At 35.8% G+C, this 57,671-nt stretch carries 47 protein-coding genes and 2 tRNA genes (1 of these 49 running past the window's edge); 32 read left to right on the forward strand and 17 right to left on the reverse strand.

Going from position 1 to position 57,671, the window contains the following annotated elements; all coding sequences use genetic code 11:
* From ABEB23_RS12030 to ABEB23_RS12045, 4 genes are all read left to right on the forward strand, one after another.
* The coding region (locus tag ABEB23_RS12030) for a T9SS type B sorting domain-containing protein (protein ID WP_348812850.1) at positions 1-2,086 on the forward strand (2,086 nt) is incomplete at its 5' end.
* A 59-nt stretch (positions 2,087-2,145) separates the two neighbouring features.
* Complete coding sequence (locus ABEB23_RS12035; protein ID WP_348812851.1) at positions 2,146-3,075, forward strand: PorP/SprF family type IX secretion system membrane protein; 930 nt, start codon at positions 2,146-2,148, stop codon at positions 3,073-3,075.
* Between the two features lie 15 nt (positions 3,076-3,090).
* Positions 3,091-5,028: an OmpA family protein gene (locus tag ABEB23_RS12040; RefSeq protein ID WP_348812852.1), complete on the forward strand. Its 1,938-nt coding sequence runs from the start codon at positions 3,091-3,093 to the stop codon at positions 5,026-5,028.
* 254 nt (positions 5,029-5,282) lie between these two features.
* Positions 5,283-5,984: a porin family protein gene (locus tag ABEB23_RS12045; protein WP_348812853.1), complete on the forward strand. Its 702-nt coding sequence runs from the start codon at positions 5,283-5,285 to the stop codon at positions 5,982-5,984.
* Here the strand turns inward: ABEB23_RS12045 and ABEB23_RS12050 are convergent.
* Entirely contained in the window at positions 5,979-6,584 is a 606-nt protein-coding gene (locus ABEB23_RS12050) for a hypothetical protein (RefSeq protein WP_348812854.1), read from the reverse strand. The two genes, ABEB23_RS12045 and ABEB23_RS12050, sit on opposite strands and share 6 nt — an antisense overlap.
* Positions 6,585-6,849: 265 nt before the next feature.
* Between ABEB23_RS12050 and ABEB23_RS12055 the strand changes: the two genes are divergently transcribed.
* From ABEB23_RS12055 to ABEB23_RS12095, 9 genes are all read left to right on the forward strand, one after another.
* A complete protein-coding gene (locus ABEB23_RS12055; protein ID WP_348812855.1) occupies positions 6,850-9,297 on the forward strand; it encodes a bifunctional UDP-N-acetylmuramoyl-tripeptide:D-alanyl-D-alanine ligase/alanine racemase in 2,448 nt (815 codons plus the stop codon).
* A gap of 93 nt (positions 9,298-9,390) precedes the next feature.
* The gene (mscL, locus tag ABEB23_RS12060; RefSeq protein WP_348812856.1) at positions 9,391-9,819 is read left to right on the forward strand and encodes a large-conductance mechanosensitive channel protein MscL; all 429 of its coding nucleotides are present in this window, start codon (positions 9,391-9,393) and stop codon (positions 9,817-9,819) included.
* Between the two features lie 388 nt (positions 9,820-10,207).
* The gene (locus tag ABEB23_RS12065) at positions 10,208-11,197 is read left to right on the forward strand and encodes an aspartate-semialdehyde dehydrogenase (RefSeq protein WP_348812857.1); all 990 of its coding nucleotides are present in this window, start codon (positions 10,208-10,210) and stop codon (positions 11,195-11,197) included.
* A gap of 211 nt (positions 11,198-11,408) precedes the next feature.
* Positions 11,409-11,783 (forward strand): hypothetical protein, encoded by a 375-nt coding sequence (locus ABEB23_RS12070; protein WP_348812858.1) that lies wholly within the window; start codon positions 11,409-11,411, stop codon positions 11,781-11,783.
* 289 nt (positions 11,784-12,072) lie between these two features.
* On the forward strand, positions 12,073-14,292 hold the full coding sequence (locus ABEB23_RS12075; RefSeq protein WP_348812859.1) for a TonB-dependent receptor: 2,220 nt from the start codon (positions 12,073-12,075) through the stop codon (positions 14,290-14,292).
* Positions 14,293-14,610: 318 nt separating this feature from the next.
* Entirely contained in the window at positions 14,611-15,381 is a 771-nt protein-coding gene (locus tag ABEB23_RS12080; RefSeq protein ID WP_348812860.1) for a threonine/serine exporter family protein, read from the forward strand.
* Between the two features lie 3 nt (positions 15,382-15,384).
* Positions 15,385-15,891: a threonine/serine exporter family protein gene (locus tag ABEB23_RS12085; protein WP_348812861.1), complete on the forward strand. Its 507-nt coding sequence runs from the start codon at positions 15,385-15,387 to the stop codon at positions 15,889-15,891.
* A gap of 259 nt (positions 15,892-16,150) precedes the next feature.
* A complete protein-coding gene (locus tag ABEB23_RS12090) occupies positions 16,151-16,546 on the forward strand; it encodes an NUDIX domain-containing protein (protein WP_348812862.1) in 396 nt (131 codons plus the stop codon).
* Positions 16,543-19,683 (forward strand): DEAD/DEAH box helicase, encoded by a 3,141-nt coding sequence (locus ABEB23_RS12095; RefSeq protein ID WP_348812863.1) that lies wholly within the window; start codon positions 16,543-16,545, stop codon positions 19,681-19,683. Before ABEB23_RS12090 ends, ABEB23_RS12095 begins: the two co-directional genes overlap by 4 nt.
* A gap of 206 nt (positions 19,684-19,889) precedes the next feature.
* Here ABEB23_RS12095 and ABEB23_RS12100 read toward each other — a convergent pair whose 3' ends face one another.
* Together ABEB23_RS12100 and ABEB23_RS12105 are read right to left on the reverse strand one after the other, a co-directional pair.
* Positions 19,890-21,479: a L,D-transpeptidase family protein gene (locus ABEB23_RS12100; protein ID WP_348812864.1), complete on the reverse strand. Its 1,590-nt coding sequence runs from the start codon at positions 21,477-21,479 to the stop codon at positions 19,890-19,892.
* Positions 21,480-21,689: 210 nt separating this feature from the next.
* Positions 21,690-22,229 (reverse strand): outer membrane beta-barrel protein, encoded by a 540-nt coding sequence (locus tag ABEB23_RS12105; protein ID WP_348812865.1) that lies wholly within the window; start codon positions 22,227-22,229, stop codon positions 21,690-21,692.
* 299 nt (positions 22,230-22,528) lie between these two features.
* Here ABEB23_RS12105 and ABEB23_RS12110 point away from each other — a divergent pair, with 299 nt between their 5' ends.
* The gene (locus tag ABEB23_RS12110) at positions 22,529-24,997 is read left to right on the forward strand and encodes an AsmA family protein (protein ID WP_348812866.1); all 2,469 of its coding nucleotides are present in this window, start codon (positions 22,529-22,531) and stop codon (positions 24,995-24,997) included.
* Entirely contained in the window at positions 24,975-25,508 is a 534-nt protein-coding gene (locus ABEB23_RS12115) for a nuclear transport factor 2 family protein (RefSeq protein WP_348812867.1), read from the forward strand. The genes ABEB23_RS12110 and ABEB23_RS12115 overlap by 23 nt, the downstream gene beginning before the upstream one ends.
* Position 25,509: 1 nt before the next feature.
* Here the strand turns inward: ABEB23_RS12115 and ABEB23_RS12120 are convergent, their stop codons facing one another.
* Complete coding sequence (locus ABEB23_RS12120) at positions 25,510-27,102, reverse strand: L,D-transpeptidase family protein (RefSeq protein WP_348812868.1); 1,593 nt, start codon at positions 27,100-27,102, stop codon at positions 25,510-25,512.
* Positions 27,103-27,273: 171 nt separating this feature from the next.
* On the opposite strand from ABEB23_RS12120, the gene trmB reads away from it, so the two are divergent.
* From trmB to ABEB23_RS12160, 8 genes are all read left to right on the forward strand, one after another.
* Positions 27,274-27,948, forward strand: coding sequence for a tRNA (guanosine(46)-N7)-methyltransferase TrmB (gene trmB, locus ABEB23_RS12125; protein WP_348813091.1), 675 nt, complete (start codon positions 27,274-27,276; stop codon positions 27,946-27,948).
* A 90-nt stretch (positions 27,949-28,038) separates the two neighbouring features.
* Positions 28,039-28,674, forward strand: coding sequence for a LysE family transporter (locus tag ABEB23_RS12130; RefSeq protein WP_348812869.1), 636 nt, complete (start codon positions 28,039-28,041; stop codon positions 28,672-28,674).
* A 74-nt stretch (positions 28,675-28,748) separates the two neighbouring features.
* Entirely contained in the window at positions 28,749-29,078 is a 330-nt protein-coding gene (locus tag ABEB23_RS12135) for an MGMT family protein (RefSeq protein WP_348812870.1), read from the forward strand.
* A 212-nt stretch (positions 29,079-29,290) separates the two neighbouring features.
* On the forward strand, positions 29,291-30,418 hold the full coding sequence (locus ABEB23_RS12140; protein WP_348812871.1) for an Mrp/NBP35 family ATP-binding protein: 1,128 nt from the start codon (positions 29,291-29,293) through the stop codon (positions 30,416-30,418).
* Between the two features lie 68 nt (positions 30,419-30,486).
* Complete coding sequence (locus tag ABEB23_RS12145) at positions 30,487-30,726, forward strand: NifU family protein (RefSeq protein WP_348812872.1); 240 nt, start codon at positions 30,487-30,489, stop codon at positions 30,724-30,726.
* A gap of 310 nt (positions 30,727-31,036) precedes the next feature.
* Positions 31,037-31,507, forward strand: a complete 471-nt coding sequence (locus ABEB23_RS12150) for a hypothetical protein (RefSeq protein ID WP_348812873.1) — start codon at positions 31,037-31,039, stop codon at positions 31,505-31,507.
* A 93-nt stretch (positions 31,508-31,600) separates the two neighbouring features.
* Complete coding sequence (locus ABEB23_RS12155) at positions 31,601-31,918, forward strand: 2Fe-2S iron-sulfur cluster-binding family protein (protein WP_348812874.1); 318 nt, start codon at positions 31,601-31,603, stop codon at positions 31,916-31,918.
* A gap of 191 nt (positions 31,919-32,109) precedes the next feature.
* Entirely contained in the window at positions 32,110-32,442 is a 333-nt protein-coding gene (locus tag ABEB23_RS12160) for a 2Fe-2S iron-sulfur cluster-binding family protein (protein WP_348812875.1), read from the forward strand.
* Positions 32,443-32,458: 16 nt separating this feature from the next.
* Here ABEB23_RS12160 and ABEB23_RS12165 read toward each other — a convergent pair whose 3' ends face one another.
* The 3 genes from ABEB23_RS12165 to ABEB23_RS12175 all read right to left on the reverse strand — a co-directional run bounded on the left by ABEB23_RS12165 (position 32,459) and on the right by ABEB23_RS12175 (position 35,368).
* Entirely contained in the window at positions 32,459-33,244 is a 786-nt protein-coding gene (locus tag ABEB23_RS12165) for an SGNH/GDSL hydrolase family protein (protein ID WP_348812876.1), read from the reverse strand.
* 71 nt (positions 33,245-33,315) lie between these two features.
* Complete coding sequence (locus tag ABEB23_RS12170) at positions 33,316-34,098, reverse strand: DUF3050 domain-containing protein (protein WP_348812877.1); 783 nt, start codon at positions 34,096-34,098, stop codon at positions 33,316-33,318.
* A gap of 91 nt (positions 34,099-34,189) precedes the next feature.
* Positions 34,190-35,368 (reverse strand): acyl-CoA dehydrogenase family protein, encoded by a 1,179-nt coding sequence (locus ABEB23_RS12175; RefSeq protein WP_348812878.1) that lies wholly within the window; start codon positions 35,366-35,368, stop codon positions 34,190-34,192.
* Positions 35,369-35,951: 583 nt separating this feature from the next.
* Here ABEB23_RS12175 and ABEB23_RS12180 point away from each other — a divergent pair.
* Entirely contained in the window at positions 35,952-38,423 is a 2,472-nt protein-coding gene (locus ABEB23_RS12180) for a carboxypeptidase-like regulatory domain-containing protein (RefSeq protein ID WP_348812879.1), read from the forward strand.
* 102 nt (positions 38,424-38,525) lie between these two features.
* On the opposite strand, the gene ABEB23_RS12185 is transcribed toward ABEB23_RS12180, so the two are convergent.
* From ABEB23_RS12185 to ABEB23_RS12200, 4 genes are all read right to left on the reverse strand, one after another.
* On the reverse strand, positions 38,526-39,929 hold the full coding sequence (locus ABEB23_RS12185) for a carbohydrate porin (RefSeq protein ID WP_348812880.1): 1,404 nt from the start codon (positions 39,927-39,929) through the stop codon (positions 38,526-38,528).
* Between the two features lie 263 nt (positions 39,930-40,192).
* Entirely contained in the window at positions 40,193-40,900 is a 708-nt protein-coding gene (locus ABEB23_RS12190; protein WP_348812881.1) for a tRNA1(Val) (adenine(37)-N6)-methyltransferase, read from the reverse strand.
* 111 nt (positions 40,901-41,011) lie between these two features.
* Positions 41,012-41,536, reverse strand: coding sequence for a ribosome maturation factor RimM (gene rimM, locus ABEB23_RS12195; RefSeq protein WP_348812882.1), 525 nt, complete (start codon positions 41,534-41,536; stop codon positions 41,012-41,014).
* A gap of 14 nt (positions 41,537-41,550) precedes the next feature.
* The gene (locus ABEB23_RS12200) at positions 41,551-42,099 is read right to left on the reverse strand and encodes a 30S ribosomal protein S16 (protein ID WP_348812883.1); all 549 of its coding nucleotides are present in this window, start codon (positions 42,097-42,099) and stop codon (positions 41,551-41,553) included.
* 198 nt (positions 42,100-42,297) lie between these two features.
* Here ABEB23_RS12200 and ABEB23_RS12205 point away from each other — a divergent pair, with 198 nt between their 5' ends.
* Complete coding sequence (locus ABEB23_RS12205) at positions 42,298-42,777, forward strand: DUF6252 domain-containing protein (protein ID WP_348812884.1); 480 nt, start codon at positions 42,298-42,300, stop codon at positions 42,775-42,777.
* 137 nt (positions 42,778-42,914) lie between these two features.
* Positions 42,915-43,268 (forward strand): RNA-binding regulator, encoded by a 354-nt coding sequence (gene rbp, locus ABEB23_RS12210; RefSeq protein ID WP_348812885.1) that lies wholly within the window; start codon positions 42,915-42,917, stop codon positions 43,266-43,268.
* Between the two features lie 174 nt (positions 43,269-43,442).
* Here the strand turns inward: rbp and leuB are convergent, their stop codons facing one another.
* The 5 genes from leuB to leuC all read right to left on the reverse strand — a co-directional run bounded on the left by leuB (position 43,443) and on the right by leuC (position 48,682).
* On the reverse strand, positions 43,443-44,504 hold the full coding sequence (gene leuB / locus ABEB23_RS12215; protein ID WP_348812886.1) for a 3-isopropylmalate dehydrogenase: 1,062 nt from the start codon (positions 44,502-44,504) through the stop codon (positions 43,443-43,445).
* 77 nt (positions 44,505-44,581) lie between these two features.
* Positions 44,582-46,105 carry a hydroxymethylglutaryl-CoA lyase-like TIM-barrel protein gene (locus tag ABEB23_RS12220; protein WP_348812887.1) on the reverse strand — a complete coding sequence of 508 codons (1,524 nt, stop codon included), beginning with the start codon at positions 46,103-46,105 and terminating at the stop codon, positions 44,582-44,584.
* Between the two features lie 118 nt (positions 46,106-46,223).
* Positions 46,224-46,526 carry an antibiotic biosynthesis monooxygenase family protein gene (locus ABEB23_RS12225; protein WP_348812888.1) on the reverse strand — a complete coding sequence of 101 codons (303 nt, stop codon included), beginning with the start codon at positions 46,524-46,526 and terminating at the stop codon, positions 46,224-46,226.
* A gap of 73 nt (positions 46,527-46,599) precedes the next feature.
* A complete protein-coding gene (gene leuD / locus ABEB23_RS12230; protein ID WP_348812889.1) occupies positions 46,600-47,196 on the reverse strand; it encodes a 3-isopropylmalate dehydratase small subunit in 597 nt (198 codons plus the stop codon).
* 91 nt (positions 47,197-47,287) lie between these two features.
* A complete protein-coding gene (leuC, locus tag ABEB23_RS12235; RefSeq protein ID WP_348812890.1) occupies positions 47,288-48,682 on the reverse strand; it encodes a 3-isopropylmalate dehydratase large subunit in 1,395 nt (464 codons plus the stop codon).
* A gap of 688 nt (positions 48,683-49,370) precedes the next feature.
* On the opposite strand from leuC, the gene dnaE reads away from it, so the two are divergent.
* From dnaE to ABEB23_RS12265, 6 genes are all read left to right on the forward strand, one after another.
* Positions 49,371-53,915, forward strand: coding sequence for a DNA polymerase III subunit alpha (gene dnaE, locus ABEB23_RS12240; RefSeq protein ID WP_348812891.1), 4,545 nt, complete (start codon positions 49,371-49,373; stop codon positions 53,913-53,915).
* Between the two features lie 179 nt (positions 53,916-54,094).
* Positions 54,095-55,015: an outer membrane beta-barrel protein gene (locus tag ABEB23_RS12245; protein WP_438861677.1), complete on the forward strand. Its 921-nt coding sequence runs from the start codon at positions 54,095-54,097 to the stop codon at positions 55,013-55,015.
* A 321-nt stretch (positions 55,016-55,336) separates the two neighbouring features.
* On the forward strand, positions 55,337-55,654 hold the full coding sequence (trxA, locus tag ABEB23_RS12250; RefSeq protein ID WP_071184740.1) for a thioredoxin: 318 nt from the start codon (positions 55,337-55,339) through the stop codon (positions 55,652-55,654).
* Between the two features lie 222 nt (positions 55,655-55,876).
* Positions 55,877-56,815 (forward strand): DUF58 domain-containing protein, encoded by a 939-nt coding sequence (locus ABEB23_RS12255; protein WP_348812892.1) that lies wholly within the window; start codon positions 55,877-55,879, stop codon positions 56,813-56,815.
* 86 nt (positions 56,816-56,901) lie between these two features.
* Positions 56,902-56,975 (forward strand) — tRNA-Asp (locus tag ABEB23_RS12260).
* A gap of 291 nt (positions 56,976-57,266) precedes the next feature.
* Positions 57,267-57,340, forward strand: a tRNA-Asp gene (locus ABEB23_RS12265).
* Between the two features lie 279 nt (positions 57,341-57,619).
* Here the strand turns inward: ABEB23_RS12265 and ABEB23_RS12270 are convergent.
* Positions 57,620-57,671: the end of a DUF456 domain-containing protein gene (locus ABEB23_RS12270; RefSeq protein WP_348812893.1), read on the reverse strand. It continues 449 nt past the right edge of the window; 52 of the gene's 501 nt are visible here — the last part of the coding sequence; its start codon lies beyond the right edge, outside the window; its stop codon occupies positions 57,620-57,622.

Raw genomic sequence — 57,671 nt, forward strand, 5'->3', positions numbered from 1 at the left:
TGGATTGGTATATACTTATACGCAAACAGCCACTTCACCTTGTACGGTTGACAACACGGCAACGGTAACGGTAACAGTGGATACAGTGCCACCAACAACGCCTATTTTGGCAGATGTGATAGGAACATGTTCAGCTACTGCTAACATTCCTACAACAACAGATTCTTGTGGATTAATGGTTGTGGGAACGACTTCGGATCCTTTAACATATACAACACAAGGAGCACATATTATTACTTGGACATTCACAGGCGGAAATGGGATCAGTACTACTGCAACACAAAATGTATTAGTGGGAGACACTGTATTACCAACAATTTCTTGTGCTGGAAATATTGCAGCAACTACTGATTTAGCTTCATGTACAGCAACAATTGTATTAACAGCACCAACAGTGGCAGATAATTGTGGTATAGCATCAATAACCAATGATCATGCTTCTTCAACTTATCCAATTGGAACTACAATTGTAACTTGGACCGTAACAGATAGTAATGGTAATAAAGCTACGTGTGAACAAGAGATTAAAGTAACAGGTTCTATTATTACTGGAAGTAATATTGAAGTTACAATCGATGGTTACCTTGGAGGAATCGCAGTTCCAAATGTTTTCAGTAATGCTCTTTTAAATTGTGTTTCTTTAATTCCAAGTAATGTGACTACTAGTGTAACAAGTGTGTTGTTGCCGAATATAAAATTTGATACAGCAATAGGGCAAGTAAGAGTAGATCCACAAACTAAATCAGGAACTTATACTTTTTATTATACCATATGTGAGCTATTGAATCCAGGTAATTGTGCAACGAATTCTGTTACTTTAAATGTAACTGCAGCGGCAATCAATGCTGTAGCAGACACCAATAGTACTCCAGTGAATGGAACCAATGGTGGTGATGCAGGAATTAACGTATTGGCTAACGACACCTTGAATGGTACAATTGTCAACCCAGCAGATGTAGTGTTATCTTCTACACCAAAAGGACCGTTAACAGTCAATGCAGACGGAACCGTGACAGTAGCACCAAACACAGTTGCCGGAACCTACACAGTGGATTACACTATCTGTGAAGTATTAAATCCAACAAATTGTAATGATGCCACGATAACAATCGTTGTCGGTGCAGCAACTATAGATGCAGTACCAGACACAGCAGGTCCTATAAATGGTATTAACGGAGTGATAGGAGTTTTAAATGTATTAAATAATGATACAGTAAATGGAGTGGTGGTAAATCCAGGGGACGTTACTTTAACTTTGGGAACACCGGACGCTACTGGATTTATGACCTTAAATCTTAGTGATGGCTCTATTGACATCAAAGCAGGAACTCCGGCAGGAACGTATAGCTTAACGTATAGTATTTGTGAAAATGCTAATAATGCTAATTGTGATTCGGCTACTGTGACTGTTTCGGTATTTGAGGAAAGTGTTACAATAGTTAAATCGTCTGTTTTCAATGACGAAAACGGGGATGGATATGCACAAACGGGTGAAACTATTACGTATCATTTTGCTGTTGCTAATACAGGTAGTGTTGCATTAACAAATGTTTCTGTAACTGATAATTTACCTGGTTTGGCAATGACAGGAAGTCCAATAGCTGTCTTGGCAGCTGGGGAGACCAATAGCACAGCATATACAGCCAGTTATGTGATTACCCAATCAGATCTAAGTTCAGGAAGTATATTTAATCAGGCTACGGTAAGTTATACAAATTCAAATGATCAGTTGGTGTTAAATGCATCGAATAGCAGTGTTACTACACCTTTAGTAGAGAAGCCTGTCGTAGAGATGTTTAATGCGATTTCACCGAACGGTGATGGAGACAATGATTTCTTATATATTGGAGGAGTAGAGTTTTTCCCTGAGAATTCATTAGAAATTTACAATCGTTGGGGCGTTTTAGTATTTGAGAGAAACGGTTATAATAATATCGATAGTCCATTTAAAGGAATATCGGAAGGACGTGTAACGGTTAATCAAAATGAGGAATTGCCTGCAGGAACCTATTATTATGTATTTAAATACAAAGATTTAAACAGAAATCAACAAGAGAAAGTAGGTTACTTGTATATAAACAGATAGTAAGAAATCAGAATAAATTCCTTAGTAAAAGCCGTTGAAGGTTAAATAAAATGAGACAGATGAAAAAAATAATAGTAGGGTTTGTTTTGATGTTGACAACGATAACTAGTTACGCACAACAAGATGCACAGTTCACTCAGTATATGTATAACACGATTAACATAAATCCTGCTTATGCCGGCTCCAGAGGAACGATGAGTATTTTTGCATTGCATAGAACACAATGGGTAGGACTGGATGGTGCCCCGGTAACCAATGCCGCGTCAATCAATACACCGATAAATGAAAGCAATGTAGGATTGGGGGTTTCTATCGTTAATGACCGTATAGGCCCTTCCGATGAGAACAATATTGCAGTGGATTTTTCGTACAGTATTCAAACGTCAGAGCGTTACAAACTGTCTTTCGGTTTAAAAGCTACGGCAAATTTACTTAATGTAGATTTTACCAAGCTAAAGATGCTTAACCCTGGTGATTATTCCTTTGAGAATAATATAGACAATAAGTTTTCGCCAAATGTAGGTGTTGGTTTTTACTTGCATTCCGATAATACTTACTTTGGACTTTCGGCACCACATCTGTTAGAGACGACACATTATGATCGTTATGCCGGAACTGGATCCAAAAGTCATATATCAAAAGAGAACATTAATTTGTATTTTATTGCAGGTCATGTGTTTGACTTGAGTTATAATGTGAAATTCAAGCCATCCTTGCTTACTAAATACGTTGCGGGTGCTCCTTTACAAGTGGATTTGTCTGCCAATGTTATGTTTAACGAAAAGTTTGTTGCAGGTTTGGCCTACAGATGGAGCGCTTCAATGAGTGCAATCGTCGGATTTCAAGCAACAGAATCGTGGTTCATAGGATATGCGTATGATATGGAAACGACCCGTCTAGAGAATTATAATTCAGGCTCACATGAAATTATATTGCGTTACGAGTTGTTTAAAAATTATAATAAAATGGTTTCGCCAAGATTCTTCTAAACCAGTAATAGTATCATGAAAATAAAAAACTTTTTTTACAGTACCGTTTTATTGGTGATTGCAGTACAGGCTTATGGACAAAAAGACGTTGTAGCCGGAGACAAAAAATATGATAACTATTCCTATATAGACGCAATTGCTACTTACGAACGTGTGGCAGAGAAAGGCTATAAAGATGAAAAAATGTTTCAAAAGTTAGGGAATGCCTTTTATTTTAATGCTGAATTAATTAAAGCTGAAAGATGGTATACCGAACTTTTTGCGATGAATCATGAGCAGGAACCAGAATATTTTTACAGGTATTCACAAAGTTTAAAGGCAGTTGGAAACTACACGAAAGCTAATGAAATGTTGGAAGAATTCAACAAAAGACTTGGCTATGATCAACGCGGACAACTTTATGTAGCACAAAGAAACTATCAGGAAGAAATTAAAGCAAACTCGGGGCGCTATGAAATTGCGGATGCAGGTGTCAACTCTGAGTACTCCGATTACGGTAGCGCACTTATAAACGGGAATTTAGTTTTTGCTTCGGCACGTGATACGGGAGGAGTTTCTAAGAAAGTATTTAAATGGACTAACAAGTCCTTTACCAATTTGTACAGTGCCACAATTTTGCCGGCGGGTGAAATGGGAAAACCAGAGCGTTTCAGTAAAAACATCAATTCTAAGTTTAACGAATCGACTCCTGTATTTACACAAGATGGACAAACGATGTACTTTACCAGAAACAATTTTTTGGATGGTAAAAGACGAAATGACGCGAAGAAAATTACCTTATTGAAACTATACAAAGCATCCTTAGAAGAAGGAAATTGGGTAAATGTTACAGAGCTGCCATTCAATAGTGATGAGTACAGTATCGCACATCCGGCACTTAGTACGGATGGTCAAACACTTTATTTTGCCTCAGATATGCCCGGTACTTTAGGGCAATCGGATTTGTTTTTTGTAAAGATTAATAGCGATGGGACTTATAGTTCGCCTCAGAATTTAGGAAAAGGAATTAATACCGAAGGCAGAGAAACATTCCCATTTATATCTGCAGACAACGAATTGTATTTTGCCAGCGATGGTCGTCCCGGATTGGGAGGATTAGATGTTTTTGTTTCTAAAATAAATGAGGATTCAAGTTATGGAGAAGTCCAGAATGTTGGAGCTCCTATCAATGGAGGACAAGATGACTTTGCGATGATGATTGACAGTAAAAATCATAATGGGTTTTTTACTTCCAATAGAGAGGGTGGAAATGGATATGATGATATTTATCGGTTTACTGAAATTCGCAAGCTAAACTGCGAACAAACTTTAACTGGGGATGTTAAGGATTCTGAAACTTTGGCCTTTTTAGAAGGAGCCAAAGTAGTTTTATTGGACAGTCAGTTTAAAATAGTTAAAGAAACGGTAGCCGATGCGAATGGTAAATATACTTTTCCGGTAGAATGCGGTAAAACGTATTATGTCAGAGCAGAAAAAGACAGCTATGAAACTAAAGAAGCTAAAGCCATTATTGAAAAGACAGCGGGTACAACGGAGGTGTCAGTACAGTTAGTGAAACGTATCAAACCAATTGATGTTGGAACAGATTTAGCCAAAACCTTGGATATACCAATTATCTATTTTGATTTAGATAAATCAGGTATCAGAAAAGATGCTGCTTTTGAACTGGAAAAAGTATTAGCGGTAATGCAACAATATCCAAAAATGAAAATTGATGTACGCTCTCACACCGATAGCCGCCAAACGCATGAATATAATGCACAATTATCAGATAAAAGAGCCAAGGCAACTATGGCCTGGTTAATCAAAAACGGTATAGATACCAAACGATTAACAGGTAAAGGTTATGGCGAAACACAATTGGTAAATCATTGTGCTGATGGTGTGAAATGTACCGGAGCGGAACATCAAGCTAACAGACGAAGCGAATTTATAATTGTTTCGATGAACTAATTTTTCAATAATAATAAACATACAACCCCGATTACTTATGGCAGTCGGGGTTTTTTGTTGGAAATCACAAGGACATTTGTTAAACTCAAATTCTTAAACAATAGATACCGTTTTTATTTTTTAAATTCAGATTAATGCATTTTACATTTAGATGTGCTTTATATGTCAAAAGAAAAACTGCATTGTTCTATATTTGTACTTTAATTGAGTAATTTTAAAGGAGTCGAGAGCAAAATTCTAAAACAAAAACCCGTATGCGATTATTTCTAAGTTGTTTTCTTTTTTTATCGGTTTTTAATGCGTTTTCGCAAGAAAGTGCAGCTTCTGAAAATGCCCCAAAAGTAAAAATCGATTCCTTGTACCGCGAGGATCAGTTTTATTTTGGATTTACTTATAATGGGTTGTCAAAAACACCAACCGGCTATTCTAAAGATAAGTTTTCGGCGGGTTTTTCAGGAGGTTTCCTCAGGGATATGCCGATAAATAAAAAAAGGACTTTTGCGATAGCACCGGGTTTAGGCCTTTCATACAATAATTACAATCAGAATATAGCGATTACAGGTTCTAATCAAGCACCAGTTTATACCATTATAGCTGATAGTGAACAGTACAGTAAGAATAAATTTTCACAATTGTTTGTCGATGTTCCTATTGAATTCAGATGGAGGACATCAACCTATGAAAGCCATAAATTTTGGAGAATTTACACGGGATTCAAACTGAGTTATTTGGTTTATGATAAATCGATTCTCAATAGTACACTCGGAAATTCTAAAATTTCAAACAATAAAGATTTTAATGATTTCACCTATGGTGCCTATATTTCTTCGGGTTATAATACGTTGAATGTATATGCCTATTATGGGTTGAATTCACTTTTTAAATCCGGAAAGACCAGTGAAGAAGATCTGAAGGCGAACTCCTTCAATATTGGAATTATGTTCTATATTTTATAGCCATAAATACAACAGAAGTAACTGGGGAATAAGTCCCAAAAGCAGTCCGACAACTAATTCTTTATACGTGTGTGCTTTCATTTCCAATCGGGAGGAAGCCACAAATCCATTCATCAGAATCAGAAAGGTAATAAGGTAAAGGTTTCGAATTTGAAAATGCAAACTCAATCCGATAACGAATACGGTCAAGGCGCTAATAGTCATCATGTGTAAACTGGCCTTTATGCGGGCATACAGCAGAATCAATGCGGCAAGGGTACTCAACAAACCGGCCAAAAAGAAAAAATGCAATTCGGGATACCGATCCACAGTGATGCTTTTTCGAATCAATAAAATAATCAAAAAACATTGAATAACCAGAGGGATTTTACGTTGTGATACCTCGGCAATCATAATGGACTCAATTTTTCCGGTGGAGCGCAACAGGAAAAAAAACAAGATGGGAATCACTACGGTGAGAATAATTACCTGTAAAAGAACAATCAGTATTTCGCGTGTTGAAAAATAGGTGTCGTTAAAAAAAAGATAGACCAAAGAGGCAAATACCGGAATGAAAATCGGATGAAAAATATAGGAAAATATGGGAAGTATTTTTTTCAAGAGTTCAGGAATTATTTGACTTCAACAAATATAAATAATTTAGCAAAGTAGTAGTCTTAATTTAACTTTCTTAGGGCTTAAACTAATTCGTTAAGGGCTATTTAGTTGTTTTTTATAAGGTAAGTTTTAAAATTAAATTGTGAACTTTCGCTCTCTGCATTCGAAAAAGAAGTATTATTTTTGATGAAGTTTTAGAAATAAAACGAATTGTTTTCTGCGTAATTTATGTAAATCTTTAAATGGGCGTTAATCGCTTTTTAAATTAATGATTCTGAAAATCCAAAATATTATTCCGCAAATTCAAGCAGTTTTTGTGGAGAGCAAGGGAGGCGAGTCCATAGAGTCAATTTCTATTGACAGCCGTTCATTGCAAAATGGTCCTCATACATTGTTCTTTGCATTGGTTGGACCCAATCACGATGCCCATTCTTATATCAAAGACTTAATAGGTAAGGGAGTGCAAAATTTTGTAGTCACCCATATTCCGGAGGATTGTGTAGCTCAGGCTAATTTTCTGATTGTCGAAAACACATTGGATGCTTTACAGGCTTTTGCGGTATATTATCGCAGTCTTTTTGATTTTCCAGTTATTGGATTAACAGGGAGTAACGGTAAAACAATAGTAAAGGAATGGCTCAATTTCCTGTTGAGTCCGGATTACAATATCATTCGAAGTCCAAAAAGTTACAACTCGCAAGTTGGCGTTCCGTTATCGGTTACTGCGATAAATGAACATCATAATCTGGGTATTTTTGAAGCGGGAATTTCCACGACTTCTGAGATGGATAAACTGCAAAAAATCATCAAACCTTCCATCGGAATTCTTACGAATATAGGTACAGCGCATGATGAGGGTTTTGCAGATTTAGAAGAAAAAATCAAAGAAAAAATGCTGCTGTTTCAGGAATCGGAAGTAGTGATTTTTCAAAAAAATAACTCGGTTGATGGGTTTGTTTCGGCCAAATCAAAAGCATTTTCTTGGAGTTTTTCGAATAAAGAGGCCGATGTTTTTATATCCAAAAAACAAAAATCAGATCAAAACACCTTGATCTATTACCATTATAAAGGTAATAGCTTCGAAATGACAATTCCTTTTCAGGATAATGCTTCTGTAGAGAATGCGATTTCCTGTCTGATGGTTTTGCTGTATTTAGAATACGATGAGAAAACCATTCAAAACCGAATGGAATTGTTGTATCCGGTGGAGATGCGCCTAAAAGTTAAAAACGGAATCAATAATTGCAGTATTATTGATGACAGTTATAATTCGGATTTTCAGTCCTTGAAGATTGCCTTGGATTTTCTGGAAAGCCAAAAGCAATACCACAAGAAAACGCTTATTTTGTCGGATATTTTTCAAAGCGGTTTATCCAATGAAGCATTGTATTCGAAAGTTTCCCACTTAATTGTTTCTAATAAAATTACTCGTGTTATCGGTATTGGGGAAACTATTTCGGCTTTCCAAAATAAGTTTACCAATGGTGTTTTCTTTAAAAATACAGCTGAATTTCTTGATAGTTTTGACAGTTTGGATTTTGGTAACGAAACAATTTTAATTAAAGGAGCCCGAACCTTTCAATTCGAAGAAATTGTTGCTGCCTTAGAAGAAAAAACGCATGAAACCGTTTTGGAGATTAATCTCAATGCGATTAGTCACAATCTGAATTTCTTCAAATCAACTCTGAAACCAACCACCAAAATGATGGTGATGGTCAAAGCGTTTGGGTACGGAAATGGCGGTTTCGAAATTGCTAAATTATTAGAACATCATAAAGTGGATTATCTGGGTGTGGCTTTCGCCGATGAAGGAATATCTTTAAAAACGGCAGGCATTAAGTTGCCGATTATGGTTTTAAATCCTGAATCTACGAGTTTTCCGGCCATCATTCAACACCAATTAGAACCGGAGATTTACAGTCTGAAAGGATTGCACGCCTTTCTTAAAATTGCGGAACAAAAGAAACTGAAGCATTTTCCGATTCATGTTAAATTGGATACCGGCATGCATCGTTTGGGTTTTGAAGCCAATACGATTGAGGATCTGATTGCGACTTTAAAAGGAAATGAAACGGTTAAAGTGAAAAGTATTTTATCGCACATGGCTACGAGTGATGATGCTGCACATGCCGATTTTGCAAAAGCACAAATAAATCTGTTTGAAAAATTATCGTCAAAATTAATTCAGGAATTAGGAATACAGCCCATTCGACATATTTTGAATACCTCGGGAATCAGTAATTTTCCAAATGCACAATATGATATGGTTCGTCTTGGAATAGGATTGTACGGTGTGTCGAATGATCCCGAAGAGCAAAAATTGTTGGAAAATGTCAGTACACTGAAGTCGGTTATTTCTCAAATCAGGACTATTTCTGCAGGTGAAAGCGTGGGGTATGGTAGACGATTCCTGGCCGAAAAGCCAACAAAAATTGCAACAATTCCTATTGGTTATGCTGATGGAATCGCAAGAGCCTGGGGAAATGGAGTGGGTTTTGTAACCATCAAAAACGAAAAAGCATCCATACTGGGAAGTGTTTGTATGGATATGCTCATGGTTGATGTTACCGGAATTGAATGCAGGGAAGGGGATGCGGTGATTATTTTTGGCGAAAGCCCAACAGTCAATGAAATGGCGCATAAATTAAATACGATTCCGTATGAAATTCTGACCAGTATATCACAGCGTGTAAAGAGAGTGTTTTATAGGGAGTAAAATTATAAGTGGACGAAGCGCGTTAATTGTGTTATTTTTTTTATTAAATTCGTAAAGCAAAAGATAATTCTAATCTAAAAAAAACACACTACTATGGGATTCATTAGCGATTTTAAGGCCTTTTTAATGAAGGGTGAAATAGTAAATTTGGCAACTGCCGTAATTGTTGGTGGTGCATTTGGAAAAATTGTAACCTCTTTTACAAATGATGTTTTAATGCCGCCTATAGGGTTATTGCTAGGAAAAGTAGATTTTAAAAACCTGAAAGTTGTATTGCAGGACGGTATTCCAGCCGTAATGGAAAATGGGGTTGAGAAAGCTCCCGCCGTTGCAGAAGTGGCTTTGAATTATGGTTCTTTTATACAAACTGTCTTTGATTTTGTGATTATAGGTTTCTGTATTTTTATGGTTTTAAAAGCTTATGAGAAAACTAAAAAGACAGAAGAACCGGCACCTGTCGCACCTGCAGGACCAACCCAAGAAGAATTGCTTACACAAATTAGAGATTTGTTGAAAAAATAATACCGCTATACTATATATTCTAATTTATCCTGAATGAATTTCAGGACTAAACCGCTTCTTAATTGAGGCGGTTTTTCTTTGGTTTTTATTTATGTGAAATCAAGTTTAATAGCATAATACCAGTACTCTGTCACATCGAGCGAAGTCGAGATGCCATTTTACACCTAAAAAATTGTTCAAAAAGCTTTTGACCTAGGATCCCAACGGGCGCGAATCGGTTTGGAATTTATTGCTGTAAAATATAGGAGAGCATAACCCAATTTTAAATTAACAACTATTTGTTGCAAATATAACAATTTGTTATTTTTTGTGAACACGCTTGTTTTGATTTGGATATTACTTACTTTTGCAATTCAAATTTTAATAGTCAAATAATAAAAAATATACGATGAGAATAGCGGTTGTTGGAGCTACCGGAATGGTTGGCGAAGTAATGTTAAAAGTATTGGCAGAAAGAAACTTTCCAGTTACAGAATTAATTCCTGTTGCTTCTGAGAAATCAGTAGGAAAAGAAATTGAATACAACGGAAAAAAATACAAAGTTGTTGGAATGCAAACAGCTGTAGATATGAAAGCAGATATTGCTTTGTTCTCTGCAGGTGGAGGTACATCATTAGAGTGGGCTCCAAAATTTGCGGCAGCAGGTACAACAGTTATCGATAACTCATCTGCTTGGAGAATGGATCCAACTAAAAAATTAGTTGTTCCGGAAATCAACGCTGGAGAATTGACCAAAGAAGATAAAATTATTGCAAATCCAAACTGTTCTACTATTCAAATGGTATTAGCTTTGGCACCTTTGCATAAAAAATACAACATCAAACGTGTGATTGTGTCTACTTACCAATCCATCACCGGAACAGGGGTAAAAGCGGTACAACAATTCGAAAACGAATGTGCTGGTATTGAAGGTGACATGGTGTACAAATATAAAATTAACAGAAACTGTATTCCACAATGCGACAGTTTTGAAGATAACGGTTACACCAAAGAAGAAATGAAATTGGTTAACGAAACCAAAAAAATATTAAGCGACAACAGTATTGCAGTAACTGCTACTGCTGTTCGTGTACCAGTTGTTGGCGGACACAGCGAAGCGGTAAACGTTGAGTTTACTAATGATTTTGATGTGAATGAAGTAAGAAACATTTTGCATCATACGGACGGTGTTACGGTACAAGATAATATAGACACTTTCACATATCCAATGCCAAGATATGCTGAAGGAAAAAATGATGTTTTTGTTGGTCGAATTCGTCGTGACGAAAGCCAGCCAAATACATTAAATATGTGGATTGTTGCAGATAACTTGAGAAAAGGTGCAGCGACAAACACAATCCAAATTGCAGAATACCTTATTGCTGCGAAATTGGTATAATACTTAATTTTTAGTTCAAATTTAAAACCATCTGTTTTGACAAATTATATTTTGTCTAAACAGATGGTTTTTTTTTCACAATAAAGATATTTTTCTTTTTTTGGTTTTGAAAACTATATTTTTTTTAATCGTATATGGTTTAAAAAAATAGAGAAACTCTTTGTTGTAATATTTTGAATCGAAAGACAATGTTTTGCTACCTTTGCAACTCATGAAAAAGAAACAGCTCATTATAAATCTTTTCTTTGCGATTGCACTATTGTTTTCGATAGTGTTTCAATCGTTTCATGGCTATGAACATCTGGAACAGAAACTTTCTGAAAAGATCTGTTACCACAAACACGATTCCAACAAAGCAGAATTAACGCATCAGCACAAAGGTTTTGACCATTGTTTGCTTTGTGAGTTTACACTTGGTGTTTACGTTTCCCCTCAGGAATTTTCATTTCAATTATATTCGGCACACCAAGGAATTCCTTATTTCTTCAAAGCCACGGAAACGGTTCTTTCGTTTTCCGGAAGTTTGTATTCCCATCGCGGACCACCGGTTGGTATTGAAACTGATTCTATTTCAGTTTCTGTTTAATTTATTGGTAATAAAAGCATTGTAAAAAAATAGTTTTTAAAGGAACCATTAAGAGATTAAGGTCTGTCAAAAAAGATAATTTAATTTACTTAATGCCTTAATGGTGTAAAATCAATTGCTTTTTTACGTTTTATTTTCAATAAAAAATTCACTAGAACCTATTTACGTACCATTCCCATATCCCATATTCAAAGTGGTTTTTTGGAAGTACAATTTATTTACTAAATAATTCTGGTCCCAGTTTCTTTTTTTAAGAAAGTGGTCCTTTTGAACAATACAATCATTTCTAATGAAAAAAATTATAATGGCCCTGATACTAGGGTTTTCAGCGATGCTTCAGGCACAAAATACTCTTTCGGGAACTGTAACTAGTATAAGCAATCAACCGATAAAAGGCGTTTCTGTTTATGCGCCGGAATTGCATAAAGGCACTACTACAGACGAAAACGGGAAATACACACTGACTAATCTTCCTAATGGCAGACTAAAACTCAGTTTTACTTTTTTGGGATTCAGTACCCAAAATAAAACCATTGGGCAACTCGAGAAAGAAACTACTTTGGATGTTCTTCTAGAAGAGACAGCATTTGAAATGGACGAGGTAATTGTTTCCACGGCTTTCAATAAAATTCAATCACAAAACGTGATGAAAGTAGAACATGAAAGCATCAAAGATTTACAACGAAAAGGAACCGCTACCATGATCGAAGGATTGGCGACCATTCCGGGTGTTTCTCAGGTTTCTACGGGAGCTTCGATTGGCAAACCGGTTATTCGTGGTTTGAGCGGGAATCGGGTTTTAGTGTATTCGCAAGGTGTTCGTATCGAGAATCAGCAGTTTGGTGACGAACACGGTTTGGGATTAAATGATGCGGGGGTTGAAAGTGTCGAGGTCATCAAAGGCCCAGCTTCCTTGTTGTACGGCTCAGATGCCCTAGGTGGAGTTTTGTATTTCAATCCCGAAAAATTTGCGAACGCCGGTACATTTCAAGCAAATTTCAACCAAAAATATTTCTCTAATACGAACGGAAGTAATTCTTCTTTAGGATTGAAAACATCGTCCGAAAACTGGAAATTCCTCGCTCGTGGAACTTATAATACACATTCGGATTATAAAATTGCCGATGGTGATAGAGTAACCAATACCCGTTACAACGAGACCGATTTCAAATCGGGAATTGGTTACAGTAATGCTAAGTTTTCGAGTGTGTTCCGTTACAATTATAATAAACTCGATTTAGGGATTCCCGAAGAAGGCATTGCCGAGCAAACTACAAGCAAAAAAACCGATTATCCCAAACAAGGTGTTTTCAATCATTTATTGAGTCTGAACAATGTTTTCTTTTTCGAAAAATCAAAACTGGATATTGATTTGGGCTACATTGCTAATGACCGAAGCGAGTTTGAGGACAGTGACATCGCTATTTTGCACATGAAGCTGAATACATTCAATTATGATGCAAAATACTATCTGCCCGCTTTTGGAAAACTGGAAACTATTATTGGAATTCAGGGGATGCATCAAACCAATACCAATTCGGGTGAGGAATATTTAATTCCGGATGCCGTGACCAATGATTTTGGCTTTTTTGGAACCGCTAATTACGAATGGAAATCAAATGCGTTGCAAGCAGGTTTGCGTTTTGATAATCGAAAAATTACAACCGATGCGTACGGGATTGCGGGCGAGGAAGGTTCTTTTGAAGCTATCGATAAATCATATGACAGTTTCAATGCCGCTTTGGGATACAAGACTAATTTGGCTCCGGATTTCACATTGCGTCTGAATCTCGCTTCGGGATTTAGAGCGCCCAATTTAGCCGAGTTGACTTCTAATGGTGTTCATGAAGGAACCAACCGTTATGAAATAGGAAACAGTGATTTGGAAACCGAGCAGAACGTACAAACCGATTTGAATCTGGAATACAAAACGGATCACCTGGAGTTTTTTGCAAACGGGTTTTACAATCACATCAACAATTACATCTACACTTCGCCAACTGGGGAGGTTATTGATGAGAATGCGGTTTTCGAGTACGTTCAGGATAATGCGAAATTGTATGGGGGGGAAATCGGATTGCATTTTCATCCGCATCCGTTGGATTGGTTGCATTATGAAACCAGTTTTGAAACTGTAACCGGTAAAAAACAATCCCGAAGCGCTGGGAGCGATTACCTGCCTTTGATTCCGGCCAACAATTGGAACAACACCATCCGAACCGAATTTAAAATCAAAAACTGGCTGGAAGATGGTTTTGCCACTTTGAATGTTTCATCGACCTTCAATCAGAATAATGTAAGTGATTTTGAAACAGAAACGAACGGATATACCTTACTGAATCTGGGGCTTGGCGGCCAAGTCAAAATGGGTAAAACTGTTTTTGATGTCAACCTGAATGCCAACAATATATTAGACAAAAACTACACAGCACACCTTTCCCGCCTCAAGACCGATGGGATTCCAAATATGGGAAGAAACATTGTTCTGGGAGTAAATTTTAATTTATAGGACCCTTCCAATTGCGTCCGCAGTGCGGACGCAATTGATTTAAAAAATATTGAAAAAAATCCGTGCTCATCAGTTTAGATCCGTTTCATCCGTGTTCCATCACTACGCACTTTTTTCACAATCTACACGAGCATAATTTTAAAAAAAGCTGCATTTATCAGCCTCATCTGCGTTCCATTTTTTATTTTGTTGCGCATTTGGGACAACTGTTAAAAATGATATCGATTGCGTTAGTAAGATTCTGAAACTACTCCATTTATACCCATAAAAACTGGTCAAAATTGGTTAAATTTGAAGGAGAATTTTCAAACCTTTTAGATGGAATTTAGTACAAAACCAAATAAATACGAATTAGGAGAAATGCTGTTAGAAATTGGCTCACTCCTGATGGTTGCCGGAGCCAATACGGAACGGATTAAAGTCACAGTAAGTCGAATTGCAGGAGCCTTTGGGTGTAACTCGGATTTGTCAATCACCAATCACGCTCTGATGATTACCTTAACCTATCAGAACAAAAACAAAGTGTTCACCAGTGTAAAATGGGTGCCCAATATGCATCTGAATTTCAATTTGATTTCCGACATCAGTACAATGAGTTGGCAAATTGTATTAGAGAAATGGACCGTAGAACGCATCAATCAGGAGTTGGCGGCCTTAAATAAAAAACACTTGTATCCACGGTATTTGGTTTTGCTGTTGGTGGCTTTGGCGGGAGCTTCTTTCTGTAGGCTTTTTGGTGGGAATGCCATCGAAATGGCGGCCACTTTTGTAGCTTCTTTTTGTGGATTATGGGTGCGTCAGGAAGCTATGAAATTGAAGTTTAATTTTTATTTGTCCATCTTTTTTGCTTCGGCGACGGCCTCTTTGGTTTCCGGTTTTTATTTTTATTTTAATCCTGCCGAAACTTATATTCATGCTTTTTCGACCTCGGTTTTGTTTTTAATTCCGGGTGTTCCCATGATTAACTCTTTTTCGGATTTAATTGACGGAAACACCTTAAACGGTGTCACCCGGGGAGTGAGTGTTTTAATTATGGCCTTTGCCATTGCATTAGGATTAGTTGTGGCTTTATTAATTTATAAATTCTAATCTATGGAGACGCTCTTATTTTTAGAAAAAGGAATTTGGCTGGGACTGGCCGCTATTGGATTTGCGGTGCTTTTTAATGTACCCAAAAGAGCTTTGGCGACTATTTTTGTCATCGGGGCTTTGGGAGGATTGGTCAAGTTTTTTATGATTGAACAGGGAATAGGGATTGTATTGGCTGCTTTTTGTGGAGCTTCCCTGATTGGTTTAATTAGTGTGATGGCTGCACACAACAGGAAAGCACCACCGATGATTTTTGCTATTCCTGCTGTGATTCCAATGATTCCCGGTTTTTTTGCCTACAAAGCCATGGTAGGAATTATCGAACTCACTGCCGAGAAAGACCATGAACTCTACACCAAGCTTTTTTTTGAAACCGTAAACAATGGTTTGTCTGCTTTGTTTGTATTGGTAGCCTTATCTGGAGGAGTTGCCATCCCGCTTCTAATTACCCGAAAGCAAACCATCAAACGCATTGAACCCGAAAATAATCTGGAAACAGAGATTGAATAAGGGTATTGTAACTAAAAATATAAAAACGCTAATCGAGAGATTGGCGTTTTTTTTTATGCAAAAAAATCAAGTTGAAAACTAATCAATAATGAGGACAATTGTAAGCCGGTCAATTGTCCTCGCAAAACTACTTTTATGGGTTATGGATATTAAGGAAAAATTGACAGAAAAAGTGCATCAGTACGTATTAATCTGACTATCTTTCGTACAAATTGCAAACTATTTGATAAATAGAAAACACTTTCAAAACTATTTAAAGATGCCAAATACTATAAATGTAACCTGCGCTATTATTGTAAAAGATGATAAAATTTTGGTAGCACAAAGAAGTGAAAGAATGAAGTTGCCTTTAAAATGGGAATTTCCAGGAGGGAAGTTAGAAGAAAATGAAAGTGAAATAGATTGTATTAAAAGAGAAATTAAAGAAGAGATAAATATAGAAATTGAAATTTTAAAAAAGCTTTCCAATAGTATTTGTGATTATGGCACTTTTAAAATTAATTTAATTCCTTTTTTAGCAAATCACATTCTAGGTGAAATTAGACTAACGGAACATAAAGCGTATAAGTTATTGGAGAAAAAAGAATTATTGAGTCTTGATTGGGCAGAGGCAGATTTACCAATTGTTGAAGAATTTTTAAAACTTGAATTATGAACCAAGGATTGTATGAAGAATTAGTTACCAAACTAATCAATTATAAAATAAACGAATTAGATAAAGATATTTTTCAAGTAAAGAAAACTTTAATAGACAAAGCTGAAGCCGCTCAATTATTATCACAACATATTGGTAAAACAATTAAACATGCCTTTACTTTAATTAAGGGAGATGATATTGTGGAAACACAAATAGAGATTGCTAATAAGATAATTTTATTTTTAAAAGAAGAATTAAAGAAAGAAGAGTTTGAGGACGATTTAATAGAAACTGAAGGTAAAATTCTAAAAGCTGTTTTTACAAAAGTCGACGCTCATTTCACTGATTTAGATTTGCATTTAAAAGAAATTACTCCTTACACAAGATTAATTCACAGTGAACTTTTCACAGGTGGAAATTCGGGGACGACTCTTGAAAGTGAATTGAGAAAAGAGATTTTATCATCTGATAGAATTGATTTATTAGTTTCTTTTATCAAATGGAAAGGGATTAGAATTCTAGAGCGTGAACTTAGAGAGTTTACGAGTCGAGGCGGAAAATTAAGAGTAATTACAACTACATACATTGGAGCTACAGATGCTAAAGCAGTCGAGTTTTTAGCCTCTTTAGAAAATACAGAAGTAAAAGTCTCTTATAATACAGGTAATGAAAGATTGCATGCAAAAGCCTATTTGTTTCAAAGAAATACAGGTTTTCATACGGCATACATAGGTTCTTCTAATTTTTCGCGTTCCGCTTTAACGGATGGTTTAGAATGGAATTTAAAAGTGACTACTAAAGAAGTTGGCCATATTATCGATAAATTTAAGAAAACATTTGAGGCATATTGGCAAAATACAGAATTTGAATTATATGATAGGAATATTCATTCTGTGAAATTAGTCGAAGCTTTAAAACAAGGAAAGTTTTCAAAAGAATACTCTTTTACAACATCTTATTTTGATATAAAACCCTTTCATTATCAAAATGAAATACTTGAAAAATTAGAAGTTGAAAGATCAGTTCATAATAGATATAGAAACCTATTAGTTGCCGCTACAGGAACTGGAAAAACAGTTATTTCGGCATTTGATTATAAAAATTTTAGAAGTAATAATAAATCATCAAAGTTACTTTTTGTGGCTCATCGAAAGGAGATTTTACAACAAGCAAAAGCCACTTTTCAAGGTGTTTTAAAAGATAATAATTTTGGAGATTTATGGGTTGATGGAATGGAACCAAGTTCTAATGAATATGTTTTTGCTTCTGTTCAAACTTTAAATAATAGATTAAAAGATATTAAACTAACTCCTGAATATTATGACTTTATAATTGTTGATGAAGTGCATCATATTTCGGCATCGACTTACAGGCCAATAATAAATTATTTCAGACCGAAAGTACTTTTAGGATTAACAGCAACTCCTGAAAGAATGGATGGTGAAAACATATTAGAAGATTTCTGCAATCGTATAGCTGCTGAAATTAGACTTCCGGAAGCATTAAATAAGAAATTACTAAGTCCTTTTCAGTATTTTGGAATAACAGATAGCATTGATTTAACTAATGTAAAATGGGAAAAAGGGAAATACGTAGCAAGTGAATTGACAAGTTTGTATACTAAAAATGACATACGAGTTGGAGAGATAATTTACAACCTTAATAAGTATACAAATGATATAAACGATGTCCGTGCTATTGGATTTTGTGTAACAATTGAACATGCCAATTTTATGGCTGATAAATTCAATTTAGCTGGTTTAAGAGCAGTATGTTTGACGGCGAAAAACACTAACGAGCGAGATAGAATTAGAGAACAATTCAAGAAAAAAGAATTCAATTATTTGTTTGTTGTTGATATTTTCAACGAAGGTGTAGATATTCCTGAAATTGACACAGTGTTGTTTTTGAGACCAACAGAAAGTTTGACGGTTTTTCTGCAACAATTGGGACGTGGATTACGTTTGTCAGATGGAAAAGATTGTTTGACAGTTTTAGATTTTGTTGGTAATTCAAGACCTGAATATGATTTTGAAAGTAAGTTTAGAGCGTTAATTGGAAAAACAACAACTTCGGTTCAAAAAGAAATAGAAGATGATTTTCCACATTTACCATTGGGATGTTCCATAGTTTTAGAGAAGAAAACTAAAGAAACAATTCTTGAAAATATTCGAAAAGCAACCTCATTAAATATAAATCAATTGATAACCAAAATCAGGAACTTTCAACATCAAACTAATTTGCCTTTAACACTGAATAATTTCATTGAATTAAATCATATTCCGATTGAAACAATTTACAAGAAAGATAATTGGTCAAGATTATGTCAAAGAGCTGGAGTAATTGATGATTTTGAAAATATAAATGAAAAGCAGATCTATTCAGCTATTAGTAATAAATGGTTGTCAACCAATTCTACTAGTTATTTCAATTTCATTTTAAAGATTGCAAAACAAGGTTTTAATATTAGAATTAATGATTTTGATGAAAATCAAAAAACCATGTTGTTGATGTTACATTTTGATGTATGGCAAAATGTAGGAGGATTCGATTCTTTGGAGAAAAGTATAATTCAAATAGGAAAAAATAAAACTCTTGTTAATGAGATTATAGAATTTTTAGAAATATTGATTGATAAAATAGGTTTTAAAGAAATTGACATTCAATTACCATATGAACAGCCATTAAAGTTACATTCTCGTTACACAAGAGATCAAATATTAGTAGCTTTCGGTTTAAGTACATTTGATAAAAAATCATCTAATAGAGAGGGAGCAGCCGAAAATAAAAGTTTAAATACAGAAATACTTTTTATTAATTTGATTAAATCTGAAGAGAATTTTTCTCCAACAACTATGTATGATGATTATGCAATTAGTGAAACTTTATTTCATTGGCAATCTCATAATGCTTATGGACCAGAAACACCGAAAGGATTATCGTATATAAATCATATTGAGATTAATAAAAAAATATTACTTTTTGTAAGAGAAAAAGCAAATGATGAAAACGGAAATACTTTAGGATATGTTTTTATTGGAGAGGCTAATTTTAGAGAAACAGAAGGTTCAAAACCAATGAGTATTAAATGGGAACTTAATGAACCTATGCCTAATTATCTATGGAAAGAATCTGCAAAAATGTCTATAGGATAATGATTAAGAAAATTATTTAATTAGAGTAAAATAAAGTTATTGATGTTAATCGCCACTATTTTTCTCAATTGCCGCTGGTTTTAACCAGCGGATAGCATAATAAAAAGCAAATGGGCTTTAGCCAAAACAGATTAATTTTGGCGAAAGCCCAATCTTGTATAATTTCAGAATCTGTGGGCTAAAAGCAATCGAAATCAATACAGTAATTATTCCTCCAACAACATGGCTGCCAGGGTTTCGTCTCTATTATAGATATCGTCATAGAAGTGAATGGTTCCCTCATGATCTACCCAAGCGGTGAAATAACCAATATAAACCGGAATTTTGTTTTGGAGCGCATACCAGGATTCCTCGCCTTTGTTCATGGCGGCATCAATCTTTTCGGGAGTCCAGTTTTTGTCGTCTTCCAGAATTAGATTGGCTAGTTCTTTAGGTTTTTCCACACGAATGCAACCATGACTGAATGCTCTCTTTTCCTGCTCAAACAAACTCTTAGATGGGGTGTCGTGTAAGTAAATCGAATTGGAATTGGGGAACAGAAATTTTATTAATCCCAAGGAATTTTTTGGCCCGGGTCTTTGTCTGAGAATACCTTTATGCCATTCCATATCGTGTTTGGCGAGGTAGTTGGGATTTTTGGCCAAAGCCGGTTCAATTTCTTTTTTGATAATACTTTTGGGTACATTCCAATAAGGACTGAAGACAATGTATTTCAGATCGGCATGGAAAATAACGGTCTTATTCAAGGCTTTGCCTACAACCACTTTTGAGAGAAGCACAGGTTCGCCATTTTTGAAATACGTCAATTGAAAGGCGGGAATATTGACTACGATAAGTTCTTTAGTTTTAGAAATATCTGTCGAAAGCCATCGGCAACGCTCCATATTGACCATGATGGTTTTAATTCGGGCCGTTACAGGGATGTTTAAGGAAGCGATGTGATCCGGCGTAATGGTTGAAGTGGCGCTAAAGGCATTGTTTTTTTTGTATTTCAAAAGTCCTTCCCTGAGTTCTTCGTCATACACAGTGCTTTTTGAATCAGACGAAAGTTCTCCCGTTTTGAACAGACGCTGTCTTATTTGGGCAATAGTTTCAGAACTGTCTCCCGGTTTTAGCGATTTTACTGTAGAATCTAAGACGATAGTGTTCCACCCGCCTTTTTTTTCTATAGCCCGGTATTTTTGCAAGACTTCGCGAAGGCGATAATACTGCCCCAGTACTTCTTTTTCGTCTTTATTGATGAGAGAGGGATTACTGATGATAGAATCCAGATAGTTGACATAAGATAGTTTTTTTCGAGGCAAATACCATCCCAATTCTGCGCTTTTTTGGGGATCAATGCCTTTGAATACTTTATCGGCATAGAAAAAGTAGAGCGAAGAAATCAGTAGTTCGTCTTCGGTATTGGGTTTTTCTTTTTCATTGGTTTCCTGAAAAATTTCGTCCAATTTATCTTTATATGGTATCGGAACCTGAACTCCTTCCTCTTCCAGATTTAAAATTTTGTTGTACAACAAACTGCCAACTTCCGTGATGCCTTTTTTGTCGTACCAAATGTAATGATACTGTTGTTTTTTGTACAAGACATCGACTTCTGCTTCAAATTTTTTGAGTTTCGGGTATTTATCAAAAAACGGATGTACCAAGGTGCTGTCAAAAGGAATTTCACTCAGAGGGGTCAACTTATTGGAACTTCCTTCAGGTTTTGAAGAAGAGGATTCTTCTTTTTTGCAAGAAACAGCAACAAATAAGAAACAGAAAAAAACGGCGACGATCCATAAAATTAATTTTCTCATATCTAGGGCTTTCTATGTAAAATTGAATATAAAAATACAAAAAAAGGCAGTCAACTAAATTCAAGAATCGCTTTAAATTATGTCCTAATTTGATAAAGTCAGTTATTGTTTACTTAATACAGTTTTCTTTTGGTTTGAAAGAAAAAAACCGACAGTAAAGCAATGACTTTACTGTCGGTTTTTAAATTATAATAAAAAGTGCTTTTGAGTTTAGAATGTAAAAGCAGCTCCTACTTGTACCACTTGGTTTTTGGCATCGGTATTTTCGATTACTTCATTAAAACTGCTAATGTAACGACCGTTGATCGAAAGACCGAAAGGTAAATGGAAAGACATTCCAAATGCCCAGGCAGTATCAAAATCATTAAAATCAGGATTGAGAGGGCCATCAGCGTCGTCTTTGAGTTTAAACCCAAACTGAGGTCCTGTTTCGAAACTTAAGATTTTAACCGCATACAATTTTGCAAGAACAGGCACAGTAAGGTAAGTCAAATCAAAATCGGTTGTTGAGGTGCTGAATCCCTGTTTTGACAATTGCAATTCCGGTTGTACGAATAGTAAACTTTTTACAAGTGTCATTTCTTTATAAACGCCAACATAAGCTCCAGTCATATTGTCGATACTTCCAAGATTTCCTTCAGAAGCTGATGAGAAATTAGCTCCGGCCCTAACACCGAAACCTTGTGCCTTAATTGTGTTGGATGCCAATACAAAAAGGGAGGCTAGGAGAATAATTTTTAATGTTTTCATAGTGTTGAGTTTGGTTTGTTAATGTCCTTTTTTTGGACTTTAAGTTTGTCAAAAATAAGAATAAATTGGTTAAAAGTTTTAGGAATTGGAAAAATTAGTTCAGCAAAAGCGTTGGGCATTATTTTTTGAAATAAATATTTCTTCTAAGGGCTTAGAAAAGGTTTGGAAAGGAATAGGAGTGATTGTTTAAAAGAGGTTGTCAGGATTTTTTGAGCTAAATAAATTAAGCAGTAAAACCTTAATTTTTAGTTAGAAACAAATTTTTTAACTAACTTAGTTCTGAATATAAAACCGTGATTATGAACTCATTTTTAACTAAAGTAAAGCTGTATTTACAAGAAATTGATTCAAAAAAAATCATCAAAAGAATTGGGTTTTTCTTTCTTGGTTTAGTAGCGCTGATAGTCGTCGTTTTTGGTGGCTTAAGAATTTATTTCAACCAAAATAAACCCAAAATTGTTTCTGAAATCAACACCACCATCAATGATAATATTGCAGGGCATGTCAAGATAGGGGATGTCGGTTACAAGTTTTTAATTGGCTTTCCCAACTTTACCGTTGTTTTGAATAAAGTGGAACTGAGAGACAGTTTGTTTCCTATTCATAAACGTACACTGCTGAAAGCTGAAGAAATTGAAGTGCGTCTAAATGTTTTAGGACTATTGAAAAATGAGGTGAAAATCAGTAAAATAGTTATCAATGACGCCAAGATTGATCTTTTTAAAGATAAAAATGGGGTTTCTAATTCCAATATATTAAAACCAAAACCTAAACAACCAAAAGCTAAAAGCGATAAAACAAAATCTATTAATCAAATTGATTTAAACAATGTTGTTTTTATCTCCGAAAACCAGCAAAAGCACAAATTGTTCTATTTTGATGTGGCTTCCCTGCAAAGTACAGTTGATTTTAACGATGAGGGCTGGAAAACCGATCTGCATATTAAAACCTTGGCGAAAAGTATGGCTTTTAATGCCCTGAAGGGAAGTTTTATTAAAGGAAAAAATGTAGAAGGAGTGTTGGCTGTCGCTTTTTCAAAAGCGGAAAATAAGATTAAAGTTGATACTAAAGACCTGAAAATAGGGAATGACCTTTTTGATATAAAAGCTAATTTCAGTTTGGAGAAAATCAAAGCTAATTTTGATATTGATATCAAAACGGAAATTTTATGGACTAGCGCGTACAAATTGTTATCCAATAACATTTCTGCAAAACTCAAAAGCTTTGATTTGAAACAGCCTATCAAAGTAGGTTGTACGATTGCCGGCGACATGAATGTTGCAGGAGATCCCGAGATAGTGGTGGAAGCTTTTATAAAGGATAATGAACTTACGATTCCAGATGGTTTGATTACCGATTGTAATTTTAATGCAAAATTCACCAATAGTTATAAAAAAGATTTGGGTAGTAGTGATGCGAATTCCGCTATAATAATTAAAAGTTTGACAGGCTCTTACAAAGAAATTCCTATTGTCGTCCCTGTTGCAACGATTAATAATTTAGAAAAACCAGTGGCATCTGGAAGTTTAAGATCAGATTTTGATGTTGTCAAAATGAAAGGCTTTATGGGAGAGGATTTTATTCAGTTTTATGAAGGTACGGCTAAAGTAAATTTGGATTTTGAAGTGGATATCGTTGATTTAAGAATGAAGAAACCACATTTTACCGGAGCGGTTGATATTAAACAAGCCCATTTTATTTATAAGCCTAAAAATCTGACGGCGAAAACCAATATCAGACTTGATTTTACAGAAGAGGCGCTATTTATTAGAGATATTAAATATCAAAGGGATAAAAATATTGTGTTTATAGATGGGCGAATTGATAATTTCCTCAACTTATATTATGATGCCCCAGAAAAAATGGTGGCCGTTATCAATATAAAAAGTCCTTTTTTTGATATGAAAAAAATGATGGCGACATTGGCGTATAAAGATAAAACGGTTGTGAAAAAGAAAACGGATTCTCAAGCGGGTGCGGCTAGTCCACTTACCGCACTTAATAAGGCGCAAGTTGTAATAAATTTAAAATTAGATAAATTACAGTATGCCAGTTTAACAGCAACCAATGCAAAGTTTGTTATTTTGCTGAACAACGGGCAATTGTTTATTAAAGATGGCTGGATTGAAACTTCCGGCGGGAACATATCTTTTAATGCAAAACTGATTCCTCAAAACGGAGGGCAAAGTTTCAACTCGGCAGCCAAAATAACGTCGGTAGATATACCAAGATTTTTAACCTCTTTCAAAAATTTTGGAATAAAATCATTTCAGCCAAACAATATTAGAGGAAATCTTTCAGCTACAGCGGCTATGAGTGGCAAAATGGATCAGGATGGAGGATTAGTTGATGATTCAATGAAAGGGGATTTAAAATATGAAATAAAAAATGGTTCTTTAATTAATTTTGAACCCATAATGAAAGTGGGAAAAGTTGCCTTTCCAAATCGAGATGTAAAACATATTGTTTTTAATGATTTATCCGGAAAAATCGCTATTATTGGGCATAAGGTAGACGTTGACTATTTTAAAGTAAGTTCGAATGTGTTGAATTTTGATGTGATGGGGATCTATTCATTCAAAAGAGGCACAAATTTAGGGATGAAAATTCCACTTAGAGATCCTAAAAAGGATTTTGAAATTAAGGATAAGGCTAAAAGAGACGAACTCAGATACAAAGGGATTGTCTTAAATTTAGTGGTTGTTGACGGGAATGACGGAAAAATGAAAATAAAATTGGGTAGTTATGATAAGCAGAAAAAAAAATAAAATAAAACTACTGTTTTTAGTAGTTGGTTTAGTGGTTTTGTCGGGTTTTGGAACTTCTGTATCTCAGAATCCAAAAGAAAAAGAACAGATTGACAGTACACTCAACGCTTGGCATAAAGCCGCTGCCGAGGCAAAGTTTGATATTTATTTTAACTTTCTGACAGAGGACGCTATCTTCATTGGTACAGATGCTACGGAAAATTGGAATAAAAAAGATTTTAAAGCTTTTGCGAAGCCTTATTTTGATAAAGGAAGGGCCTGGGATTTTACCGCTTTGGAACGCCACATTTATTTTGACAAAACAGGAAAATTAGCCTGGTTTGATGAATTACTAAATACCCAAATGAAAATTTGCAGAGGCTCAGGGGTGTTGGTAAAAATAGGGAAGGAATGGAAAATTAAACACTATGTTTTGTCGATGACGGTTCCAAATGACAATACAAACGAAGTGGTTAAAATTAAAGCGCCTATTGAAGACGCTTTGATTGAAAAGTTGAAGTCTAAGAACTAAATTATTCTGCGTCGGAAACCAGTAATCCGGCCAGGTTTTCATCTCGGTCGTAAATATCGTTAAAGAAGCTGATTTCTCCGGCATCGTTAACCCAAGTTGTGAAATACCCAATGTGAACCGGGATTTTATTTTTCAGGGTGCAGATTGTTTGCTTTTCGCCTTTCATAGCTTCTTCTATACGTTTAATTGGCCAATCCGGATCATCTTTTAAAATCAGCAATGCCAATTCCTTAGCTTTACGCACATTGATACAGCCGTGACTAAAAGCTCGGGATTGAAAGTCAAACAAACTTTTAGCGGGCGTGTCGTGCAGATAGATGTCATTGGAATTGGGAAACATAAATTTGACGAGTCCTAAAGAGTTTTCTGGTCCGGGTTTTTGTCTGACTCCTCCTTTGTAATATTCCATATTATGTTTCGCGAGATAGTCTTTGTCTCGAACTATTTCGGACTGTAATTCATTTTCGACGATGCTATTTGGGATGTTCCAGTAAGGGCTAAAAACGATTTGAGTCATATCGGCGCTAAAAATGACAGTTTCGTACATGATTTTGCCGACAAAGACATTCGATTCCAGTATGGTTTTGCCATTTCTTTTAAACAACAGTCTAAAGGAGGGGATGTTTATAATGATATACTCTTTGGCTTTGGCCAATTCAGGTGGGATCCATCGGCAGCGCTCCATATTTACTATAATAGTTTTGATACGGTTGCCAATAGGTTCGTTCATTTGTTCGATATTTTCGGGTTTAATGATGTAATGTAACTTTAAGCCGTATCTTTTTTTGTAATTCATTATACCAGCCATCAATTCCTCATCGTAGAAATTGCTTTTGGAGTCCTGTTTTAAATCGCCTTCCATAGCCAGACGTTTTCTTATTTGACCGATGGTTATGGCGCTGTCAAAAGGTTTTAACTCTTTACCGGAAGGTTCAGCTGTTATCGGATCCCAACCGCCGTTTTTTTCTATTTGACGGTATTTTTTTAAAATAGCACGCAGACTGTAATATTGTGCAAACATATCTGCTTCGTTTTTATTTAATAATTCAGGGTTGGCCAACAAAGAATTTAAAAGAGCACCATAGGAAATGTTTTTTGTCGGGATAAACCACCCAATTTCCTTGATTTTTTTGGAACCAATGCCAACATATACTTTTTGGGCATAAAAGACATACATACTGGACAACATAATATCAGTGTCGGGCACAGATAGTGTATTGGCGGGTTTTTCATTAAATATTCTGTCAATCGCCTCATTATAGGCAAAGCTGGCGTTTAGTCCTTCCTCTTTCAACAGACCCACTTTTGGATATAAGGAATAGGCAAATTCAATGAGTCCTTTGCCATCATGCCAGATCGCTTTATATTTTCGTTCTTTGTATAATAACATAACATCCGATTCATATTCTTTTAAATCAGGATATTCTTTAAAAAAATTGACAATAAGAGTCTTGCTGATAGGGGAGCTGGGTTTCTGTTGAAAATGTGCAACAGGAATTACTTTATTTGTTGGGTTTTCAGTTGTCTTAGGGTAAAAAGCGAAAAGAGAAAAACTCACCGCTATTATTACTATAGACGAAAAAATGTTTTTCATAGCTTAATTATTTAACATAAAGGTAAATAATTTTCGAAAAAAGAAAGTTATACCATTGCAGTTAATTGTTATAGTATTTTTGGATTTACACGTCTTTAGTTTTTTCTTTTTTTGTCAGGATCTCTTTCATTAGTATATATTTCCTTAATTTTGCCGAAATATTCTGAAAAAGTGGGAAGTAAAAATAAATTAAAAAGGTTCAAGGAAAACGAAACATTCAATAACGTTTTTCAGCCAACAAGAGAAGAAGTAGTAGGTGATTTATTTCCTCTGAAAGGAAAATGGAATTCGGAATTCTTCAAAAATGAAAATCCATTGGTATTGGAATTAGGTTGCGGCAAAGGAGAATATTCTGTTGGTCTGGCCGAAAGATACCCTAATAAAAACTTCGTTGGAATTGATATCAAAGGAGCCCGTTTTTGGCGTGGTGCCAAAACTGCTGTTGAAACCGGATTGAATAATGTGGCTTTTGTGAGAACTCAAATCGAGTTAATCAATCATATTTTTGCTGAAAATGAAGTGGATGAAATTTGGATTACTTTTCCGGATCCGCAAATAAAATACAAACGCACCAAACACAGAATGACCAATTCAGAATTTCTGCAACTGTATAAAAAAATACTTAAAAAAGACGGTGTGGTGAACTTAAAAACCGACAGCGAATTTATGCATGGATATACACTGGGTCTATTGCATGGTGAAGGGCATGAGGTTTTATATGCGAACCATAATGTGTATGTGAACGAAGGAAGTCCGGAAGAAGTAACTGCTTTTCAAACCTTTTATGAAAAACAATATTTGGAGATTAACAAAGCAATTACGTATATTCGATTCAAAATAAAATAGTGTTCAGTTCGCAGTTTGCTGGATTCAGTTTCGAAACAGATCAAGACAAACTGCGAATTAAACACTGAATAAGGAACATCAAGCGCTTCTATGAATTTACTCATATCCTTGCTTTTAGGTTTTTTTACCGCTTGTATAGGGATTATTCCGCCAGGATTAATCAATATGACAGCAGCTAAAGTGAACCTGAAAGAAGGTAAAATAAGTGCGCTTTGGTTTGTTTTGGGAGCTGTCACTGTGATTTTTTGCCAAGCTTCACTTGCTATTTTATTTGCTCAATTCATTGATGAGCGTCCAGAAGTGGTGGTTTTATTGCGGGAAGTGGGATTTGGCATTTTTACAGCCTTGACCATATACTTTTTGTGGATTGCTAAAAAACCAAAACTCAAAAAAGGGAAAATTAAAAAAAAGAGTAAAACCACCCGTTTTTTCTTGGGAATGCTGCTCTCGGCACTCAATTTTTTCCCAATACCGTATTATGTTTTTGTGAGCATTACATTGGCGTCCTATAAATTATTTTCATTTGACATAACTTATATTTTTGTGTTTGTAAGTGGAGTGGTATTAGGTTCGTTTATGGTTTTCTATATTTATATTACTTTCTTTAAAAAGATAGAGGACAAAACCGATTATATTATGGCGAATATGAATACCTTCATAGGGACGATAACTGGATTGGTGTCGCTAATAACCCTTTTTAATATTATTAAGTATTATTTAGGATAGATTTTTCCGGACCGAAACTTCCATTTAGGTTCGAAAAGTATTGAAGAAGTAACTGTTTTAATTGCATTCTAATCATGTCAAACGACAATTTTTTTGAAAGAGTTTATGCCGTTGCCCGACAAATTCCTTTTGGAAAAGTAACCTCTTACGGTGCTATTGCAAAAGCTTTGGGGACAGCACGTTCTGCAAGAATGGTGGGCTGGGCTATGAATGCCTCGCATAATTTAGACGATGTACCTGCTCATCGTGTAGTCAATAGAAAAGGATTGCTAACCGGAAAGTTGCATTTTGACGGAACTAATTTGATGCAACAACTGTTGGAAAACGAGGGAATAGTCGTGATTGATAATCAGATCGTCGATTTTGAGAAGCATTTTTGGGAGCCGGAAATCAGCGGTCAGTAAGCAGTTATGTTTTTTAGTTTGGATAATTTGACTCCTGAATTGTCATGTAATTTTTAAAAAGATATGGAATAATCACCATCAATTCATGTATCAATAAATCCGATATAAATCCTTTAAAATAAGAACTTAATCCGTTATCTTTGTAATCTAAAATTAGTTTAAATAAATATAGTTTTTATCAAAAACTACAAACAAAAAAGCACACACAATAAATGAAATTAGATAGAAAAGAAATTCTTAAAGCTTTAGAAACAATTACTATAGCTGGAGAAGGAAAGAACATGGTAGAAAGCGGAGCAATAGCAAACGTGGTTACTTTTGGAGATGAGGTAGTAGTGGATTTAGTATTGCATACACCCGCGATGCATATCAAAAAACGTGCAGAGGACGATATCAAAAAAACGATTCATGATTTGGTTTCTCCTGAAGCAAAAATCAAAGTTAATATTAAGGTAGAAGCGCCGGAGAAGAACGAGATTAAAGGGAAAGCAATACCTGGAATTAAAAATATCATTGCAATCGCTTCCGGAAAAGGAGGCGTTGGAAAATCTACAGTAACAGCAAATTTAGCGGTATCACTTGCTAAAATGGGATTTTCAGTAGGAGTTCTTGATGCGGATGTTTATGGGCCCTCTATGCCTATTATGTTTGATGTAGAGTCCGAAAAGCCAATTTCTATTGAGGTTAACGGTAAATCAAAAATGAAACCCATCGAAAGTTATGAAGTTAAAATCTTGTCTATAGGATTTTTTACTTCACCAAGTCAGGCAGTGATCTGGCGTGGTCCTATGGCTGGGAAAGCATTAAATCAAATGATTTTTGATGCGGATTGGGGTGAATTAGATTTTATGTTAATCGACTTACCTCCAGGAACAGGGGATATTCATCTTTCTATTATGCAATCATTACCTATTACAGGAGCGGTTGTAGTAAGCACACCACAAGCAGTAGCTTTGGCAGATGCTAAAAAAGGAGTTTCCATGTTCTTGTCAGAGGCTATAAATGTTCCTGTTTTAGGAATTATCGAAAACATGGCTTATTTCACACCGGAAGAATTACCTGAAAATAAGTATTACATTTTCGGAAAAGAGGGCGCCAGAAATCTTTCAGAAGATTTAGGAGTTCCTTTCCTTGGTGAAGTGCCAATCGTACAGTCTATTCGTGAAGCTGGAGATTATGGTCGTCCGGCAGCAATGCAAACAGGTTCTGTAATAGAATCGGTTTTCGAGGAGATTACCAGAAATGTGGTACGAGAGACAGTCAACAGAAACGAAAGTTTGCCAGCTACAGAAGCTATAAAAATAACCACTATGGCAGGATGTTCTGCTGTAAAAAAATAAGAAAGTAGAATAGTTGAGATGATTTTGATCTTTCAATTTTCTAATCTTGCAATCTTTAAATAAAGAAAATGACAACAGAAGAATTAACAAGAAGCGTTTTAAAAGCATTGGACGAAATCAGGCCTTTTCTGAATTCAGACGGTGGTGATATTACGCTCATTTCCATCGAGGACGACAAACATGTAAAAGTGCGTCTTGAGGGAGCTTGCACCAGTTGTAGCGTAAATCAAATGACGTTAAGGGCTGGGGTAGAGACTACTATCAAGAAATTTGCGCCACAAATAGAAACCGTAGTGAATATTCTATAATGTTTATCAATTTTTGTTTTTTTTAACCGTTTTCCACAAATAAAATGCAGAGAGCGAGAACGAAAATAGTTTTACTAAGAAGAAATTACTAAAGGTTTAATTATCAGCTTATTATTGGATTAAAAAAAATCCGAATAGGAGATATTTCTTTCATTAGTATTAAAAATTTAACAATTCTATTTTTACGAATTGTTAAAAAAATAGGATTTAATTAATGGTTTAGTAAAAAAATGTTTAAATAATTGATGTTTTTGATGAATGTTTATTGGATAATTAAGTTATTTTTGTAAATAACTAAAACCCCAAAATCATGATGAAACACTACAAATTATTTATTTTATTATTTTTCTGCTCCTTAGGTTATAGTCAGCAAGTTCTTCAGGATTTATATGTTTCTAAAGCTTATGTGGGTGTAAATGATGAATGGTCACAGGCTAATTACGCATCGAAAATTCTCATTAACGCGAATACTGATGGTAAGATTAAAATTACCAATTATGAATTCTTAAGTGATTTTACCGACGGAAAAGCGAAGTTACAAGATGTTGGAGGTTTAAATTCTGCTGAATTTTCATATCCTCAAAAAGTTAAAACGAAAACCGACCAAAAAGGAATAACGAATATCACTTTTGAAGGGGTTTTCATTTTTCAATTGGTAAACAGTGTTTATTCTGTGTCATCAAGAGTTACGATGCTGGTTTATCAAGATGATATTGTCGGTTTGAAAATTAAAGAAAATGGGCGATCAAAAGAGTATGCTTTTAGCTTAGCCCAAGATTAAAATGTAAAAGAGTTATCATAAAAGTAATTTACCAAGATGTTACCCTTTATGTTAAGCTCTAAATGAAAATAAACTAATTCCAAGTTATTTAGAATGGATGTATTAATTAAAATTAAAGATCGAGAAGGGGTTGTTCATGAATTACAAGCTCCAACAGATATGGCGATGAACATTATGGAGTTGTGTAAAGCCTACGAGCTCCCTGTTGAAGGGACCTGTGGGGGGATGGCCATGTGTGCATCTTGTCAATGTTACGTCCTTAACGATGTACCTTTACCAGAAATGGGTGATGACGAGGAAGCCATGCTTTCAGAAGCCTTTTATGTAAAATCAAACAGTCGACTAGGTTGTCAGATTCCAATCACCGAAGATTTAGATGGTTTGGAATTGGAGTTGGCTCCAGAGAATTAAGAAAAGCGAGAAAATTTTTTCTCGCTTTTTTTTATACTCTTTTTAAGAAGAAATAATTTTTCAATTTGCTGACAAATATCATGCTATAAGTGCCCTGCTTAGAAGAACTTTACAGGAAGTAAATTACAGCGTTCAAATGCTTTTTTGTAGTTTATGAGGACTTTTAAAAGATTAAAACAAGCGGATTAATTATGCAACAAGATATTTTAATTAAAATCACAAACAGAGAAGGAGTTACGCATCAGGTACAAGCGCCAACAGATATGAATTTGAGTATTATGGAATTGATTCGCTCTTTTGAATTGGCTCCTGTTGGTACAGTGGGTCATTGTGGAGGTAAAGCGATGTGTACCTCCTGCCAATGTCAAATCCTTAACGATGTAACGTTAAATGAAATGAGCGAGAAGGAAGAGACCCTGCTTTTACAATCCGCTTCCCTGAAACCCAATATCCGTTTGGGTTGTCAAATTCCAATTACCGATAATTTAGAAGGTTTAGAATTAGAATTGGTGTCTGTAAATTAATACATTGGATGCTGTTTTAGTTTTGAATCATAACAGTAGCGGAAGGTAAAATTCGTTTTACAAATAAGGAATATCCGTATTCAGAGGGATGCAAACCGTCTTGGGCAACCAAATCTTTATTGGTCAGGCCTTGACGCGTTATGTCGGTTACAGTAATGAACTGTATCGTATGGTCTTCGCAGTATTTTTTTGCAAAAGCATTGTAGCTGTCAATTTCAAGAGAAATAGTGGATGGGTTTTCGCTTTGCTGGCCAAATGGTGTGTAAGCGTAGTCAGGGATTGAAACGACAATGAGGTTTGATTTATCCCCTTTTGCCAAGGCAATGGCTTTTTGAACTAATTCTGGAAATTCTTTTTCATAGAGAGAAAAAGGTTTGTGTTGGTATTGGTTGTTTACACCAATCAACAAAGTGACTAAGTCATAAGTGGAAGATGGATTTTGGCTGTTGATCGCTGAAATCAGATTGGTAGTCGTCCATCCTGTTTGGGCAATAATTTTTAATGAGATGCGAATACCTTTATCAGAGCTTTCCAGATTTGTTTTTAATTGTTCTGGAAAACGGCATGTCTCACAAACATTTTGCCCGATGGTGTAACTGTCACCGAGGGCCAGATAATGAATTTCTTTGGTTTGAGGAGGTGTCTGTGTTTGTGGGGTTGGAGAAGGAGCCGGTGTTGGGTTGGGTACAGGTTCTGTAAAAGTGGGTGCGGAGATATTCTCCGTAATAGGATTTTCACTACTGCAACCCAAAACAAAAAGAATTGAAATAAAAGCAACTAGTATTTGGAATTGTGTTTTCATGATCTTGAAATTAGGAATACATCTTTCTAAATACCAGTTACGTTTTTTTGACAGATTTGGTTTTTAAATAACTAAGCCATTTCTGCTTTCATCATGATACTTTCTTCAATTGCATCCCAAAGTCCGATTCGTTTCTCTAGGGCCAGAATCGAGATTTCTTCGACCTCTGCCCATTTTTGACTTTCTGTTCCGCAAAGTTCTGTTATCATTTGCATAGCCATGGGCCCGTGTTCGTCTGCATCTAATTCGATATGTCTTTCAAAATAATAGATTAGTTTGCTCAAGTCGGTTTGTGGAAAATTTTCCTGAAAGTTTTTAAGAATTTCCGTAAACATACTTGGAATAAGATCTTCTCTTCCAAAAGTAAAAGCGGCGGCAATTTTGTGTGCCTTTCCTTCTTCTATAACTTTGAAAGTGAAATCTAAAAAGGTTTTGATATTTGGGTGCAGATTGCTTTTTTTGATGGCTACAAATATGTTATGCAGTGAATTTACTTCTGATAAAAAATGTTCTATACCAACTGTATTTGCTCCGCAGGATTCCATAGCTTCAATATACATTTCGTAATGACTTTGGCGACGGCCATCAATAGTCAAGTCACTTTCTTCGGCAAGAACAATTTCGTTTATCAAATACCTTGTTTCGGTGTTTTTGGTTGCAAACCAAGGTGTTGTCGTACAGGTTAGTTTAGCCTGCAACGCTTTTAATAACGACATAAAATCCCAAACCGCATAAACATGACTTTCCAGGAAGCATTGTAAATCTTCTATAGTCTGTACTTTTTTGTATAAAGGATGGTGTAACAGCTGTTCTTTTTGGGGTTGAATACTGCTGTTGATTGTTTGAATATCCATGGTGGTATTTTTTATTGTAAATGTAAAAAAGCTTCTTGTTTCCAAGAAGCTTTCACTATTGATTTTATAAATACTTTAATAGTTGTTTATCTTATTTAAATGCTGGGATTCCGGTTATATCCATACCTGTAATTAGTAGGTGGATATCATGGGTTCCTTCATAAGTAATGACCGATTCTAAATTCATCATGTGACGCATGATAGAATATTCTCCGGTAATTCCCATTCCGCCTAACATTTGTCTGGCCTCGCGGGCAATATGAATCGCCATATCCACATTATTTCTTTTTGCCATTGAAATTTGGGCAGAGGTAGCTCTTCCCTCATTTCTCAAAACACCTAAACGCCAAGTCAGTAATTGTGCTTTGGTGATTTCGGTAATCATTTCGGCTAACTTTTTTTGTTGTAATTGGGTTCCGGCAATTGGTTTGTCAAACTGGATTCTTTCTTTGGCATAACGCAATGCTGTATCGTAGCAATCCATGGCAGCTCCAATGGCACCCCACGCAATACCGTAACGTGCAGAATCAAGACAGCCTAGTGGTGCTCCCAATCCTGATTTGTTGGGTAATAAATTTTCTTTTGGTACTTTGACATTATCGAAAATTAATTCTCCTGTAGATGATGCACGAAGTGACCATTTGTTATGTGTTTCTGGAGTACTGAAACCTTCCATACCGCGTTCTACGATAAGACCGTGAATTCTTCCTTCTTCATTTTTAGCCCAAACCACTGCGATATCAGCAAATGGAGCATTTGAAATCCACATTTTGGCACCATTTAATAAATAATGATCACCCATGTCTTTATAGTTCGTAATCATGCTTCCTGGATCAGAGCCATAGTTTGGTTCTGTCAAACCAAAACAGCCCATGAATTCTCCAGTAGCCAGTTTTGGTAAATATTTCATACGTTGTTCTTCGTTTCCGTATTTCCAAATAGGATACATTACCAATGAAGATTGTACAGATGAAGTAGAGCGAACTCCAGAATCACCGCGTTCGATTTCCTGCATGATTAGACCATATGAAATTTGATCTAAACCGGCACCACCGTATTCTTCAGGGATATAAGGTCCAAAACCACCAATTTCGCCCAAACCTTTTATGATTTGTTTAGGGAATTCAGCCTTTTGAGCATATTCTTCAATAATAGGAGATACTTCTCTTTTTACCCAGGCACGAGCTGAATCACGAACTAATTTGTGTTCTTCTGTCAATAAATCGTCTAGGTTATAATAATCCGGTGCTTGAAATAAATCTGGTTTCATGGTTTGAAAATTTTAATGCAACAAATCTACATAAAGAAATATAACAAAACTAATGTAAAATGTTATATTTTTAAAAATAGATACTCATTTTGATTTAAAGAATTTATTTTCTATGATGTGAATCATCTTGTGAACAGTATATGATTAGTGCTTTATTCATTTTTTAAAAAAGGCTGTTTTATAATTTAATAAAAAAAAACTCATATATTTGAAAAGTAGCCCTTGATTGTTTTTGTAAGCTTTTACATGTAAAATGTTAAGATGTAGGGTAGTATAAAGATATGAGAATTAAATCAAAATGAAAAAAAACATCTTAATAGTTCTTGTTTTAGTATTCCAAATAGGATTTGCTAGTAAAAAAGAAACCCATCGTATAGGGATTGTTCCAGATATTGAAATAAAACCGACGATTCGTTGAATTAAAGAGGGAAAGACGAAGTGCTGGAAAGAGCTGTACTTTTTGTAGAAAAAGGGAAATAGAATACAATTAAAGCGAAACTTTATCAAAACTGGATCGGCAATCATGCCATATTTCTTGAAAAGTACAGAGTTCGCTATTGTTGAAAAACATAAATATATCAAAATGAAAAAAGTTACCCTTTTATTATTTCTTTTTTGTTCTAGTTTTAGTTTCTCTCAGAAACCCATTGCAGGAAAACCTTATGTAATGAACGATAACAAAGATTTTTATTTTTTAGACAAAATACTGAAAAACAAAAAAATCATATTGTTAGGAGAGCAAACCTATGGCGATGGCGCTACGATGGATGAGAAATTGAACCTTGCTTTACATTTGAATCGTAGAAAAGGGAAGAATACCCTTGTTTTTGAAACAGGGATGTACGAAGGCTATAAAGCTTGGAAATTGTATACCACAAATAAAGTTACTACAGCAATCTATAACAGAAGCGTCTATAGGTGGTCCAACACCCGCACCTTCCAGAATTTATTGTCGCATATGGAACGGACAGCTAGCTTTAAGGATACTATAAAAGTAATTGGTTTTGATAGCGAAGAAGGCGGTTCTTTATTCAATCAATACTTTATAGAGGATTTAAAAAAGATATTTTTGGAACGACAAATCATTATTTCGGATACTGTTTTTAGCAACATCGAAAAAATATTTGTGCAGAGAGATTTAAGTAATGTAGCGGCAAATAAGAAAGATTCTTTGAATTTGTATCAGCAATATAATCTGGTTTTAGGATCTTTCAAGGAAATAGGAAGACCTAATATACAGGAGAAATTGATGGAACAAGTAGTCCTGAATCAAATTGCGCAGGTTGATCTTGAAATTAAAAAAATACAAAAGCAAAAACTGAAGCAACAAAATTTCAGAGATTCTCAAATGGCTAAAAATTTGATATTCCTCTCTGAATTGTATCCAGAGGAAAAAATGATTTGCTGGAGTTCTTCCAATCATTTTGCAAATAATATAAAAGATTTTGAATACACGACCCTAACTGATGGGTACGTGAAGCAACAAATAGAAATAGAAAAGCAGTTCAGAGACAAAAGCGAAGAAATTTATGGGAGAGTAAAATCATTGGAAGGTGCTATTCCTATGGGCGAGTTACTCAAAAACCATTTCAAAGATAAGTTGTACAGTATTGCGTTCTCTTCTTATGAGGGAGATTATGGTTTTATAGGTATCCGCAATTATCCCATACTGCAACCACCAGTTAATAGTATTGAGCATCAATTGACTAGCAACGAGAACACTAAAGTGTTTTTTGGTTTTGACAAAAAAGACACTACCAGTTACTACTGTTCGGCATTGAGTAACCTGCCCATTAAAGCAAAATGGAATCAAGTTTTTGATGGCTTGCTTTTTATAAAAAAATCATACCCACCAAAACCAGGTATATTGGATACAGCAAGCACTGCACTAGAATCTTTTACTGTGTCAGGAAAAATAACAGATAAAAAAAGCAACAAAGCCATTCCTAATGCGGATGTCTATCTTTTGAATACAAACAAAAGCGTGGTGGCAAATAATGGTGGAGCATTCCAGTTTCAAGTTCCTAGAAGTAGTTTTAATGGCAAATTGATTGTTTCGGCTTTAGGATATTATTCGGATACACTGTCTGTTTCAAAATTGGAAAATTTAAAGAATGTAGTTGAGATTCAATTGCAAAAATTTGATGAAGAAACCATTCAGTTAGATGGTATGAAGCTAGCTGCATCCAGAAAAAAAGTAAAATCGTTGACGGCAGAAAAGATTTTGAAGAAAGTAAGAAAGAACATATACGACAATTATTTTCAAAATCCTTACAATCAAAAATTCTTTTTTAGATCGAGAATCAAAGAAGATGGGGTTGTTTTTTCTAATGAAGAAGCGGTTTTAAACACTTATTGTCCTGAGGGAATTAACAGCTCTAGTGATGCAGCAAGTAATTTCTATGGTAATTTACTTCATTTTCAATGTACTACAAATAACCCGTCAAAAGACAATTGGGAAGGGATTGGTTATTTTGGTGTAATGATTTTTACAAACATCCTTCTTAGCGAGTCCAATGTGATACACAAAACGACCTCGTTCAATTTAAAAAATGAAGGTGTTGCGAGCTATGATAATCGGAATGTGTATATGGTAAGTTTTGTCAATAATGCGCCAGATGTATTTACTACTGGATTTAGTAATCCAGCCCCAAAATACGCTACAGGAATGCTGTACATTGATACCAAATCCTTTGCCATAGTCAAATTTGAACATTATTTAGAAAAATACCCTGATTATCCTGATGATAATTCAGGATTGAAAAAACAAGCGGTGCTTAAAATTACAGAGACTTACAAACTGGTCGGCGACAAATATTTTTTGAATTACAGCAATGAAACTGTGGAAAATAAATATTTGTCGAGGAAAGATAATAAACTTGTAAAGACACAAATGACAAGTTACGACATGATGTCTCTGGATATAAATACAACCAATGTCGAGAAAATGAACCGTCAAATTGATCGATTAAAACTTGGAGTAGTTTTGAAAGAAGATCCTGAATTCTGGAAAAATAATAATTTTATTTTGGAGGACGATAAACAGGAGTTTTGATGATGCGAATCTGCATCATAATAAATCGGAAAAGATATTGAAATGTACTGTCAAATAAAAAGCCTTTGTTGGCTCTATTTTGTTTAGTCTTATCAGCGGGTTTTACCAGACCCACCATTCCACTTTAGCACCTAAATATTGGCCCCAACTTTGAGAGCCGCTTTGTGCTAAATAGGGTGAATAGAGGTTGTCAGCAGCAAATTGGTTGTAATGGGCAACACTATATACGAGTCTGAAGTGAGGTCTCGCCCAAACATCTCGTTGTGAGGTGGGAACCAATGTGGGTGCAATAGTGAATTTGGTCATCTGCGCAAATTCCTGAGTACCATCTTTTCGCCAGGCAAAATCAACTTCATGAAGCAGGTGCAGCCAGTTTTTAATATACCATGTTCCTCTGGCTCCAAAAGAGATATCCTGTTTCCTGTTGAATAATAATTGCTTTCCGAGATAATCGGGTGTTTTGTTTAGGCTATCACTGGCGCCAACACTTTTGGTGTAAATGGCATAGGCGTTAAGCGAATATTTTTGGCTGAGATTCAGTAAGAATGTTTCGGTAAGGGCCAGAGAGTACGCTTTTTTGAAACTATTGGTTTCAAGGTTTGGTCCTCCGTAGGTCATGTATGTTCTGCTGGAGCCCCCATCTCCACCATTTGCAATTCCATAACCGTAGCGGGCGCTTACGGCATTAAAGGAACCGGGAAGTTTGGTAGAAATGTCTTTATAATATTTAGCCCCTACAACAAATCCAATGTCCGCAGGATAACTGTATTGTGTATTTGCATCGCTGGAGACGCCAGATGGCAGGCGGTGAAATTCCCCAAGCAATTTGATGTAACCTTTACGTACGGGTGCTGTATGTTCTAAAATAGAAACATATCTGTTGCGTAGTCCCAGAACAGGAGTCCCATTGACAATATTGAGATAGAAATTGGGTGGTAATGTAGATGTGGTGTCAATCGAACCTGTAAATATCACCGAAAGCTGCGTGTTTTTGTATTTGACACCAATTCCCTGTCCTCCATGATCATCAAAATAATAATGGTCAATTATATGGATATCATCACCTCGGTATAGTCTGGCACCAAGCCATACAGTCCATTCGCTTCCCATTATGTTTTTGGCCTCGACGAATAATTCCGGTAAAGCTGTTGTAATTCCGCCTGTTGATTTATTGGTGACGTTGCCAATCAATTGACCTTGGGTGGTATAAAATGCAAATCGGGCCTGAGCGCTTATTTTGGTTGTGTCACTGCCTCCGATAGTTGGGGCGAAGTGCATCGCCGCAGCTAATTCAAAATAATCATTTTCTTCAAATCTCCCCCCAATTGATCCCATTCCGTTTAAATTGAGTGAACGCGGGAACTCACTTTCTACACCAACACCATAAGCAACTCCCGCCCGGCCGTAACTCCCGAGGGAGAATTTGTTATTGGAAATAACAGGTGATTGAGCCATCAATTGCACTGTTGAAAAAAGTACTACTAAGAGAAGAAGATTTATTTTCATGATGCTATACTATAGGTTAGGAGTCTTGTTCTACAATACTGTTGAGTGCAATAAAATAAAAATGATTGTATGCGAAATTTCACAAACTTGTTGTTGTGAATGGATTTGATTTTAACTCAAATTTAAGATATTTTTTTTAAATTCATTTGAATTTATTAGGAATAATACCGTGTTTGTAGATACAATTTTGCGGTTGTCCTTTTATTTAAAGAAAGAAGAGACGCAGAGTTAGAGCGTGTTATGGAAAAGTAGAGACTTTTTTTCTACATTTTCAAATAGAAATCTTTCGTCAATTCAATATATTCTGCTGTATAGATGTGTCTGGCGGTTTCGATAACTAATTCGTCGATAGTGAAATTTGGATTTTCTTTTCGGCTAAAAGCCAATAAACTGCGCTTGATTTCGGTGATTGGAGTGCCTTTTACACGAGTGATTTTTTGAGGGTATAATTCGTATTCTTGGGCTAATGCCAAGAAATTTTCTTCTTCTTTGAAAGGAATAATGACGCAGAAAACACCCTTTTCGGATAGTAATAAATCGGCTGCTTCAATCAAATCCTCAAAAGGCATAGCGTCTTGAAAACGGGCCAAATCTCGTTGTTCATTATTTGATTTGTAATCTTCCTGGTAGAAGGGGGGATTGGAAACAATCAGGTCATATTCGTCTTCCGGTTCTTCCACAAACTCATCCAATCCTGCATGAAAACAAAACAGACGGTCATTCCAAGGGGAGTTTTCAAAATTATCGGTTGCCTGTTCGTACGCATCTTCGTCAATCTCTAAAGCGTCGATTTGCTCCGCTGAACTTCTTTGCGCCAGCATCAATGCAATAATTCCTGTCCCGGTTCCAATGTCCAGAATACTGAAAGGATTGTTTTCTAAGGGAGTCCATGCGCCTAATAAAACACCATCAGTACCTACTTTCATAGCGGAACGATCTTGGTTTATAGTGAACTTTTTGAACTGGAACATGAAGGTTTCTGATTGAGGATTAACGATTGCTGACCCGAGCGATAGCGAACTGGCGAAGCATTTCAGCTGGTTATACAAATAACCAAATCAACGATTAACCGAATAAACTTTTTATAAATACATTTCAATAAGTCCTTCCGGTAAATCCATGACTACTTTTTTGTTTTCACGGTCTATTTTTACAAGGAAATGGTCAATCATTGGAATCAGTATTTCTACATCTCCGTTTTTTACCTCAAAGAGAGGCTGCGCGGTAGTATCGTTTATGGATTGAATTTTTCCAACAACACCAAGGCGCTTGTCTTCTACTTCAAATCCAATAACTTCATGAAAGTAGAATTTGTTACCGGTAAGTTTGGGTAACATTTTTAAAGGAAGGTATAAATCGTTGCCTAATAAGGCATCCGCTTCTTCTTCGGTATTTACATCTTCAAAACGAATTCTGAGAAAATCGTTTTTGTGCAGGGAACTGCTTTCAATAAAAAAAGGAACCAAGTGTTTGTTGCATTCAACAAACACTGATTCCAAGTTTTCGTATAACTCAGGTTCGTCCGTGTCTAAATAGGCAAGAACTTCTCCTTTGAAACTAAATTTTTTAGCGATTTTACCTAAATAGAAACAATCTTCTTTACGCATTTTCGCTGCTTAAATTATGCTTCAGTTGTTTCGTTATTTTCTTCTGCAGCAGGAGCTTCTTCTGAAACTTCCTCTTCTACAGCAGGAGTAGCAGCAGCAATAGCATCTGCTTCAGCTTGTGCAGCTGCAGCTAAACGTTTTGCGTTTACTTCTTGTTCTGCTTTGAAAGCTTTAGCTTTAGCGTCAGCTTGAACTTTAGTCAAACCGTCTTTTTTAGCATCAACTTTTCCAGCTTTTGCCTCTAACCAAGCAGCTAATTTTGCATCAGCTTGTTCTTGAGTTAAAGCTCCTTTACGAATACCTCCATCAAGGTGGTGTTTCAATAAAGCTCCTTTGTAAGAAAGAATTGCTTTAGCAGTATCAGTTGGTTGAGCACCATTGTGTAACCATTTAACTGCGCTATCAAGGTTTAAGTCGATAGTTGCTGGGTTTGTGTTTGGATTGTAAGTACCGATTTTTTCTAAGTATTTACCATCTCTTTTTGAGCGAGCATCTGCTGCTACAACCCAGTAAAAAGGTTTTCCTTTTTTACCGTGTCTTTGTAATCTAATTTTTACTGACATAATCTTATGATTAAATTTTGAGGTGCACGACCTCTGTTAATTAAGGGTGCAAAGATACATTTTTTATTTATATAAACTAATTGGTTTTCTATTTTAATGAGTGATAAAGTGTTACGGCAATTTTGATGGTATTTTTTTTGCTCATTTCCGTTTTTTTGTCGGAAATTCTATACTTTTGTTTCTTTAAATAATGATTTTATGAAAAAACTGTTTCTTTCTTTAATTGTACTTTTTTTATTGGCTTCCTGTGAGGAGAATGTTAAGTTCAATAATCCTTCATTGCAAGGCTTGAAAGATAATGTTTTTTGGAGAGTAGTTGATTCTAAAGCAACTCTTGCTTCGGATGGTTCTTTGCAAATCGAAGGCTATACAACGAATGAAAAATTGTTTTTAAAAACCACTTCTACTGCGCCTCAAACCTATTTTTTAGGAACAAGTGAATCAAAAAAAGCAAGCTATGAACTTTTAGGCAGTGGCGGCAGTATCATTTTTTCTACAGGATTTGGAATAGGGGATGGTCAAATTGTGATTACCGAATATGATGCCCTCAATATGACCGTTTCAGGAACTTTTAAATTTAATGCGGAAAACATTGCTAATAACCCTTTGGCGGGACCGAGTATCAATTTTCAGCAAGGAGTGTTTTATAAAGTACCGGTAGTTCCTGCACAAGAATAGTAGTGTTTCTTCTTGTAATCTGTCGGTTTTATAGTATTTTAATTTTTTTAATTCAAAATAAAAGCATAAATAACCTAATATATAGTAGATTAGAGAAAAATAAGTTTACATTTGTTTCATTATTTAAATAAGTACATATGAATATTTTTGTTGGAAGCCTTCCATTCAGTATTGAGGAAGCAGATTTAAGAGAGTCTTTCGAGGCATACGGAGCAGTTGATTCAGTTAAAATCATTACTGATAAATTTACAGGAAGAAGTAAAGGTTTTGGTTTTGTTGAGATGCCAAATGATGCAGAAGCTCAAAAAGCAATTGATGAATTGAACGGTGCTACTGTTCAAGGACGTGCAATTGTAGTAAACAAATCTGAGCCAAAACCAGAAGGCGAAAGAAGAAGTTTTAACAACAGCCGTGGTGGAGATTCACGCGGAGGTTACGGAAACAACCGTGGTGGAGATAACCGTGGTGGTGGTAACAGAGGAGGATATTAATATTTTTTTCTTTATATAAAAAAAAGGTGTCAATGTAAATTGACACCTTTTTTGTTGGGTATTATTTTTTGTTTTAAAGTTTAAAGTTGAGCAATAGCTAAAAAACGTTTAATGTTTTTTTAGATAATAACCTTGACTATTACTGAACTTTAAACAAAAGAAACTTTAAACTTTTTATAGATTAGCAACCAACCAATCACCTACTTCACTGGTTGAATAAGCTTTTGCTCCTTTGGCAGCTAAATCCTCGGTAACAATTCCTTGTTCTAGAGATTTGTTGACAGCCGCTCTAATAGCTTCAGCTTCTACTTTTAATCCAAAAGCATCTTCAAACATCATGGCTGCAGATAATACTGTTGCCAATGGATTAGCAATGTTTAATCCTGTAGCTTGTGGATAGGAACCGTGAATAGGTTCATACAATGAAGTATGTTCTCCGACAGATGCGGATGGCATTAATCCCATAGAACCAGAAATAACAGAAGCTTCATCTGTCAAAATATCTCCGAATAAGTTTTCGGTAATTAATACGTCATAAGAGTTTGGCCATTGTACCAAACGCATGGCAACGGCATCAACAAATTCATAACTTACTGTAACTTCTGGATAGTCTTTTTCCATAGCTTGTACAGTTTCTCTCCATAAACGGGAAGTTTCCAACACGTTTGCTTTGTCAACACAACATAATTTTTTGCTACGGGTCATAGCTAATTCGAATCCTTTTTTAGCTAAACGTTTTACTTCAGCTCTGGTGTAAACACAGTTGTCAAAAGCAGTTTCTCCATCGTCTCTTCTTCCTTTTTCTCCAAAATAAATTCCACCGGTAAGTTCTCTTAAGAAAACTAAATCAGTACCTTCAATACGCTCTCTTTTTAAAGGAGAGTTGTCAATCAAAGATGGAAAAGTAAAGGTTGGTCTCACATTGGCAAACAAACCTAATTTTTTGCGCATTAACAATAATCCTTGTTCCGGTCTTACGGGAGCACTTGGGTCATTATCGTATTTTGGATGTCCAATAGCTCCAAACAAAACGGCATCAGCTTTCATACAGATTTCGTGTGTTTCATCAGGATAAGGAACTCCAACTGCATCAATGGCGCAAGCTCCCGTAAGTGCAGGTGTCCAATTGATTTCGTGATTGAATTTTTTTGCAATGGCATCAGAAACTTTTACTGCTTCATTAACTACTTCTGGTCCGATTCCGTCTCCGGCTAAAAGGGCTATGTTAAATTTCATTTTTTAAGTATTTATTATTTTTAAGGTTCATAGTGGCAAAGATTCAAAGGTTCAAAGCTGAAAAATACTTTGTATCTCTAATCGGTAATCACGTTCAACATTTTTTGGGTCGCTACGATAGCGGCAACTGTTTGATCAGAATCCAATCCTCTTGTTTTGAATTCCTTTCCGTTATTCGTCCAGGTGATTATGGTTTCACATAAGGCATCTGAGCTACTTCCTGGCGGGATTCGAACAGCATAATCAATCAGTTTTGGTAAAGACATTTTTTTGCTTTTGTATATTTTTCCCAAAGCATTCATGAAAGCATCAAATTGTCCATCTCCTTGTGCGTTCTCTTCGATAATTTCGCCGTCTATTTTTAAACAAAGCGTTGTTGAAGGACGCATTCCTTTGGCGTGAACCAAGACATAAGATTCTACTACAATTTTCTCTTCGTAGGTTTGGCTATCCAAAACATCAGAAATAATATATGGTAAATCTTCTTTGGTAACAGTTTCTTTTTTGTCGCCTAATTCGATAATTCTTTGGGTCACTAATTTTAAGTCTTCCTGATTTAGTTTTAACCCTAATTCCTGAAGATTTTTTTCAATATTCGCTTTTCCGGATGTTTTTCCTAAAGCATATTTCCTTTTTCTTCCAAAACGTTCCGGAAGTAAATCATTAAAATATAAATTATTCTTGTTGTCTCCATCGGCATGAATACCGGCAGTTTGTGTAAATACGTTGTCACCAACAATAGGTTTATTCGCCGGAATTCGGTACCCTGTAAATGTCTCTACTAATTTACTCACAGAGAACAAGGAAGATTCTTTTACATTAATTTTTATTTCCGGTAAAAAATCATTGATTACGGCTACAGTACTTTCAAGCGGAGCATTACCAGCGCGTTCACCCATTCCGTTTACAGTAACGTGCAATCCGTGAATTCCTGCTTTTATGGCTTCCATGACATTGGCAACACTTAAGTCGTAGTCGTTATGAGCGTGAAAGTCAAAATGTGTATTGGGATATCTTGCTGTAATTTTTGAAATAAATTCAAAAGTCTCTGACGGAATTAAAACCCCTAAAGTATCAGGCAATAAGACTCTTTTAATGGGTTGCTTAGTTAAAAAGTCCAGGTATTGAAATACATATTCAGGGGAATTACGCATTCCGTTGCTCCAGTCTTCTAAATATACATTGGTATCAATATTGTTATCTTGAGCCAATGCAACAGCTTGAGCAATTTCGGTAAAATGTTGTTCCGGTGTTTTTTTTAATTGATGCGTCAAATGATTGAGCGATCCTTTGGTCAATAAATTTTGAACTCTGGCGCCGGATTTTTTCATCCAGTCTATGGAAAGTCCTCCGTCTACAAAGGTTAAGACTTCTATTTTATCACTGTATCCTTTTTCTTTGGCCCAAGCCATGATACCTTTTACACCTTCAAATTCTCCTTCACTTACACGTGCCGAAGCAATTTCGATTCGATCAACATTTAATTCTTCCAGCAATAATTGCGCAATGGTTAATTTTTCTGCAGCAGAAAATGAGACTCCTGATGTTTGTTCACCATCACGAAGTGTCGTATCCATTATTTCAATTTTTCTTTTTCCCATATTGATTAAAAAAGTTGTGACAGATTAAATTGTCGGTATTGTTAAAAACAATTTGCAAGTATTCGCTTGATATATGCAAATTGTCTTTTTATGTTTTAATGCTAAAAAGCAAATCGTATTATTTTTTATTTTCCAATATCATTTCAAAATGCTCCACAACCGGAAAAGGGTCATAATAATGATGAAGCAATTTTTTCCATTCTAAATATTCGTCAGATTGTCTAAAACCAACCGTATGATCTTCAATTTTTTCCCAATCTACAAGCAGGATGTATTTGTTTTCCTGTTCAATGCATTTTCTTAAGCTATGACCAATATAGCCGTCAATTGCACTGATATATTTTCCTGCTATTTCAAAATCTTTCTCAAACAGTGATTCCTCACCCTTCTTTACTTGCAGAATAGCAACTTCTAAAATCATACTCCTATTTTATTTATAAACCCGACAGGTTTTAAAAAAAGCTGCCGGGTCTCTTAACTAAAAGTGATTTATCTTAGTAAGGAAGCTGATTGGCAAACCCAACAATTTCTTCTTTAATGTTTTGCAAATAATCAATATCATCAAAACCATTCAACATATTGTTCTTTTTGTATCCGTTGATAGCAAAAGATTCTTGTTGTCCTGTAGCTAACAAAGTAATAGTTTGCGCTTCAAGGTTGATTTCTAATTGTGTGTTTGGATCTGCTTCAATCGCTTTGAAGATAGTTTCAGCAAATTCTGGACTAACTTGTACAGGCAAAACGCCAATGTTTAAACAGTTTCCTTTGAAGATATCTGCAAAGAAACTGGAAACAACTGCACGAAATCCATAATCGTAAACAGCCCAGGCAGCATGCTCTCTTGAAGAACCTGAACCAAAGTTTTTTCCACCTACTAATATTTTTCCGCTGTAAGTTGGGTTATTCAATACGAAGTCAGCTTTTGGAGTATCATCTCCGTTGTATCTCCAGTCTCTGAAAAGGTTGTCTCCAAAACCTTCACGTTTCGTAGCTTTCAAGAAACGAGCTGGGATGATTTGATCGGTATCCACATTTTCTATTGGTAGCGGCACTGCACTACTCGTAAGGATGTTAAATTTATCGTATGCCATTTTTTTTTGCTTTAGGCTGTAGGCTTTCCCTACAGTTGTATTATAAATTATGTTTTTTTGCTTAAAGCATATTGCTTAAAGCGTAAGGCTTTTAGAACAAGTCTCTTGGGTCTGTTAATTTCCCGGTAACCGCAGCAGCTGCAGCCATAATTGGACTGGCTAATAATGTTCTTGAACCAGGACCTTGACGACCTTCAAAGTTTCTATTTGAAGTACTTACAGCATATTTACCTGCTGGTACTTTGTCATCGTTCATCGCTAAACAAGCTGAACAACCTGGCTGACGCAATACGAATCCAGCTTCAGTAAGAATATCCAATAGACCTTCTTCTTTGATTTGTGCTTCTACCACGTGAGAACCAGGGACTAACCAAGCGGTAACATTATCTGCTTTTTTTCTTCCTTTTACAATTTCTGTAAAAGCTCTAAAATCTTCAATTCTACCATTAGTACAACTTCCTAAGAAAACGTAGTCGATTTGTTTTCCAATCATTACGTCATCTTCTTCAAAGCCCATATAGGCCAAAGATTTTTTATAAGTTTCCTCGCCGCCTTCCACTTGGTCAGCACTTGGAATATGTTTAGAGATACCAATTCCCATTCCTGGATTTGTACCATAAGTAATCATTGGTTCGATATCTGCTGCATCAATATTCAATTCAGCATCAAAAACAGCATCAGCATCAGTTTTTAAAGTTTTCCAATACTCCACTGCTTTTGTCCAAGCCTCTCCTTTTGGAGCGTATAATCTGCCTTCTAAGAAATCGAAAGTTTTTTGGTCAGGAGCAATCATTCCGCCACGGGCACCCATTTCGATACTCAAGTTACAAACAGTCATACGACCTTCCATAGACATATCTTCAAAAACATTTCCAGCGTATTCAGCAAAATATCCTGTACCTCCGGAAGTAGTTAATTTTGAAATGATATACAAAGCCACATCTTTTGGTCCAACACCTTTGCTCAAAGTTCCGTTTACGTTGATACGCATTTTCTTTGGTTTCGGCTGCATGATACATTGTGTAGCCATAACCATTTCTACCTCAGAAGTTCCGATACCAAAAGCAATAGCACCAAAAGCACCATGAGTAGAAGTGTGAGAATCTCCACAAACAATTGTAGCACCTGGCAAAGTAATTCCGTTTTCAGGACCAACTACGTGTACAATTCCGTTTTTTTGGTGACCTAGTCCCCAGTGTGAAATACCATATTCTGCAGCGTTATCTTCTAATGCCTTTAGTTGATTAGCAGACAAAGCGTCTTGAACCGGTAAATGTTGGTTTATAGTTGGGGTGTTGTGATCGGCAGTTGCAAAAGTGCGTTCTGGGTATAAAACCGAGGTGCCTCTTGTTTTTAAACCTAAAAAAGCAACAGGACTGGTAACTTCATGGATGAAATGACGGTCAATAAAAAACACGTCTGGTCCATCTTCAATTTTACGTACTACATGTGAATCCCATACTTTGTCAAATAATGTCTTACTCATTTTAATTTTTTTTAAGTGTATTTCTTTTTTTTACAACCATTGCAATTCACCATGATTGTAACAATGGCAACAAATCTAAAAAAAGAAATATAGGAGTCAATTATGCTATTTCATTATAATACGATACCCAAACGGGTTTAAAAATAGATTAACGCATTAGTTATACTATTTTGGGGGTAATGAAGCTGCTTTATTTTTACTTTAAATTCTTTTTTTATAAAATTTTATTGTTGCTTTTTGCTTTTTTATAATTTGCAAATTTATTGTAAATTCAATCATAAAACTGGTTATTGCGTTAAAATAATATAACAAAATGAAACAAAATCGTAATAATTGGCAATAAATTAGTCTTTATTTATTTCGTTGAAAGTAGTTTTGTCTAGGATTTTGTACCTGAAAAAAGAGACTGTTTGTATGTTTGCGGGAGTGCTATTTCCTGATGAAATACTACGACATCCAAAAAACAGATATTCTTGTTTATTTTGTATTTTTTAACGTACTATTATTGAAATGTTTGTGAATTTTGCAATCAGAATTTAAGTTTGAAGAATTTGATGAGGCGACTTAGATTCAGATTTTAGAGACATTTTTTTGTTAATAACTTAGCTATTTCATTAGCCTAAAAAAACCTAAATTTGAAATTCATTTTTTGTATTTTTAAATAAATGCAAACACTTTATTTACAGTTATGTACTTAATATTCGATACCGAAACCACAGGATTACCCAAACGTTGGGACGCACCCATAACCGACACGAACAACTGGCCACGTTGTATTCAAATCGCATGGCAGTTGCATGATGATATGGGTAAACTCATCGAACATCAGGATTATTTGGTGAAGCCGGAGGGGTTTAATATTCCGTATGATGCCGAACGTATTCACGGTATTTCAACCGAATTGGCAGAAGCTGATGGAGTTTCTTTATCTGAAGTTTTGGAGAAATTCAATATTGCTTTAGGTAAAGCCAAATTTATTGTGGGTCAGAATCTAGGTTTTGATGTGAATATTATGGGCTGTGAGTTTCACCGAATGGGAGTTGATTCACCAATGGCCTCTATGCCGGTTCTTGATACTTGTACCGAAGTTACGGCATCATTATTAAAATTACCGGGTGGTCGCGGTGGTAAATTTAAATTACCAACCTTAACGGAATTACACAGTTATCTTTTTGATAAACCTTTTGCGGAAGCACATAATGCTACTGCCGACGTGGAGGCAACTACGCGTTGTTTTTTGGAGTTGATCCGTAGAGATATTTTTACGAAAGAAGAGCTCGATGTTCCAGCCGGCTATTTTCAGGATTTTCAAAATAGGAATCCAAGAGAGATTCAACTCATTGGTTTAAAACATATTAATTTAAAAGAAGCTTCTGATAAAATTCGTCAGCAGCTTCAAACGATAGAACAGGACACAACGCAAACTACTATTTCAGAAGCAGATAAAAAAGATTTTTCTGCGGCTAAGTTTGCGCATTTACACAATCATACCCAGTTTTCGGTTTTGCAATCCACCATCGGGATTGGGCCTTTAGTTTCTGCTACCGCAAAAAATAGTTTCCCTGCCGTTGCGATGACTGATACGGGAAATATGATGGGAGCCTTCCATTTTGTCAGTGCGGTAATGAATTACAACAAAGGGGCTTCTGCAAAAAATAAATCATTGGTTGAAAATGGGGAGGAGCCAACAGAAACTGAGATTAAGCCGATTGTAGGTTGTGAATTTAATATTTGTGAAAACCATTTTGATAAATCCAAAAAAGACAATGGGTATCAAGTGGTCCTGTTAGCCAAAAACAAAAAAGGCTACCATAATTTAGCCAAAATGGCTTCGATTGCTTATACAGAAGGTTTTTATTATGTACCCAGAATCGACAGAACTGTTGTAGAAAAATACAAGGAAGATATCATGGTTTTGTCTGGGAATTTATACGGAGAGATTCCGAGTAAAATTCTGAATATTGGTGAGAACCAGGCCGAAGAAGCTTTGATTTGGTGGAAAGAACAGTTTGGAGCTGATTTTTATATAGAAGTCATGCGTCACCAGCAAGAAGATGAAAATAGGGTGAATAAAACCTTAATCGAGTTTTCGCAAAAGCACAATGTAAAGTTAATCGCTACCAATAACACCTATTATGTAAATAAAGAAGATGCGAATGCACACGATATTTTATTGTGTGTGAAAGATGGTGAAAAACAAGCCACACCTATTGGTCGTGGTCGTGGGTATCGTTATGGTTTGCCAAATCAGGAATATTATTATAAGTCGGAAGAGGAAATGAAAAAACTCTTTGCCGATTTGCCGGAAGCCATTATCAATATTCAGGAAATTATAGACAAGGTTGAAATTTACTCACTGTATCGTGATGTATTGCTTCCCAAATATGATATTCCTGAGGAATTTATGATTCCCGAAGACGAAGCGGATGGTGGAGTTAGAGGTGAAAATAAATATTTGCGCCACCTGACGATGGTAGGTGCTGAGAAAAGATATGGTGAAATTACCCCTGATATTCAAGAACGATTGGATTTTGAGTTACTGACTATTTCTAATTCCGGATATCCAGGTTATTTCTTGATTGTACAGGATTTCATCGCCAAAGCCCGGGAAATGGATGTTTCCGTGGGACCGGGTCGTGGTTCGGCTGCTGGTTCAGCGGTGGCCTATTGTTTAGGGATTACCAATATCGACCCCATTAAATACGATTTGCTTTTTGAGCGTTTCCTGAATCCGGATCGTGTATCCATGCCCGATATTGATATCGATTTTGATGATGAGGGTCGTGGTCGTGTAATGGATTACGTAATTAATAAATACGGCGCCAATCAGGTAGCGCAAATTATCACTTATGGTAAAATGGCGACCAAATCGGCGATTCGTGACACGGCACGTGTATTGGATTTACCGTTATTTGAAGCCGACAGAATTGCGAAACTGATTCCCGGAATGATGCCGTCGAAATGGAATTTGGCACGTTTTATTTCAGAAGATGAAGGCGATGTGAAAAAAGCATTAAAATCATCTGAGGAATGGGATAAAGTAAAAGAGTTGATTGGTATTGCTAATACAGATGATTTGGCGGGTGAGACCATACAGCAAGCAAAAATTTTAGAAGGTTCCATGCGAAATACCGGAATTCATGCGTGTGGGGTAATCATTACGCCTGATGATATTACGAATTTCGTTCCTGTAACCACAGCGAAAGACTCCGATTTATATGTGACCCAATTTGACAACTCTGTGGCTGAAAGTGCTGGATTGTTGAAGATGGACTTCTTGGGTCTGAAGACCCTTACCCTTATTAAAGACACGGTTAAACTGGTCAAATACAGAACTGGAGTAGAGCTTAATCCGGATAATTTTCCGATTGATGATGTGAAGACGTATGAGTTGTTCCAAAGAGGAGAAACAGTAGGGGTTTTCCAATATGAGTCACCCGGAATGCAGAAATACATGAAGGATTTGAAGCCGACTGTTTTTGCGGATTTAATTGCGATGAATGCGCTTTATCGTCCAGGACCTTTGGAATATATTCCTTCTTTTGTTCGCCGTAAAAATGGGGAAGAAGAAATCAAATACGATTTGGATGCCTGCGAAGAATATTTGGCAGAAACCTACGGAATCACAGTTTACCAGGAGCAGGTGATGCTTTTGTCGCAAAAATTGGCCGGATTTACAAAAGGTGAGGCTGACGTTTTGCGTAAAGCGATGGGTAAAAAGCAGATTGATGTCCTAAATAAAATGAAGCCTCAATTTGTTAATCAGGCGGCGGAGAAAGGTCATGATCCGGTAGTTTTGGAAAAAATCTGGAAAGACTGGGAAGCCTTTGCGAGTTATGCTTTTAATAAGTCGCACTCGACCTGTTATGCCTGGATTGCCTATCAAACGGCTTTCCTGAAAGCGCATTATCCGGCGGAATATATGGCGGCGGTACTTTCAAATAACATGAATGATATCAAGCAGGTTTCGTTCTTTATGGAGGAATGTAAACGTATGGGGTTACAAGTTTTAGGACCGGATGTCAATGAGTCATTTTACAAGTTTACTGTAAATGATGATTATGCGGTACGTTTTGGAATGGGAGCTATTAAAGGAGTGGGGTCCGGAGCTGTTGCGACGATTGTAGAAAACAGAAAAGACGGAAAATACAAATCGATTTTTGATTTGACCAAACGAATTGATTTGCGTGCTGCGAATAAGAAAGCCTTGGAGAATCTTGCTTTAGCGGGAGGTTTTGATTCGTTTTTAGGAACTACACGTGCGCAATATTTTCATGATGATGGCGATGGAATTACCTTTTATGAAAAAGCGATTCGATATGGCTCTAAGTTTCAGGAGAATGAGAATTCCTCGCAGGTGAGTTTGTTTGGCGATACCAGTGAAGTCCAGATTGCAGAACCGGTTGTGCCGCCTTGCGAAGACTGGAGTACAATGGAAAAACTTGCTAAAGAGAAAGAAGTTGTTGGAATCTACATCTCTGGGCATCCTTTGGATGATTACAAATTTGAGATGAAACATTTTTGTAATGCCAGATTAGAAGCCTTGAAAAACTTGGAAGCTCATGTGGGTAAAACCTTGGCTTTTGGTGGAATTATAAATAATGTGCAACATAGAGTGGCTAAAAATGGAAAAGGCTGGGGGATGTTTTCACTCGAAGGATATGATGAGAGTTATGAATTTCGAATTTTTGGGGAAGAGTATCTGAAGTTTCGTCATTTTCTTATTCAAAATAATTTTACCTACATGAAAGTGGTGGTAAAAGAAGGATGGGCAGACAAAGAAACCGGAAAAAAAGGAGAGCCAAGAATGCAGTTTATGTTGATACAGTATTTACAGGATGTGTTGCCGACATTTGCAAAAAAACTTATTGTATTGCTGAATATTAATGATTTGCAAACTGAATTTATACATAGATTAAGCCATCTTTTTCAGGAGAATAAAGGTGATAATACCGTTACTTTTGAAATTATGGAATTGGAAAAAATAAAACGAATTATCGAAACCACTTCTGATTTTGGGGAGAATGATGATGTGGTTTTTGTTGATGAAAACGAAAATGAAGATTCGGATGCAGTTCTACTTGAAGCACCACAAATAAATACTACCACAGAAATAGAAGAGATAAAAGTGGTAACCAAATTAAGTATGCCAAGCCGAAAGTTGAAAGTCAAAATCTCTAATGAATTATTAGTGGAATTAGAGAAAATGCAAATTAATTTTAAGTTGAATTAGGTTTTTTTTAGCGTTAAATTTAAATAGGTTTTGTGATTTTTTAGTTAAAAGTATGCGTGCATAGTAAATAATTTACCTAAAGACTGAGAAATGCATTAAAAGTGCATTTAAGCGTCTGAAGTGTATAAAAACATTGGTTAAAATTATTTTAAGTTTGCGCAAATTAATTAATAAAAATCATGAAAAATAGTTTGTTATTAGGGCTTTTGGTATGTAGTATGACCATGATGGCTCAAACAGAAAAAAAAGAAAGTTGGTATTTTAAATTAGGAGGTTCTTATTTTATACAGACTGCTGCAACAGAATTTCCAGTTGTTTCAGGACAATTGCCAAACACTGATGTATACGCTGCAGATGGGACTACTTTGGCTTCCAGAGAAACTAATCATGGGTCTTTTGGAGAAGGATTTCGTACAGGTTTAAATGCAGGATACCGTTTTTCACCGCGTTTTGGTGTTGAGATGGGATTTAATTTTTTCACGAGCAATAGTAAAACAATGGTTGAAACGGTAAATAGATTAGTAGCTGCCGGTCCAACTTTTGTAACCGGTAAAGCCGAAGGACAAATTACTGCATTTGATTTTGCTCCAGCTGTTGTTTTGTTTTTAGGTGAAAGCAAAGGATTTGAGCCTTATACTAAGGTAGGGGTTATTGTTCCTGTTGTAGGAGATTTGACTATTGAAACCAGAAGAACTTATACCAATCCGCTTGGAACTACAAATACGTATACAAAAGATGTAATATTGCCTAATCCAACAGTTGGTTTTATGGCTGCTTTAGGTACATCTTATAAATTAGGTAAAAACATCTCTGCTTATGCTGAATTGGAATACCGTAATTTTACAGTTCACGGAAAATCGAAAGAAACAGAAGTGTATACTGAAAATGGTGTAGATAAATTAAACACACCTACTGCTTTTCGTGCGGACGCATCTTACTCTGCCAGTCACGTAAATTATGTAGAACAAATTAATACAACTTCAAACAGTAAAGTAACAAATGCAGCTGGTTTTGACAATACTAAAGCAACTGATGATATTAGTTCTTATGTTGGAATTAGCGGATTAGGTTTGACTCTTGGGTTGAAATACAGTCTGTAATTAAAGACGATTACTATACAATAAAGACTTTCTGAAAAGAAGGTCTTTTTTTGTTAGTATGGAATGCAACTAAAGGTCTTGAAATCCCAAAGGCCCTAGCCCTGATGGAAGCGGCATCCTTTTATGGTCTTTTTTCGGACCATAAAAGATATAGCGTACAGCAGGAAAAAGCTCCTAAAGAAACCCAATTTAGGGAACCGAGAATAAGGAATAAGAATTGACAATGTACTTATAGCCAAAACTAATTTGCGAATAGTGTTTGATTAGTTTTTAATTTCTAAATTTGTACTCAAGTTTTAAACTTTTAAACAAAGATATATTATGGCATTAGCAATAACAGATGCTACTTTTGAAGAAGTAGTTTTGAAATCAGATAAACCGGTAATGGTTGATTTTTGGGCAGCATGGTGTGGGCCTTGTCGAATGGTTGGACCAATCATTGACGAATTAAGTAATGAATACGACGGAAAAGTGGTTGTAGGGAAAGTTGATGTGGATGCAAACCAAGAATTCGCTGCAAAATACGGAGTGAGAAATATTCCAACTGTGTTGGTTTTTCATAACGGAGAAGTTGTAGGAAAACAAGTAGGAGTAGCTCCGAAACAAACCTACGCAGATAGTTTAGACGCTTTGTTGTAATCGGTAGATTATGATTTATATAAGGAAAGGTTTGGCGAAAGTCAAGCCTTTTTTTTTGTTGAGTTTACAATGTTTAGATTAGACCAATAAAAGTCACAGCAGATTCGTGAATTGAAAAAATGGTTTTAAAATCAATGAATCAGTGGTTGTGCCATTTTCTGTTGCAATCTTTAAATTTTCCAATAATTCAATCTTTTGATACATTTTTAATACATTTGAGAGATGAAGATTGAATCACAAATAGAGAAAATTTCCAGTTTCCAACATTTGGAATTGTTAGCCAATCAGGTAGTGGAGGGTTTTATATCGGGTATGCACAAAAGTCCGTTTCATGGCTTTTCGGCCGAATTTGCCGAGCATAAAGTCTATAATGTAGGGGAGAGCACCAGGCATATCGATTGGAAATTATTTGCCAAGACTGACAGATTGTATACCAAGCGATTTGAGGAAGAGACGAATTTGCGTTGTCATATTATCATTGATAATTCTTCTTCGATGCATTATCCCAAATTAAAAGACAGTCAGTCTTTTTTTGAAAACAAAATAGGTTTCTCAGTTCTGGCTTCGGCTGTTTTAATGAATCTCTTGAAGAAGCAACGCGATGCTGTGGGACTCAGTGTGTTTTCGGATAAATATGAGTATTATGCGCCCGAAAAAGGCAGTGAGCGTCATCACCGAATGATCTTGAATGCTCTTGAAAACCTTCTTGAGAATCCAAAGGAAAAGAAAAGCACCGATACAATTACTTATTTGCACCAAATAGCGGAGAAAATTCACCGTCGTTCGATGATTATTCTGTTTACCGATATGTTTCAGTCAGGCTCCGATGCGCAGGGAGAAGAAAAGTTGTTTAATGCGTTGCAACATTTGAAACATAATAAACATAAAGTGGTTTTGTTTCATGTAGTGGACAACAAAACGGAGTTGAAATTTGATTTTGACAATGCGCCGAGGAAGTTTATTGATGTAGAAACGGGAGAAGAGGTAGCTATTTTTGCCGATAATGTGAAGGAGGAATATGAAAAAGAGGTCGAAAGTTACTTTAAAAGGCTTGCGTTAACCTGTGCTCAGAACAGAATTAAATACATTCCGGTGGGTGTTGGTGAAAATTTTGAAAAAATATTATTGACATATTTAGTTGAAAAACAAAACTTTGGATAATTTAGCAGCGTTTTATTTAAAATTCTCTATAAAAACACTTGCGTAAACGAAAATCTATTGTATCTTTGCCACCGCAATAAAGCAGAGGTTTGGTAGTTCAGTTGGTTAGAATACATGCCTGTCACGCATGGGGTCGCGGGTTCGAGTCCCGTCCAGACCGCTAATATTGGGAAAGCCTTTCGTAACAGAAAGGCTTTTTTTGCCAATATACAGTATCTAAAGCTAGTTGTGTTGTTTGGTCGGCCTTGTAAGCTGACCGGGTTTAGTAGTTAGACCAATGAAAAGCTTTCCAATGTTTCTGGATTTATTTCGGGATCTACGGATGGCTTTTTTGATTTATAGATGTTCCGAATTCATTTTTTGATTTATTTGCATTTTTTAGGATTGAATCCGTAAAAAATACTTGCGTAAACAAAAATCTATCGTATATTTGCCACCGCAATAAAGCAGAGGTTTGGTAGTTCAGTTGGTTAGAATACATGCCTGTCACGCATGGGGTCGCGGGTTCGAGTCCCGTCCAGACCGCTAATATTGGGAAAGCCTTTCGTAACAGAAAGGCTTTTTTTGCCAATAAGCAGTATCTAAAGCTAGTTGTGTTGTTTGGTCGGCCTTGTAAGCTGACCGGGTTTAGTAGTTAGACCAATGAAAAGCTTTTCGCCTCGGCGAACGGCTTTTTTGATTTTAGAGCAGTTTATAAAAACATTTTGGATTTCTTCTGGATCATAACAAACTATATAAGTTTAGATTTTCAATTAAAAAGTCTTAAATGTTCTTACATGGCTTTGGGTTGTTTTTTGGATACTCTTAAAATAATCCCCATTTATACTGCCATACAATCCATACAAACAATCCCAGA

The organism is Flavobacterium maritimum (assembly GCF_040049085.1).
Taxonomy (GTDB): domain Bacteria; phylum Bacteroidota; class Bacteroidia; order Flavobacteriales; family Flavobacteriaceae; genus Flavobacterium; species Flavobacterium maritimum.

Excerpts from the sequence above, each read along its gene's own strand:
- ABEB23_RS12105 (WP_348812865.1), bottom strand. The coding sequence starts at position 22,229 with ATGAAAACATTAAAAATTATTCTCCTAGCCTCCCTTTTTGTATTGGCA.
- ABEB23_RS12065 (WP_348812857.1), top strand. The coding sequence starts at position 10,208 with ATGAGAATAGCGGTTGTTGGAGCTACCGGAATGGTTGGCGAAGTAATG.
- ABEB23_RS12040 (WP_348812852.1), top strand. The coding sequence starts at position 3,091 with ATGAAAATAAAAAACTTTTTTTACAGTACCGTTTTATTGGTGATTGCA.
- ABEB23_RS12180 (WP_348812879.1), top strand. The coding sequence starts at position 35,952 with ATGAAAAAAGTTACCCTTTTATTATTTCTTTTTTGTTCTAGTTTTAGT.
- ABEB23_RS12120 (WP_348812868.1), bottom strand. The coding sequence starts at position 27,102 with ATGAAAAACATTTTTTCGTCTATAGTAATAATAGCGGTGAGTTTTTCT.
- leuD (WP_348812889.1), bottom strand. The coding sequence starts at position 47,196 with ATGGCATACGATAAATTTAACATCCTTACGAGTAGTGCAGTGCCGCTA.
- leuB (WP_348812886.1), bottom strand. The coding sequence starts at position 44,504 with ATGAAATTTAACATAGCCCTTTTAGCCGGAGACGGAATCGGACCAGAA.
- trxA (WP_071184740.1), top strand. The coding sequence starts at position 55,337 with ATGGCATTAGCAATAACAGATGCTACTTTTGAAGAAGTAGTTTTGAAA.
- ABEB23_RS12255 (WP_348812892.1), top strand. The coding sequence starts at position 55,877 with ATGAAGATTGAATCACAAATAGAGAAAATTTCCAGTTTCCAACATTTG.
- rbp (WP_348812885.1), top strand. The coding sequence starts at position 42,915 with ATGAATATTTTTGTTGGAAGCCTTCCATTCAGTATTGAGGAAGCAGAT.
- ABEB23_RS12055 (WP_348812855.1), top strand. The coding sequence starts at position 6,850 with ATGATTCTGAAAATCCAAAATATTATTCCGCAAATTCAAGCAGTTTTT.
- ABEB23_RS12150 (WP_348812873.1), top strand. The coding sequence starts at position 31,037 with ATGATGAAACACTACAAATTATTTATTTTATTATTTTTCTGCTCCTTA.
- ABEB23_RS12110 (WP_348812866.1), top strand. The coding sequence starts at position 22,529 with ATGAACTCATTTTTAACTAAAGTAAAGCTGTATTTACAAGAAATTGAT.
- ABEB23_RS12220 (WP_348812887.1), bottom strand. The coding sequence starts at position 46,105 with ATGGGAAAAAGAAAAATTGAAATAATGGATACGACACTTCGTGATGGT.
- mscL (WP_348812856.1), top strand. The coding sequence starts at position 9,391 with ATGGGATTCATTAGCGATTTTAAGGCCTTTTTAATGAAGGGTGAAATA.
- ABEB23_RS12080 (WP_348812860.1), top strand. The coding sequence starts at position 14,611 with ATGGAATTTAGTACAAAACCAAATAAATACGAATTAGGAGAAATGCTG.
- ABEB23_RS12170 (WP_348812877.1), bottom strand. The coding sequence starts at position 34,098 with ATGGATATTCAAACAATCAACAGCAGTATTCAACCCCAAAAAGAACAG.
- ABEB23_RS12190 (WP_348812881.1), bottom strand. The coding sequence starts at position 40,900 with ATGTTCCAGTTCAAAAAGTTCACTATAAACCAAGATCGTTCCGCTATG.
- ABEB23_RS12205 (WP_348812884.1), top strand. The coding sequence starts at position 42,298 with ATGAAAAAACTGTTTCTTTCTTTAATTGTACTTTTTTTATTGGCTTCC.
- dnaE (WP_348812891.1), top strand. The coding sequence starts at position 49,371 with ATGTACTTAATATTCGATACCGAAACCACAGGATTACCCAAACGTTGG.
- ABEB23_RS12225 (WP_348812888.1), bottom strand. The coding sequence starts at position 46,526 with ATGATTTTAGAAGTTGCTATTCTGCAAGTAAAGAAGGGTGAGGAATCA.
- ABEB23_RS12070 (WP_348812858.1), top strand. The coding sequence starts at position 11,409 with ATGAAAAAGAAACAGCTCATTATAAATCTTTTCTTTGCGATTGCACTA.
- ABEB23_RS12175 (WP_348812878.1), bottom strand. The coding sequence starts at position 35,368 with ATGAAACCAGATTTATTTCAAGCACCGGATTATTATAACCTAGACGAT.
- ABEB23_RS12100 (WP_348812864.1), bottom strand. The coding sequence starts at position 21,479 with ATGAGAAAATTAATTTTATGGATCGTCGCCGTTTTTTTCTGTTTCTTA.
- ABEB23_RS12185 (WP_348812880.1), bottom strand. The coding sequence starts at position 39,929 with ATGAAAATAAATCTTCTTCTCTTAGTAGTACTTTTTTCAACAGTGCAA.
- ABEB23_RS12160 (WP_348812875.1), top strand. The coding sequence starts at position 32,110 with ATGCAACAAGATATTTTAATTAAAATCACAAACAGAGAAGGAGTTACG.
- ABEB23_RS12245 (WP_438861677.1), top strand. The coding sequence starts at position 54,095 with ATGAAAAATAGTTTGTTATTAGGGCTTTTGGTATGTAGTATGACCATG.
- ABEB23_RS12075 (WP_348812859.1), top strand. The coding sequence starts at position 12,073 with ATGAAAAAAATTATAATGGCCCTGATACTAGGGTTTTCAGCGATGCTT.
- ABEB23_RS12155 (WP_348812874.1), top strand. The coding sequence starts at position 31,601 with ATGGATGTATTAATTAAAATTAAAGATCGAGAAGGGGTTGTTCATGAA.
- ABEB23_RS12135 (WP_348812870.1), top strand. The coding sequence starts at position 28,749 with ATGTCAAACGACAATTTTTTTGAAAGAGTTTATGCCGTTGCCCGACAA.
- ABEB23_RS12090 (WP_348812862.1), top strand. The coding sequence starts at position 16,151 with ATGCCAAATACTATAAATGTAACCTGCGCTATTATTGTAAAAGATGAT.
- ABEB23_RS12130 (WP_348812869.1), top strand. The coding sequence starts at position 28,039 with ATGAATTTACTCATATCCTTGCTTTTAGGTTTTTTTACCGCTTGTATA.
- ABEB23_RS12045 (WP_348812853.1), top strand. The coding sequence starts at position 5,283 with ATGCGATTATTTCTAAGTTGTTTTCTTTTTTTATCGGTTTTTAATGCG.
- leuC (WP_348812890.1), bottom strand. The coding sequence starts at position 48,682 with ATGAGTAAGACATTATTTGACAAAGTATGGGATTCACATGTAGTACGT.
- ABEB23_RS12145 (WP_348812872.1), top strand. The coding sequence starts at position 30,487 with ATGACAACAGAAGAATTAACAAGAAGCGTTTTAAAAGCATTGGACGAA.
- ABEB23_RS12095 (WP_348812863.1), top strand. The coding sequence starts at position 16,543 with ATGAACCAAGGATTGTATGAAGAATTAGTTACCAAACTAATCAATTAT.
- rimM (WP_348812882.1), bottom strand. The coding sequence starts at position 41,536 with ATGCGTAAAGAAGATTGTTTCTATTTAGGTAAAATCGCTAAAAAATTT.
- ABEB23_RS12200 (WP_348812883.1), bottom strand. The coding sequence starts at position 42,099 with ATGTCAGTAAAAATTAGATTACAAAGACACGGTAAAAAAGGAAAACCT.
- ABEB23_RS12035 (WP_348812851.1), top strand. The coding sequence starts at position 2,146 with ATGAAAAAAATAATAGTAGGGTTTGTTTTGATGTTGACAACGATAACT.
- ABEB23_RS12140 (WP_348812871.1), top strand. The coding sequence starts at position 29,291 with ATGAAATTAGATAGAAAAGAAATTCTTAAAGCTTTAGAAACAATTACT.
- ABEB23_RS12115 (WP_348812867.1), top strand. The coding sequence starts at position 24,975 with ATGATAAGCAGAAAAAAAAATAAAATAAAACTACTGTTTTTAGTAGTT.
- ABEB23_RS12165 (WP_348812876.1), bottom strand. The coding sequence starts at position 33,244 with ATGAAAACACAATTCCAAATACTAGTTGCTTTTATTTCAATTCTTTTT.
- ABEB23_RS12085 (WP_348812861.1), top strand. The coding sequence starts at position 15,385 with ATGGAGACGCTCTTATTTTTAGAAAAAGGAATTTGGCTGGGACTGGCC.